Here is a 57,671-nt window from a genome sequence, read left to right as displayed (position 1 = left end):
CCTGCTAATGATGTTCTAGTGACTACACTTCAGGCATCTGACTTCCAACCAAATCCAGATTCCCGGTTCTTGAGAACTTCCTTTGAAGTATCCGCTTCTGCTGCAATTTCAGCGGTTGGTTTGACACCGGCAGATATCGAAGGGGGTGACGTTTTCGAATTCCGGTTGGTTTTGAATGACAAATTCGGAAGACGATTCAGCTCGGACAATGTGACCACCAACGTAGCGGGTGCACCATTCTATGCATCACCGTTCCAGTATCCTGTTTCCGTCATCTGTCCTTCTGATTTGGAAGGTACTTACGAGTTTGACCAAGTAGACACTTTCTGCGGTAGAACAGTTTCAGGTTCTATTACCTGGACTGCTGTGGCAAGTACACCGGGGGCATACACGCTATCTGATGGTACCTTTGGTGCTTGGAGTGTGTGCTACACAGGTACTCCTTGGGGCAACGGAAACGTGAGAATAAACGATGCTTGTAACGTATTATCTATGTCTGGTACTGACAGATTTGGAGATTCCTATTCTATGACAGTAATCAGCTCTACTCCGGAGTTGTTGACTATTGAGTGGGAGAATACTTACGGTGAATTCGGTACTGTGGAGATTAAGTCTAATGCAGGAAAGCCTTGGCCTAGCTTCAGGTAATTCTTCCTAATGGAAAGTTAAAGCAGCGCTGAAAAGCGCTGCTTTTCTTTTTATTTTTAATATTTGCTAAAACAAATAAGCGATTTTTTAATCTAACAATTTGATCCTAGTTTTGTTAGCCTTTCAAAAACACACCATGGATAGATTTTCATACATCGCCAATGCGCATGTTTCCTACATTGATGAGTTGTACTCCTCATTCAAAACCGACCCTTCCTCAATAGACCCAAGCTGGAAAGAATTTTTTGAAGGATTTGACTTTGCTCTGGCCAATTATGGACAAGACGAAAACGGTTCTTCGACTCCAGATTCTTCCTCTTCAACTCCAAAAAATGGTTCATTGGCTACCCCAGGAACAATTATGGACATGGAGCAGCTTCCCAAGGAGATAAAGGTTCGTGCTTTGATTCACGCCCACAGATCGCGAGCCCATTTGAGATCCAAAACCAATCCAGTCCGTGAGCGCAGGGATAGAAAAGCCTTGATCGATCCTCAGGATTTTGGATTGGGGGATAGTGATATGAGCACGGTTTTCCAGGCAGGAAAGGAAATCGGAATCGGAAGTGCCAAGCTTTCTGAGATCATTTCTGCACTCAAAACAATCTATGAAGGCCCTATGGGCTTTGAATACCTGTACATCCGCGATCCGGAGATGCTGGATTGGTTCAAAACCAAAGTAGAGAAAGAGGCTTTGGCTTTCAATCCTTCTGTGGACGAGAAAAAAAGAATCCTCTTTAAACTGAATCAAGCTGTAGTTTTTGAAAACTTCCTTCATACCAAATATCTAGGGCAGAAGCGATTTTCCTTAGAGGGGGGTGAAAGCACTATTCCATTTTTGGATGCGGTCATCAATACCTCTGCCAAGCACGGAGTAGAGGAGGTTATGATAGGGATGGCTCACCGAGGTAGACTGAATGTCTTGGCCAATATCATGGGTAAAACCTATGAGCAGATTTTTTCCGAGTTTGAAGGTACGGCCAAGCCAGACTTAACGATGGGTGACGGTGACGTCAAATACCACATGGGCTACTCTTCAGATATTGTCACTCCCGAAGAAAACAAAGTTCACCTCAAACTTGCTCCCAATCCTTCCCACCTTGAAGCTGTAAATCCCGTAGTTGAGGGCTTTATTCGAGCCAAAATTGATTCCGAACATCAGGGCAATGCCAAGAAGGCACTTCCAATTCTGATCCATGGGGATGCAGCTGTTGCCGGTCAGGGAATTGTCTACGAAGTGACTCAAATGGCAGGCTTGAAGGGATATAATACCGGAGGTACCATCCATTTTGTCATCAATAACCAAGTAGGTTTTACTACGGACTTTGATGATGCCCGGTCTTCAATCTATTGTACAGATGTGGCTAAAATTATCGATGCACCTGTGATTCACGTGAATGGGGATAATGCAGAGGCGGTAGTTTTTGCTGCCAAGATAGCCGCTGAGTTCCGTCAAAAATTCAGTAAGGACATCTTTGTGGATATGGTTTGCTACAGACGGCATGGACACAACGAATCTGACGAACCTAAATTCACACAGCCTGAGCTTTATAATATCATTTCCAAGCATCCCAATCCCAGAGAGATCTATATCAAAAGGTTGACAGAAAGAGGGGATTTCGATGCCAAGATAGCCGCCCAAATGGATGAAGAATTCAGGCAACTACTCCAGGATAGGCTGAATATGGTGAAAGAAAAGCCTTTGCCTTACCAAGCCACTAAGTTTGAGAGAGAATGGGGCAGTCTTCGCCGTTCCAAGCCGGAGGATTTTGAACAATCTCCGGAGACGGGTATTCAGGAAGCTCATATTACAAAAGTTGCAGAGGCTTTGACTGCAATTCCTAAAGGATTCAAGCCAATCAAGCAGATTGAGGTTCAAATGAAGCAAAGAAAAGACATGTTCTTTGAATCCAAAGAGTTGAACTGGGCGGCGGCGGAACTTTTGGCTTATGGGAGCTTGCTATTGGATGGAAAAACCGTACGAATCACCGGGCAAGACGTTCAGAGAGGGACCTTCTCCCACCGACATGCGGTCCTCCATGATGCCAACACAAATCAGCCTTACAACTCCCTAAAGGAAATGAAGGATAGAAAGGGGCAGTTTCATATTTATAATTCTCTTCTTTCAGAATATGCTGTGTTGGGTTTTGAATATGGATACGCAATGGCCAATCCCAACTCTTTGACCATTTGGGAAGGGCAGTTTGGTGATTTTGCCAATGGGGCACAGACCATGATTGACCAGTTCATTTCCTCAGGCGAATCCAAATGGCAAAAGCAAAATGGAATTGTGATGCTTTTGCCTCACGGCTACGAAGGTCAAGGTCCAGAACATTCCAATGCTCGTCCTGAGCGTTTTCTTCAGCTTTCGGCAGAGTACAACATGGTGGTTGCCAATGTGACCGAACCATCCAACTTCTTCCATTTGCTGAGAAGACAATTGACTTGGGAGTTTAGGAAACCCTGTATAGTCATGTCACCTAAATCCCTGCTTCGTCACCCCAAGGTGATTTCCCCACTTTCGGAGTTTACTTCTGGAAGATTCAGAGAAGTACTTCCAGATACAACTGTGACTCCAAGAGATGTGAAAAAAGTAATTCTCTGTACAGGTAAAGTCTACTATGACCTGGAAGAAGCGAGGGAAAAAGAAAAAGTCAAAAATGTGGCGATTATCCGCATAGAGCAGCTTCACCCTCTTCCAAAGAAACAGATCCTGGACATTCTCAGTCAGTATAAGGATGCTGAGGTGGTTTGGGTACAGGAAGAACCCGAAAACATGGGATATTGGAATTACCTTTTGAGATTACTCTACAAGGATCTACCGATGCAAGTCATCGCACGAAAGCCAAGTGCATCTCCGGCTACCGGTTACAACAAAGTCCATGTAGAAGAGCAAAAGAATATTGTATCTCAAGCGCTAAAAGTTTAATCTTATTCCTTTACCGGAGGCAAGTAGACTCCAATCCGAAAAATCATTTGTAAAATCCTCCTTTCTGAAAGTAGAAGGGATAAAAAAAATAACCATGAGCAAAGAAATGAGAGTGCCTACCGTAGGTGAATCCATATCCGAAGTCACCGTAGGTCAATGGTTTAAAAAAGACGGAGATCAAGTTCAGATGGATGAGGTCCTATGTGAACTTGAGTCTGATAAGGCAACCTTTGAATTTCCTGCAGAAGCAGCAGGCATAGTGAAAATCAAAGCACAAGAAGGAGATACTGTGGAGATTGGAGGATTAATTTGTGTGATTGAAGAATCCGGTTCGGACTCGGATTCGGGTGCCGATTCCAAAGCATCGGAAGATGAAAAGCCTGCCAAGAAATCCTCCCAATCCAGTGGAAGTGGTGAAGTAAAAGAAATGATTGTCCCGACAGTAGGAGAGTCCATTACTGAAGTGACTTTGGCCAATTGGATCAAGAAAGACGGAGACTTTGTCAGCTTGGATGAAATCATCGCCGAGGTAGATTCTGATAAAGCCACTTTTGAATTGCCGGCAGAAGCCACCGGGATCCTTCGTCATGTAGCCAAAGAAGGCGATGTACTGGAAATCGGCGGACTAATCTGCAAGATTGAGGTCACAGAAGAAGCTCCGGAAAAAGAAGACACTGCTCCTGATAAGGAGAAAGAAGAAAAGTCAGCATCTTCCAAATCCGATTCCTATGCTTCTGGGCATGCATCCCCCGCTGCAGCCAAAATTCTTTCAGAAAAGGGAATCAAGCCTGATGAGGTAAAAGGAACAGGGAAAGACGGAAGAATTACGAAGGAAGATGCTCAAAATGCGGAAAAATCAGCACCAAAGGCCGAATCCAAACCAGAAAGCAAATCGGATGCTCCAGCAGCACAAGCTCCACCTCAGTCGGGTTCAAGAGATGAGCGTCGTGAGAAAATGTCTTCTTTGAGAAAGACCGTGTCCAGAAGATTGGTCTCCGTCAAAAATGAGACCGCCATGCTGACCACTTTCAATGAGGTAAACATGAAGCCTATCATGGACCTAAGGTCTAAATTCAAAGATCAGTTTAAAGAAAAACATGGTGTGGGTCTTGGATTTATGTCTTTCTTCACCAAGGCTGTATGTGTGGCTCTTCAAGAATGGCCTGCTGTCAATGCTAAGATCGACGGGAATGAAATCATTTACCACAACTACTGTGATATTTCCATTGCAGTATCGGCTCCAAAAGGCTTAGTGGTACCAGTGATCCGAAATGCCGAAGGGATGAGTTTTGATCAGATCGAAAAAGAGGTGGTACGATTGGCTACCAAAGCGAGAGACAACAAGCTTTCTATCGAAGAAATGACGGGAGGTACATTCACCATCACCAATGGTGGAGTCTTTGGGTCCATGATGTCCACACCGATCATCAATGCACCTCAATCAGCCATCTTGGGTATGCACAATATTGTAGAGAGACCAATGGCTGTCAACGGAGAAGTAAAAATCCTACCAATGATGTATGTGGCGCTTTCTTACGATCACAGAATCATCGACGGGCGTGAATCGGTCAGCTTCCTGGTAAGAGTGAAGCAGCTCTTGGAGGATCCAACTAGGCTGTTGTTTGGAGTTTAACGGTATTTGGTAGGTAGAATCGGGTATGGGAAGACCCTGATATGAGGATTTGGAAGTTTACAAAAAAGCTGTAGACTTTGCTGTGGAAATTAGTCTGAGAACTAGGAAGTATCCGGTTTTTGAGAAATACGCACAGGTAACCCATACCAATTGAGCGGCTTATTCGATATCCAATACTATTACAGAGGGTGCAGGTAGAGGAGGAAATCCCGAGTTTCGGAATTTTCTCCATTATTCTCTTGGTTCTCTAATCGAAGTAGAAAATGAATTGCTCCTTGCCCATCGGCTTGGGTATAGTCAGGAGTCGGAGTATTCCGATTATCGGAATAAGTCCGAGATTATCAAGAAGATGTTGATTAACCTGATAAAAGCGCTCTAAATACCAAATACCACATACTCGAATAGTAGTTACTGAATTAAACATAACCTATAAAAACAGGTAAAATGAATTACGATCTAATAGTAATCGGTTCTGGTCCAGGTGGTTATGTGGCAGCTATCCGTGCTGCTCAACTTGGAATGAAAACCGCGATAATTGAAAAATATTCCACTTTGGGTGGTACATGCCTCAATGTAGGCTGTATCCCTTCCAAAGCACTTTTGGATTCATCTGAGCATTACCACAATGCTGCCCATACCTTTAAAACCCACGGAATCAATCTGTCCAATCTCAAAGTGGATTTGAAGCAGATGATCGCCCGAAAAGACGATGTGGTGAAGCAGAATGTGGATGGGATTCAATTTCTCATGAAGAAAAACAAAATCGATGTCCATCACGGAATGGGCTCTTTTGTTGACAAAAACACAATCAAGATTACCAAGGAAGACGGAAAATCGGAAGAGATCCAAGGTAAAAACATCATCATTGCTACTGGATCAAAACCTGCCTCCTTGCCCTTCATCAAATTGGACAAAGACAGAATAATCACTTCCACCGAGGCTTTGAAAATGAAAGAAATTCCCAAGCACTTAATCGTGATTGGCGGGGGTGTGATCGGCATGGAACTGGGTTCGGTCTATGGAAGAATGGGGGCTAAGGTTTCTGTTGTTGAATTCATGGATTCTTTGATCCCATCTATGGACAAAACCATGGGCAAGGAGCTGCAAAAGTCCCTCAAAAAGCTGGGTTTTGAATTTTACCTCAAGCACAAGGTTACTTCGGTGGAGAATAAAGGCAAAGAAGTAATCGTCAAAGCTGAGAACGGAAAAGGTGAAACCATTGAGATCAAAGGGGATTTTGTGTTAGTTTCCATCGGCAGAAAGCCCTACACGGATGGCTTGAATGCAGAAGCTGCTGGAGTGAAACTGAATGAAAGAGGTCAGGTCGAAGTTAATGAACATCTGCAGACCTCTGTGCCTAATATTTATGCTATCGGCGACGTCATCAAAGGAGCGATGCTCGCTCACAAAGCAGAGGAAGAAGGGGTATTTGTAGCTGAGACCATCGCTGGTCAAAAGCCTCACATCAATTACTTGCTTATCCCCGGGGTGGTCTATACTTGGCCTGAAGTAGCTTCCGTAGGATATACTGAGGAGCAATTGAAAGAAAATGGTAGAAAATACAAAGCAGGAAAGTTTCCTTTTATGGCCTCCGGCAGAGCCAGAGCCTCTATGGATACGGATGGATTGGTTAAGGTCCTAGCCGATGCGGAAACAGACGAAATCCTTGGAGTTCATATGATCGGTCCACGAACAGCGGACATGATCGCTGAGGCAGTAGTAGCCATGGAATATCGGGCTTCGGCTGAGGATATTGCCAGGATGTCCCACGCTCACCCTACTTATACGGAAGCCTTCAAAGAGGCCTGCCTTTCGGCTACCGACAACAGAGCCCTGCATATTTAGATTTAGTCAACCTGACTTTAAAACCATTCCGGAACAATCGGAATGGTTTTTTTATTTAATATTTGAAACACGGCTGAGTCTCAATTTTTTATTTTAGACTAATTTTATATTTTTATTAAAACCAAATTTTCTAAAATGAAAGTTTTATTATTTTTCTCGTTAGTGCTGGGGACCAGTTTTGGCTTATGGGCGCAGACCGGAGTGGTCAAAGGAGTGGTCAGCACTCTGGAGTCTGATCAGGCTATTTTCCAAAGTCAAGTTTTTATTCCGGGCACAAGTTACCAGTCATTTACGGATAGTACGGGAAGTTTCACTCTAGCTGGAGTTCCTTTTGGCTCGTGGAAGTTAATGGTAGGAAAAGAAGGCTTTTTACTTAAGGAAATAGATGTCGTGGTGGGCTATCCCGAACAATCCATTTTTCCGATTCAAATTTTGTTGGAAACTGATTTACAAACTGTCCCAAGTCAAAAAATAAAATTTGCTACACATAAAAGGAATTTAGAAGCCTTCCGTCGAATGCTGGTCAGGGGAGCCTCAAGTGAAGAAGAAATCATTTTGGTAAACCCAGAAGTTCTGGAGTTTATTGAAAAGGATAAACAAACCTGGGTATATGCTAGGGAAATGATCTTGATCCAAAACCTGGAAAGCTCCTATTTGATTTCTATGTGGCTAAGAAATCCTATTCTTTTAAAAAGTGAATGGAATTCAGCTGATATTGCAATTGCCTACCTTGAAATTAGTCCCAATTCAGCTGAGGAAAGTAAGTTACAGCAAGAAAAGCGAGTAGCCCTGTATGAAAAGTCTCCGGTCTATAAAATCAGGAGACTCATATCTGAAGAGCCAGACCAAGTTACGCTAAGTTCGACCAACACGAAAGGAGAATTTTTTTTCAAAATCAAGAATCCAGGAAAGATAAATACTGGGTTTGATGTAGGAGATACAGAAATCCTGATTCGAGCAAATGGTGTACCCGTGAATCGTGATTTGGTAAACGCCAAAAATGAAAGTTTCCAAAATCCCTTACTGTTCCTTCCTGATGATTTTAATTATGAGCAAACACAGACCTTGGCTCAATTGGATCCTACTGTCGAAAACTTAAAAGAGAGTGTTTTTTTACATACTGACAGAGATATTTACCTAATCGGGGATAATTTATATTTCAAAGCCTTCATGATCTTCGGGAATCCGTTGATGGTGGCTGAATCAAGCAAAATTCTCCATGTAGAAATTCTGGATACCTTAGGAAATTCGAAAATTCACAAGATTTTTTCCTTGAAAAATGGCATGGCCGAAGGCAAAATCAATTTGGGACCTGAGTTAGATACCAGAGATTTTGTAGTAAAAGCATATACCCTTTGGGGATCAAATTATGGATTGGGGTCTGAATATGTCAAACCTATTCAAGTATTGACTGCCAATTGGCAAAAAGATACAGATCTATCAGGTACTTATGGAAAAGGAATCTCAGCATTTACAGATAAGGAAATTTACCAAGCCCAAGATTCAGTGAAGCTAAACTTCATGTTAAATGGAGTGAATGGCCAAGTCATTGGTGGCAATCTTTCTGTCTCAATCCTTAAAGATGATGCTCTGATTTTGCAGAATTCTGAATTGAATTCCTTTGTGGAATTTTTAAAAATTGAGAGGAAATCCCCCGCTTTTGATTTGGAAAGGTTCAAATTGGACAAGGAGTATGGATTTATTCTAAAAGGAAAAGTGAGTGACTCGACTGCGTTTGTGGATAGATCCAAGTTGGAAGTATTAGTGAATGGTTTTTTGGATAGAAGGGAATTAAGTACAGATTTATTTGGGAATTTTTATCTGGAGAAATTGCAATTTGAAGGAAAGTTTTCTCTCGCTGTAAAGGGCCGCAACTTCAATGGTGATCAACTGAAAAATATCGATATCACCTACGTGTCTTCACCTAATCAAGTGGATTTTTCAAAAATCCATTTTCCCAAAACGAAAATGATTTCTAATTCTCTACCCTATATAGATTCGCTGAGAAGGGAGTATATGAAGATGAGAGCGGGCGAAATTCTCTTGGAAGAAGTAGTCGTCGATGATGTGAAAGAAAACCCTCTTTATCGGATGCCCTATGGCAAACCGCATAAAGTCCTTGAAATGGATGGGATTTATTTATCTGGTGATACCAGGCAGTTTATGTATGCCTTTGTCAATCGAGTGGCGGGCTTTAGGGTTGCAGGAAATCCGCCAATTATACTCAACAGGAGAGGTTCTTCTTTAGGGCCTCCCCAGATATTAGTAAATGGTTCGCCAATTACTTCTACCTCTGGATCTACTTTGGTTGGATATGATTCAGAGAATCAGTATAAGGCTTTGTCTATGATCAATGTGTTCAATATCGATCGGATAGAAGTGATTCCGACAGTCGTCGTGGCATTAGGCGAGGCGGGTGAATTTGGTGCAATAAATATTATTCTGAAAGATGGGATTCAGCTTGCCAAAGAGAATTCCCATCCTTTTAAGGAATATGATCTATGGGGACTAGACAACGAGAAGGTTGATTTTGAGATTTTGGCCTCAGATATTAGCTCCACTATATTTTGGAACCCAAGTGTCAAAATTTCACCTAATCAGACCTCCACTTCGGTTCAGTTCAAGCTACCAGAAGATGTCGAAGCATTTTGGGTTGTTGTCAATGGAGTCAATGCATTGGGCGAGCCAGTTTCAGGGAGATTTCATTTTAACCAAAAAAACGTGGCATTGGATCAATGATTGCCCGATGTGAATTGATGGGTTTTTCTAGTTTTTTTGCTTTTTGCTGAATTTTGATTTCATTCAAAGATGAAGTTCAAAATAGCCCTGATAGGAGCAGGAAATGTAGCTTGGCAACTCGCTCCTGCCTTGGAAGATGCCGGGCATGAAATTACTGAGGTATATTCCCGTGAGTTGGCAAAAGCCACGGAAATTACTGAGCGGGTTTATGCTGCAGAGCCCAAGGACGATTTGGATTTTTCGGAAAGTAAGGCACAAATCTTCATTTTGGCAGTCAAAGATACCGCCATTCCTGAAGTAGCCGATGCGGTTATTTTGCCTGAAGGAAGCATTCTTGTCCATACTTCCGGTACAATGCCCTTGGATATTTTGGGATACAGTTCGGCCAGTTTCACGGGGATTTTTTACCCTCTTCAGTCATTTACCAAAGGGAAAAAAATCGATATGGATGAGGTCCCGTTTCTTTTGGAAGCAGAGGATGAAGAGGTGCTCCAAAAGCTGAAAAAATTGGCAAAAAGTCTTTCTCCTCTGACATTTAACGTCCGTTCTAAAGATCGGAAGGCAGTGCATATAGCGGCTGTATTTGCCAGCAATTTTTCCAATCATATGATCAGAATAGCGGAGGAAATCATGAGACGGCAGGGTTTGGATTTTGAGATGCTCAAACCTCTAATTATTGAAACCATTTCTAAAAGTCTGCAAATTGGAGCAAAAAAGGCACAGACGGGTCCGGCAGTAAGAGAGGATTATGAGACCTTGGAGGAGCACGTCAAGTTTTTGAATTATAATGAGCAAGTCGCAGAAATCTACCGGCTCATTTCTCAGGATATTATCGACGCCTCCTAATCAGCCAAGGTAAATGGGAGCATATTTTCTCTTCCATTTTTCCGATGTCTGCTTTAGGAAAGTAAGATTTTAGGAGGGTTGCAAGGTTTTGCTTTTTTCTTTTTTTTGGCATATAAAATTTGGTAAAAATTGGGGATTGTCTAGGTGAAATTCTATCAAATCAGCATCAAGAAGTTTTTCTTAATTCGGTTTTGCTTGACTTTACAATTTTAAATTCCTTACTTTCAATCGTTTAGTATTCGATTTTGTCCAATTGGACCTCTGATTTTTGAATTCCTTTTTTTCCACCATAAATAATTTTATTATGAGTTATGTAAATCGAACCCTTCGCTCCCTGCCTTTTGGCAGAATCATAGGGGGCCCCATGGTAGCGGCCATTCAATCCCAAGGCCTCGCCGCGAAATCCACTGTGAACTTCATCAAAGAGGTAGGTTTTAAGTCAGCTCCAGAAGAGCAAAACGGCGACCAAGACGAAACCCTTGGTGACGTACGTAATGTTACTTTCCGCTATTCCAGAAAGACTGCAGGAGGAAGCGCAGGCGGGAATGACGCAGGAGAAGAAACGGTAACTTTGACTGTACCAATTCTTACCATTGTACCGATTCCTTTTATCCGGATTCAGGAGATGACTATCCAGTTTACAGCCAACATCACTGAGCAGCAAGAGTATAAAAGTGGAAGTGCCAGCAGTGCTAGTGTCGCAACAGATACGACAATGAGCTTCAAGGCAGGCGGATTCTTCTCTCCGGTAAAGTTTAATCTCAATGCCAAAGTGTCTACACGAAACAATTGGAGCAGTCATCAGAGCAACAAAGTCAATACTTCCACTCAATATACCATGGATATTCAGGTGAAGGCTGTTCAGGACGAAATGCCTGCCGGTCTCGCCAAAGTATTGGATATCATGGAACAGGCTATTTTGGAAAAACCAGCTAGTGGTGGGGGAGGAGGGGGTTAATCCATCCTCCTTCTATTTTTAATTTCAAACCTCTACTTGACTATGAGCCAGTTAAATGGAATAATTGCGTCTATACTCAGCGATATCAATGAGGCCAAATCCAAGGCCGATGAGGCATCCAGAGAAATAGCCAAAGCCTATGCTTCAGATCAGATTCTTAGGTATTTTCCTGTCCCTAGGATAGGAATTCAACATCTGGAAGTGGAAATCAAATACGCCGTCACCGGTGTAGAAGAAAAGCCCGCCAATCCAGCTCTTTCCAAGCAAAGACTTGCTGATTTGGCAGCAGTTTTTTCAAAAGAAACCGCGGCTGAAATCAAATCTCAGCTTAAGAATCTGACCCAAACCAATGAGTTATACAAGGGGCTGGGTAGTTCCTATCCCTCAGAGGAATGGGAAAAATCCCTTTCTGAACAAATCGAGGATACCCTTTTGGAGGGAATCAAAACCAATGATCCAATAAAAATGACTGCTTTGGTTAAGGATTCCTTCACAAAAAATCTGCAACCCTTATTTCCTGTCGTTCAGAAAAACTCCTCTCTGGCTGTAATTCCTCTAGAAACGGGTGAATTTCAGGTAATTGGCTTGGATAAAAAAGGACAAGCAGAGTTTGTAATCAATGAGAGGTTTGAGGATAGCGGAAAAGCACTCGCTGAAGCCAAGCTATTCTCAGAATCTTTGAAAAAAGGAAAGGTGGAAGTGGGAGTGACCAAAAAAGACACCGAAAGTAAATCTGAAATTGCGAAAGTGAAGGTTGGGAATAAGGAAGTAGAGATCAGCGCATCTTCCCAAAAAATAGGGACTGGAGCTTCAAAGGCCTTTTTTGATAAATCGGTTTCAGAAAAGGCAGCCGCACTAAATAAGGCTACAGGAATAAAGCCAATCTGGATGAGCGGTGCCTCTGCATCCAAACGTCCGGGAAATACCCCCGCCCCTAATCCAAAAGATGATTTTGAAGAAGATCTGACCATGGCCCGATTAGCAGAGCGAGTCTTGGCCAAGAAAATGCCATTATTTGAAAGTAGTGCAAGCAAGATCCTTTCCGATAATGTGGTGACCAAGATGCAGGTCTCAGTGGATAGCGAAGCAATCAGCAAGGCCAAGCCCGAAAGTATCGCTACCATCAGGTTTACGCTTGGATCACAGGATTTTACTCTCCTTGATGACGAAAACAAAACTTCCATTCTTTAATCCAAAAAACGATGATCACTCCCAGATACATTTCTGACCTTTTAGGAGCACCTTTGGCTGCGGTAGTTCAGGCAGAGGCGATTGCAGCCAAAGCGACTGCTGAATTCATTCAGGAAGTGGGTTTTTCCAAGACTTCCACATCCAGTGAGGAGGACTTTGGGGAGGTAAGAAATATCATTTTCTCTTATCAAAAAGTGGAGGCTGACGGTTCATCCAAAACTGCCAAAATAGCCGTTCCCTTATTGACTATCATTCCCATCCCCTCCTTAAAAGTAGCTGAGGCAGAGATCGAGTTTGACTTAGCCCTTTCCCAGCCGGACCAATCTGCAAGCGTTCCCAAAAGCGGAGGTTCCATTGGGAATAAATTTATCGGCGATACCAGTGCCTTAAGGTTGAAGGGGATATTCGGGAAAAAGCCCACCCCAAATCAGCCCAATACCACCCAAGCTGCCACAGCAAATATGAATGTCAAAATCAGACTGGCCCAGGCCGAACCTGCCATCGGAATGGTTCAACTGCTGAATATTTTGGATAACGCAAACAAAGAGACCTAATGGCCAATTGGATTGTCACCTTCAAAGACCGGATTCTAAGCTGGTTTGGGATAGGGAAAAAGGAGTCCCAACCTGCTGAGCCGGAAAAAACTCCAATCGTAGAAGTAGCGCGTCAGCCGGGGCTTTCCTGCCCGGAATGCGGTACCAAACTAGTCATCAGCATTGCATCTTTGATCAATTATGAGCCTGTGCTTTGCCACGGATGTGGATTGGAGCTGACCATTGATCAAGAAAAATCCAGACAATCCATTGAATCTCTGAGGAGATTGCAGGATGGTCTGGATCAGGCTGAGAAAATCAGGTCAGATAATCAACTGAATTGATCAAGCAAACCCTCCAGCTTGGTAATCTTGATAAGCTTCGTAAATCTGCTGTTGGGTATTCATCACAAAAGGCCCCTGAGCTACTACAGGCTCGTTGAAAGGCAAGGCATGACCCAAAATCAAGATTGACTCCTCCAAAGCTTCCACCTCTATTTTTTCCCCAGAATTGGCAAATTCAATTAAATGCCTCATGTGTAGGCCCTCGCCATTTACTTTAAGCTCTCCCCTGACGATATAGAAAAACACATTTTCTGAGGCGGGAATGGACTTTTCGAATTTTCCACCCTTGTCTAAATAGATCGTGCTCATTTGGATCGGGAAATTTCCTTCAAAAGCTCCCTTTACTCCGTTCCACTCTCCAAACAACTGCTGAACTCGAACCTTTCCTTTGTCCAGTTCGAATGCGGGGATATCCTCTTTTTGAAGACCGATGTAATTCGGGGCAATCATTTTTTTGGAGGCAGGAAGATTCAGCCAAAGCTGAAGAATTTCCAAATCTCCGCCTTTACGCTTAAACTCCGGACTCGAGACTTCTGCATGAATCAGCCCTTTGCCTGCGGTCATGTACTGTACACCCCCAGGTCCAATGACTGAGTTTTTACCTGTGGAATCTGAGTGCATGATATCGCCTTCTAAAATGAAAGTCACGGTTTCCATGCCCCTGTGTGGATGGGGACCAAAGGGCAATCCTTGATTTGGTGAAGGATACGTTTGGAATCCGTGGTGATTCAGAAATAAAAACGGGTCAATCATAGAGAGTGAACGGGTGGGCATTGGGCTGTAAGTGACCAAATCGTCAATGGGCCTGTATTCCGCTTTGTGAGTTTTCTTTATGATTTTCATCTCTTGGTGAATTTGAGTGTTTACTTTTTTCTGAGTTCAAAGAGGTCTTTTCTCCTGTCTTTAAGATTTCTAACACTTCCAAATTCGTTAAGTTCACGAAGGAGAGAAAGGTCTACATCCGCGATCAAGGTCATTTCGGTATTGGGGGTAGCCTCTGCTTTGATTCCATTGCTCGGAAAGGGGAAGTCGCAGGGTGTAATCACCATGGACTGAGCATATTGCATGTCCATGTTGTGGACTTTGGGAAGGTTGCCCACACTTCCCGCCATCGCTACATAGCATTCATTTTCTATTGCTCTCGCCATAGCACAGTGCCTCACCCGGGAATATCCGTTTTGTGTATCGGTCAGGAAAGGGATAAATAAAATGTCCATTCCCTGCTCAGCCAGGATTCTGGACAGCTCGGGGAATTCCGCATCATAGCAAATCAGAATGCCGATTTTTCCGCAATCGGTATCAAATGCCATGAGTTGACTCCCTCCCTGCATGCCCCAAACTCTGGATTCCAAAGGGGTGACGTGCAGCTTTTCGTAGTGCTCTACGGTTCCGTCCCGTTTGCAGAGATAACCTACATTGAAAAGCTTGTTTTCAATCATTTTTGGCATAGAACCGGTGACGATATTGATATTATAGGCTACGGACAATTTGGAAAATCTATCCCGAATCTCGTCAGTAAACTTGGCAAGCCCTCTTACGGCATCGGCTTCCGAAAGGTGATTGAACTCAGCCATGAGGGGGGCATTGAAAAGCTCGGGAAATAAGGCAAAATCAGACCGATAGCCAGATACTGCATCGATAAAATATTCTGCCTGCTGCATGAGCTCATCAAGGTTTTCATAGAGTCTCATTTGCCATTGTATCAACCCAAGCCGGACAATGGTTTTGTTGGGAAGAGGCTTTTTGGAAGGTTTTTCGTAATACACATTATTCCATTCCAGCATCACCGCAAATTCTTTCGAAGCTTTATCTCCTTCCAAGTAGTTGGTGAGAATTCTGCTCGGGTGAAAATCATTGGCCAATTGAAAGTTTAAAACCGGGTCGTAGATTTCTTTCATTCGCACCTTTTCCAGGTATTCTTTGGGGCTCATTTGATCTGAATATCGGTGATAATTGGGAATCCTCCCTCCAAATACAATTCCTTTCAGATTCAATTTTTCACAGAGTTCCTTGCGGTAGTCATACAATCTCCTGCCAAGTCTAAGCCCTCTGAATTCCGGTTTGATGAATACATCAATCCCGTACAAAAGATCTCCATCGTCTGCATGGGAGTCAAAGGTGAAATTCTCCGTCACATCCACATAGGTATGTTCCCCTTCCAAGAGATCTTCATGGACGATAATGGAAAGCGCACATCCTGCCAAGAAACCGTTGATTTTGATCACTACCTGACCTTCCGGAAATTTTGAAATCAGGGTCTCAATCTGGGCTTCTTTCCAATAGGCGTCCGGCATGGACCGATAGGAAGAAACCATAGCTTTTTTCAGTTCCTGATAGTCTGAGAGTTTCAATAACTCGAGCGCGATCGAATCGATTTTGTGTGGATTCATGGGGATGGTTTTGTCAAAAAAACTACTTTAACAAGCGGTCTAAGCTCAAGATTGTTCCCAATAGAACATTTGCCCCATTGGCGATGTCCTCTTTGGAAGAAAACTCCTCAGGGGAATGACTGATACCATCCTTGCTTGGAATAAAGATCATGCCCATTGGGGCTATTCGGGCCATTTCCTGTGCATCATGGCCTGCTCCGCTTGGAAGACTTTTGGCGCTGAGGCCAAGTATGTCCGCCTGATTTTTGATTACCTCACGGATCATGGGGTCTGCCAAAGCCGGTTTGCTGGCTACCTCGATATGCTCGATGTCCAATTGAGTTCCACTTTTTTCAGCTAATTCCTTTGCCTTAGATTCGATTTCTTTGTAGATCGTCCAGATTTTTTCAGAAGAAAGGTCTCTGATTTCAAGATTGAGTTTTACTTCTCCCGGGATTACATTTCCAGCCCCAGGGAAAGCTTGAATTTTCCCCACAGTCCCCACCTGCCTCCCTTCGAAAGAATTAACAATCCGATTGACTTCCAAGATCAACTCCGCCGCCGGAAGCATGGGGTCTTTTCGCATATTCATGGGCGTAGTGCCGGCATGATTGGCCTTGCCCTTGAACGAAATCTCCCACCATTCGATAGCGACTATGCCTTCGACCACACCGATATTCAGTTTTTCATTATAAAGATTTCCTCCTTGCTCGATGTGCAATTCCAAAAATGCGGCTATGTCACCCGGATTTCGCTTTATTTCTGGGATTCTTTCCGGATTGCCTCCAAGAAGCTTTATTCCTTCAGCTTGAGTCACTCCGGCATTGCTGACTACCTGTAGCGCTTCTTGGCTCAATTCACCCACAAGAGCACGACTTCCGATCACCCCTCCCTCTTCATTGGCGAAAACAATCACTTCCAAAGGATGATCGGTATAAAGTCTGTTTTCAGCTAAAACCTGGACCACTTCAATGGCACTCAGAGTACCCACAGGACCGTCGTAGTCTCCTCCGTTGGGGACTTCATCAATATGAGAACCAAAAGCGATGGGAGCCTTGTCCCGATCTCTTCCGGGCCTTTTTCCAATTATGTTTCCCGCAAAATCCACACGAACCTCCATACCAGCCTTAATCATTAGGTCTTTGATAAAACTTCGGGCCTCTATATCGTGTGAGGAATAAGCTACCCGGTCGCTGCCTCCTTTTTCATTTTTTCCATAGGTAGATAAGGTCATCAGGCTGGAATGCAGCCTATCCATGTTGACTTTGAGGTCTTGGGCGGTACTTTTTGGCTGAAAAACAAAAAGAACAAAAAGAAGGAGGAAAACAGGATACTTCATTTTCTTGAGTGGTAATGGAATTAGTATTTACAAAAAAGTCCCTCTTTTCAGAAGGACTTGAAGGTTTATTTCAACCAGGCGAGTTTGACTTCATCTGGGGCTTTTATCCGGTCTGCCAATCTCATGTACCTGTCTGCTAAGTTGGATAGGTAATCCTGTGCTTTTGCTGCCAGGTCATTGAGCCCTGTCACAGCCTCTACCTTCCAGTGGTCGACCAGGTGCTGAATGATTCGGGCATAATCCCAACCTGTGTAAATGCCCACTTTTTGGGTGATTTCTGAAAAATCCCTATACAAAGACTGTCTGCTACCGCCTTCACCCATGAGTACAGCAGGCATCACGATTTGCTTTCGCATCATTTTCTCAAAAGCAACCATGGCCCCACTGGGATCAATTTCAAAAATCTTAGACATAAAGGTCTTGTAGGCTTTTTCATGTCTGGCTTCATCTCCGGCTATGGTTTTGCAAATTCTCGCCAAAACATGGTCTCCGGCCTTGTCCGCCAGTTTTCCGGTGTTCACGTGAGAGATTTTGGTAGCTCTTTCCTGAAAGGAAGTGTAAATCATTGCCTGATAGGGATCAGATTCCGACTTAGGGTCAAACCCATTGGAAATCAGGCGATGGATAGTTTGCTCTACGGCTTTCATATCTACTCTTCCTGTCAGATAGAGGTACTTGTTTAGCAAGTCTCCGTGTCTATTTTCCTCTGCGGTCCATGCTTTGGACCACCTTACCCATCCTGAAGGAGAAAGTAGACTTCTCTCCTCGTTGATTCCTTCCAGAAGATTGAAATAGGTCTGATAGGAAGGCAACGCCTCCTCAGTGATCATATTCCCTACCAAAGAGGTCAATACTGTATCCGGAATTCCCTCTGCCCTCATTTGCAGAAGCTTGATATCTTCTAAAGCCTCTGGATTGGACATGTCTGGCAAGAAATCAGACGGCTGCCAGCATTCATCGGGATCCACCAGCACATTATCTACAGCATCGCCCACGATGGCATCCAGCTGGGAAATGACTTCCATATTTTTTTCCAGCTCGTAATTGATAGGTTTTGAACTCATAATATTCGGGTTATCTGACTCTTATCTTGAATTCTGGTTTGAATCCTTATAAAGGTAAGGACAATAATGCAGAATAGATATGTAAAAACTCTAATCCTCATTTGAGTTTCCATGAGTGGATTTAAACCTACTTGGAAATAAAAAAGGGAACTTATTCCAGCTCCCTTTCTTGAATATTGAATTTTGGCTTAGTAATCGAGCTTGTAGGCCGCTACTTTATTTTTGAAGAAGGTAGGCACGTATACCACCTTTTCGGCTGGGTTATATCCGATATCTGCGGTATTGGACTCTGCGGCTTTGGTGTCAAGCATATTGGTCTCTCCGTCTGCTGAGGCAAACCAAATTTCTCCCTGCCATCTAGAAGCTACAAAATTGCCGTCTCCCAAAATAATCAAGCCATCTCCGCCGGTTACCGTAGAGTTCACAATCGTAGTGGTGCCATCAGCATTCCATTTTTTCAGTCCAGAGGCATCCAATCCATAAATGGTCCCGTCATTGGCTACTGCTATCCCGTTTATTGAGGAATTTCCTTCGGAAATAGTGGAGATACTACCTTCTGCATAGGTATGGACCTTACCCGTATTCATGTCCGTAAAGTAAACGGTTCCGTTGTGGGCAGCCACGTCGTTAAGAAACTGCGCTCCCTCAACTTTCCATTTGTTTGAAATTGTAGCGGAAGCAATATCGATTTCTACAAATTCATCGATGTCGGTTACGTAAAGTTTTCCCTCAGAAATAGCCATGCCTTTTGGGGCATTCAATCCCGTCACCCAAGCAGGGTTGAGGATTTCTCCAGCCGTAGAAACGATCGCTATCGAACCTTTGCCGTCTTTTTCCAAGGGATCCATTCCTCCGATAGTGGACACATACAGGTTGCCGCTTGATGGGTCAAAAAGGACCGATTCATTGGTGATCAGTTCTGCGGGAGTTTCCCAAAGGAGAGTAAGGCTTGGTGTTTTCATAGCTGTGCTTTCCTCGGTAGCCATTTCTTCGGAGCTTTCTGTTTTGGGAGAAGAGCATTGAGCAAACAATAAGATGGCGCTTGCTAAAAGAATTCCTGATTTAAATTTGGTTTTCATTGTTTAGTTTTTGGTTAGTGTCCAGTTGTTTTGATTAAAAGAAGGTGGGGCTGTTTGCTGAAGTCGTTCGGCAATTTTATCCAAATACATGGTATTGTACCGAAGTCTGGTGATGTAGTTGGGTAGATTGGGATCTCCGTTCCAGCAATGCTCAGCCCGATCACCATAAGCAACCTCTCCAGCGTAAAAAGGGTTCTCGGTTTTTTCTAAAAATTCTTCGGTAAGGTACACTGCATTGTTGAGATAGTAATTGTCCATATCCCCGCAATAAATCCTGATTTTTCCTTCCAGTTTGGGTCCAAGCGTAGCCCAATCTCTCTCCATGATGTACCTCAGATCGAAGTTTTCTCTCCAATATGCTGCTACCTCTGAGTCGATCTCTCCGGTGTATTTATCCCAGATTGGCTTGGGATACCCATCTTCTCCTACAGGGGAGTAGACCGCCTGCCAAATGTCAAACTGATCTCCGGACCGGCTTTTTTCTCCTCCCAATGCCAGCTCTCGGTGGTTCATATCTATGACCATGGCATTGACATGCCCCAGGTAATTCCGGTGTCCTGGACGTGGGGTCTTTCTGAAATTTCCCTCTTTGAAATAGGCATTTTTGTCCTCATAGAGGTTGATGGATGTGTAGGCTCTGAAATCAATCGGGTCTGGACATGCGGCAAAGCACCCATTATATTCATCCGGATAAAAAACCTGCACAGCCAATGCCTCCCAGCCGCCCGTAGATCCTCCATAAAGAAACCGGGCCCATCCTTCTCCGATTCCCCGAAACTCCTTCTCGATATAAGGAATGAGCTCGTAGGTGATTGCATCGCCATAGGGACCCAAATTGGCCGAATTCACGGCATAGCTGTCATCGTAGTATGGGTTGGCATGCTGGATTTCGATCACTAGGAATCGCTTGAAGTCGGGAGAAATCCATTGCTGGTAGAAATCATAAGCCTCTTGCTGTTGCATTTTCTCATACCCATAAATGCCGAATCTCGCGCTGTAGTCATCCTCTCCCAAGTTGGGATCTGGTGGGCTTGTACGGAATCCTCCAAAGTCAGATGGGAAGTGCCCGTGATAAATCATCAGGGGATAATACTGATTTGGATTTTCTTCAAATCCTTCAGGAAGCAAGACATGGGCACCCAAATACATATCCCTCCCCCAAAATTCAGACAATTTCTCTGATTTGATTTTGATATGCTTGATGTATGGGGTGTCTTCCGGTTCGGTGACTGAAGGGATGATCTGGTCCAAGGTCAGGGAAAGCTCAGCTCCTTTTTCCCAAGTGATTTTTTTGGGAGTGGAGTAGATATTTTTTGGAGCTCGGGCCCATTGCCTGCCTTCCCCTTGATCCATGGGTAGCTTGACCACATGGCCGTCTGATCGGGTAAAGGTCTCGTATTTCTGGATGAAAGCCTGAACGGTGTATTCTCCCTCTGGAATATCTGCCAAGCTTTCGATTGGGTATCCAAAGCTCTCAGGGTCAAAAACCAAGGATTCCCCCGCCTGATAGTTTTCAAAGTCCATCCCAAAAACCTGATTTGTCCCCACATTGTCACTGATTCCGAATCTCGGTTCAGCTTCATGGTTGGTAGAAAAAATTAGAAGTAACCGACCGTCTTTCAGGTCCTCCTGGAGAGATTCTTCTATAAAAACAGAGACTGGGGAGTCGGTTGAGGGCTGACAAGCTCCCAAAAGTAAGTGTAGCAGAAAAAGGCCAAGTAAATTTTTCATGATCGGTGGGTTGGTGGAAAGGAAATTTACACAAAATCTATCGTTTGTTCTGATCCCTTGCTCTAGCATCAATAGGTACTCAAAGAAAATTCTGTTTTATTAGCCATTTATGGATATTTTGACGACCGACTTCAGAATACTTCTAGTTTTAGCTTTGAAAAAACCACCATATGAAAAAATACCTTAGCCTAATTGCTCTAGCGGGAATGATCTTTTCCTGCGAAACCAAAAGTCCTCAAATCGATTACACCCAACTCTCCGATGCAGAGCGTTTGGAAATTGCCAAAGAAATCGCCCAATCCACCATCATGGTGGATGGACATGTGGATTTGCCCTATCGGATGAAAGTGGGGGGATTTACACTTCAGAGGGAGATTTTGGACGTGTCAGTCCGTACTCCAGATGGAAATTTTGACTATCCCCGCTCCAAAGAGGGGGGATTGGATGCCCCTTTTATGTCTATCTATATTCCAGCTGGAAATCAGGCTATTTCCGGAGCATCCAAGGCATTAGCCGATTCCCTGATTTTGATGACCGAACGATTGGCGGCTACTTTCCCGGATAAGTTTGCCATGGCATATAGCCCGGCAGATATTGAAGCCAATTTTGCCAAAGGGCTGATTTCTCTACCCATGGGAATGGAGAACGGTGCTGGCATCGAGGATGACTTGGCCAATGTGGAATACTTTCACAAAAGAGGAATTCGCTACATCACTTTGACTCATGGGAAGGATAATCTGATCGGTGATGCTAGCTATGATTCTACGGGTACTCACGGAGGACTGAGTGAATTTGGGGAAAAAGTAGTGGCTGAAATGAATCGTGTAGGAATTATGGTGGACTTGAGCCATGTTTCGGATAATACCTTTCGGGACGCCTTGGCCATCACCCAAGTTCCGGTGATCGCATCCCACTCCTCTGTCAGGAAGTTCACTCCGGGTTTTGAGCGAAACATGAGCGACGAACTGATTCAGGCCATGGCCAAAAACGGTGGAGTGATGATGATCAATTTTGGAGGAAGCTTTATCGATTCTGCCTATGCTGCCGGATCAGCCAAGGTTCGGGAGCATTTGGTGAATTATATGGCCGAAAACAACCTTAGCCGGTCCGATTCTTCTTTCAGAGCCTATGCTGAAGCTTATGCAGCAGCCAATAATCCCTTCCCAACGGTACAGCGGGTAGCCGACCATATCGACCATGTGGTTGATTTGGTAGGAATTGATTACGTCGGCTTGGGTTCTGATTTCGATGGGGTGGGGGATTCCTTGCCGACCGGATTAAAGGATGTATCCATGTTCCCCAACCTAATTGCAGAATTGCTGAAAAGAGGCTATTCCAAGGAGGACATAGAGAAGATCTGCTATAAAAATATTTTCAGGGTTTGGAAAGCGGTAGAGGATTTCGCTGCCAGCCAAGGCTGATTGTAAAATTAGATGCTCAGATAGCTCCTGATTCCTTCGAGTCGGGAGCTTTTTTGTTCAAAAGAAGTCCAAAAAAATATTTCGTTTTCATTTGATTTTCTGTCAAAATTTCCTCATCAAGGCATTTTACCTCTCTTTTGCAGACATTTTGGCTGAAAAAATAGATTGGAGGTGGTTTTGTTATTGGGAGTGGTATAGAAAAGATCAAGCAACTAAACCACTAGCAATACATGGATTTTAAGCAATTCACGATTAAGTCTCAAGAGGCAATCCAAAAAGCTGCGGAGTTGGCGATGGCATCGGGGCAACCCAACATCGAACCAGCGCATTTGCTTAAAGGGGTGTTTTCTGAGGATGAAAATGTCACCGATTTTGTGTTCAAAAAACTTGGTGTCAATAAGCAACTACTCACGCAAAAGCTCGAGGAGCAATTGAGTAAACTTCCCAAAGTCAGTGGAGCCAATCAGCAGCCCTATCTATCCGGGCCGGCTAATCAGGCTTTGACCAAAGCCAAAGATTACCTCAAGACTTTCGGGGACGAATTTGTCGCCATAGAGCACTTGCTCTTGGGGATTTTGGCAGGAAACGAAGCTACTTCCCAGCTTTTGAAAGATCAGGGATTGGCTGAAAAGTCCCTCATCGAAGCTATCAAAGAACTTAGAAAAGGCAATAAAGTGACCGATCCCAATGCAGAAAGCAAATACAGGGCTTTAGAGAAGTACTCCAAAAACCTGAACGAATTGGCCAAAAAGGGTAAAATCGACCCGGTCATCGGCCGAGATGAAGAAATCAGACGGGTGCTGCAGATCCTGGCAAGACGCACCAAAAACAACCCTATTCTCCTCGGAGAACCCGGTGTGGGTAAGACAGCGATCGTCGAGGGACTGGCACAGCGAATCGTCTCCGGTGACGTGCCGGAAAATCTGAAAAGTAAATCCCTGATCTCTCTGGACATGGGCTTGCTGGTCGCAGGCGCTAAATATAAGGGAGAATTTGAGGAGCGACTTAAGGCGGTGATCAAGGAAGTGACGGATTCGGATGGAGAGATCATTCTCTTTATCGATGAGATCCATACTTTGATCGGTGCAGGAGGTGGAGGAGAAGGGGCCATGGATGCAGCCAACTTGCTCAAGCCAGCTTTGGCACGTGGTGAACTCCATGCCATCGGTGCGACTACGCTAAAGGAGTACCAAAAATACATCGAGAAGGACAAAGCATTGGAGCGAAGATTCCAAGCCGTGATCGTGGATGAACCGGATGCAGCAGACGCCATTTCCATCCTTCGAGGCATCAAGGATAAGTATGAACTTCACCATGGGGTTCGAATCAAAGACGATGCGGTCATTGCGGCTGTTGAGCTTTCGCAGCGATACATTTCAGATCGATTCTTGCCCGATAAAGCCATCGACTTGATGGATGAGGCAGCTGCTAAACTGAGAATGGAGATCGATTCTTTGCCTCAAGAGCTGGACGAACTCAACCGGAGAATTATGCAACTGGAAATCGAGCGAGAAGCAATTCGACGGGAAAATAATAAGGATAAGGAGGTGGTTTTGAGTAAAGAAATCGCAGAATTGTCCGAAAAGAGACAGTCCGTAAAAGCCAAATGGGAAAGCGAGAAAGCCGTGATCATGGGCATTCAGCGTGAAAAAGAGGCCATCGAAAAACTGAAATTGGAAGCGGAACAAGCCGAGCGTGCAGGGGATTTTGGAAAAGTAGCTGAGATCCGTTACGGCAAAATCGTCGAGGCTGAGAAAAAGCTCGAATCCTTCAAAAGCCAATTGGCAGAAATGCAGGCTGGTTCCCCCCTTCTCAAAGAAGAAGTGGATCAGGAAGACATCGCCTCTGTCGTATCCAAATGGACCGGAATTCCGGTTTCGAAAATGATCCAATCCGAGCGGGAAAAGCTACTTCATTTGGAAGATGAGCTTGGAAAAAGAGTTGCCGGTCAGCGGGAAGCCATTGCAGCCTTGTCCGATGCGGTTCGCAGAAGTCGTGCAGGTTTGCAGGATCCAAAGCGTCCGATTGGGAGTTTTATCTTTATGGGTACTACCGGGGTCGGAAAGACCGAATTGGCGAAAGCCTTGGCGGAATACCTTTTCAATGACGAAAATGCAATGGTGCGTATCGATATGTCGGAGTACCAAGAACGACATGCAGTCAGCCGATTGGTGGGAGCACCTCCGGGATACGTTGGTTATGATGAAGGAGGCCAATTAACAGAAGCCGTAAGGAGAAAGCCTTACTCCGTCATCTTGCTGGATGAGATCGAAAAAGCCCATCCGGATGTCTTTAACGTTCTCCTACAAGTACTGGATGATGGCCGTTTGACCGACAATAAGGGTCGTATCGCCAATTTCAAGAATACGATTATCATTCTGACCACGAATATCGGTTCGCATCTGATTCAGGAGCGATTTGCTGAGATGGAGGAGTGGAACAAAGAGGAAATTCTTGAAAAAACCAAAACAGAAGTCTTCGATTTGCTTAAGAAGACAGTACGACCGGAATTCCTCAACCGAATCGATGAAACGATTATGTTTGAGCCGCTCAACAAGCAGATCATTCGTAAAATCGTCGACATCCAATGGAGAGAAATCCAAAAGCGGCTTTCTGAATCCAACATTGAGATAGAGGCAACCAAAGAAGTTTTGGATTATCTTGGGGAAGTAGGATTTGATTCACAGTTTGGTGCGAGACCTTTGAAAAGGACCATGCAGCGTTTGATTTTAAATGAGCTTTCCAAGCAGATTTTGGCAGGCTACATCAAGAATGACTCAGCGGTCTTGGTGGATTTGGATGCTGATAAGCAAGTGTACTTCAAAAATGTAGACGCTGCTGTTGAGGTGGAGTAAATCCATTTTACTGATCATTTTAAACCCCCGATCTCGTATTGAGGTCGGGGGTTGTTTTTATCCCCCAATCCAAGCCATTTCATTTCCCGAATGAATCAATTCAAACCTTGCTTCATGATAGAATTTTGGCCAAGAAGCGGGAGATTTTTGAGGTTCTAGCATTTAACTGACTGAATTCACGTTAATTCCGTCAGTAAGGTGACGGAATTCATGTAAACTCCGTCAATTGTCTATTTCTTTTCTCTTGACTTTACTTTTTATCCCAACTTTTCCCAGCCTTTTGTAAATTACTGCTTACCACCAAACCCAAACAATCATGCGATTTAAATTCATCCCCATTTTGCTGGGATTGCTTTTGCTTTTTTCACCCGAAAGTGTCTTTTCACAGAAATCCAAAAAGAAAAACGAGACTGCTCCGGCAGCAACTTTTGACACCGCTCTTTACAATGCCATGGAGTTTCGTCTCGTGGGGCCATTCAGAGGAGGTAGAGCCACCGCAGTAGCAGGTGTAGTTCAGGAACCCTTGACTTTTTATCAAGGTTCGGTCGGGGGGGTCTGGAAGACCACCGATGCCGGTGAAAGCTGGTTTAATGTCTCCGATGGTTTTTTCGGAACCGCTTCTGTCGGTGCGATTACCGTAGCAGAGTCAGATCCGAATGTAGTCTATGTAGGGATGGGAGAAGCTCCCGTTCGGGGAGTGATGACATCTCATGGAGATGGAGTCTACAAATCAGTGGATGGAGGAAAAACCTGGAAGCACATGGGGCTTTCCGAAATCCGACAAATCTCCAAAATTGTGGTTCATCCAAGCAATCCGGATCTGGTTATCGTCGGCGGACAGGGAAGTCCCTACGGTGCAACCGATGCCCGGGGAATCTACCGCTCTGAGGATGGAGGGGAAACTTGGAAGAAGGTCCATTATGTGGACGAAAACTCGGGAGTTTCCGACCTCAGCATGGACATGACCAATCCACGAATGATCTATGCCGCTTACTGGGATCATCGCCGCTTCCCTTGGAAAGTCCAAAGTGGAGGTCCGGGTTCGGGAATCTACAAGTCTTCGGATATGGGGAAAACTTGGACCAAGCTGAGCGAAGGTCTTCCTAAAGGAGTGATGGGGAAAATCGGGATTTCAGTTTCCCGTGCCAATAACAATATCGTCTGGGCAATTATCGAAGCAGAAGACGGAGGCCTATATCGATCCGATGATGCAGGAAAAACCTGGAAATTGGTCAATGAAGACCGATTGCTTCGCGCACGCTCTTGGTATTACATGCATATTTTGGCTCATCCTACCGAGCCTGAGACAGTCTACATCATGAATGCGCCTTTGGTGGAGTCCAAGGATGGGGGTAAGACTTTTGTAAATCTGCAAACCCAACACGGAGATAATCATGCGCTTTGGATCAACCCTATGCATCCCCAATACATGGTCAATGCCAATGATGGAGGAGGAAATGTCACCATCGATGGTGGAAAAAATTGGTCTCGTCAGGACAATCAGCCCACCGCTCAATTCTACCGCGTGAATGTGGATAAGCAATTCCCTTATCGCATTTATGGAGGTCAGCAGGACAATTCTTCCGTATCCATTGCTTCCCGCGCCAATGGTTCAGGAATTGGTTGGGAGGAGTTTTATCCTGTGGGTGGTTGTGAATCGGCTTACTCTGCTTTCGATCCGGAAAACCCTATTTTTATCTATTCGGGTTGCTATCAAGGGATTATTACTGAGTGGAATGCAAAGACCAAGCAGGAAAAGGACGTGATGGCCTATCCTTACCAGGGCTTGGCTTCCAAGCCAGCCGAAGTCAAGTATCGCTTCAACTGGAATGCACCCATCATCGCTTCCAAGCATGATCCTTCGGTGATTTACCATGCTGGAAATGTGATCTTGAAGACGACCAACCGTGGCTTAAGCTGGGAGGAAGTTTATCCGGATCTGACTAAAAATGATCCAGCCCATTTGGAATATGGCGGAGGACCGATTACCAATGAGGGAGCCGGTGGAGAGGTTTTCCACACGATTATGTATTTGGCAGAATCTCCTCATACTCCAGAGGTCTTGTATGCTGGTGCGGATGATGGTTTGCTTCATGTCACCCAAGATGGAGGCCAAAGCTGGTCCAATATCACCATCCCCAATACTCCGGAAGGCATGGTCAATCAGATCGAGGTATCTCCTCATGATCCAGCGACCGTTTATGTGGCCTTTACCAGTTACAAATACAATGACTTCACCCCTCATATTTTCAAATCGACCGATTACGGCGCCACATGGACCCGCTTGGTGAATGGTATTGCGGAGGAAGCTTTTGTTCGAGTGGTGCGGGAAGATCCTAACCAAAAGGACTTGCTTTATGCTGGAACAGAAACTGGTCTCTATGTCTCTTTCAATGGAGGCCAACAATGGGAAAAATTCCAGCAGAATCTGCCGGTAGTGCCCATCAATGACCTGATGATTCAGGATAATGATATGATTATCGCCACTTCCGGAAGGGCATTTTGGGTGATGGATGATTTGAATCCGCTGTATGAACTGAAAGCTGCCGCAGACGCTGACTTCTACGTTTACGAACCTGAGGCTGCGATTCGTGATTTTGCTTTCCGTGGAAATGATCCCCAAGTAGGGCAAAATCCTTATCCCGGATTTTCAGTGATGTATTACCTAAAAGAAAATGTGGATTCGGTGCTTTTGGAAGCCGAATTTCAGAATATGAGAGGAAAAGTGCTACGCAAATTCACGACCGATTCGGAAGCCAAAACCGGGAAAATCAAGAAGAGAACTGGTATGAATCGCCTGAACTGGGATTTGAGTTTGGATTCCTTTGAGTCAGTTAAAGGAGTATTTTCTGGAATTGGTTCTTCTGCTCAGCGTGTAATTCCCGGTAAATACAAATTGGTGATGCGCTACGGGGACCAAGAAATCAGCAAGGAAATCGAAGTAAAACCTGATCCAAGATGGACGGTTATGGCGGCTCAATACCAAGAGCAGGATGCTCAGTTGACGAGCCTTCGAGAGGCGATCATGGATACCCGTTCGATGGCTGAAGATTTACGCAGTATTCGAGCACAAATCACTGATTTGAAGATCCGAGTCGATTCAGAAAAGTATGAGGCTTGGCATAATCAGGCCAAAGAAGTGCTGACAGCTATCGATGAAGCTGAGTCAGAATTGATTCAGACTAAGCAGAAGACCTTCCAGGATGTAATCAACTTCCCGAATAAACTGGATGCCGACCTCTTGCATATCTATGGAGCAATCAATGAAGGTGAACCTCCGATCACCGAGGGCCAAAAGCAACGAGTCAAAGATCTTATGGATGTTTATGAAAAAGTCAAAGGGCAAGTCGAAGGGGTAATGGCTTCTACCCAAGCCTTAGAAAAGTCCATGATCGACCAAAAAATTCCGATTTTAGGGCCGAAGAAGGACTAAGATTAAGGCCTGGATCACAATTCCAGGCCTTAACTTTTTCCATCCTCACAGGTTTTTACATCATGCACGAACACTACTTCCAATGTCCCCATTGCTTTCAGGAGATTTCTATGTTGCTTGATCCCTCGGTTTCCAGGCAGGAGTACATTGAGGATTGCGAAGTTTGCTGCAATCCCATAGAGCTTCAGGTGGAGTTTGAAGAGGGAGAATTGGTTTATTTTGAAGCTAACTCGATCGAGCAATAATGCTTTTTCAGGAAACAGATACTTTGGAAGAAATCTGGCAAGCGGTCAAGCACGAATTACATCGCGGGGCTTTGGATGTCAAGCACCCCTTTCATTGGGTGAATTTGGGGACGGTTTCCGGTGATTTTCCCTCAGTTCGAACGGTGGTGCTAAGAAAGGTAAGTGAGGAACTTCACTTTTTTGTCTACACCGATTACCGATCCGAGAAATGTTCGGATTTGAAGTCCAACCCGAATGCGACGCTTCATTTCTACCATCCCAAAAAGCAGGTTCAAATCCGGGTAAAGACTCAAGCTAAGCTTCATTTTCAGGATGACTTGGCTAAAGAAATATGGAAAATAATTCCCGTCCACCGAAGGTCAGAATATACCGGTGCCCAAGCTCCGGGAACACTCATTTCCCTTCCTGAAGATGGCTGGACAGTAAGTAATCCGGAGAATCACTTTTGCTGCGTCTTGGAATTTTCTCCGATGGAAATCGAGGTTTTACAGCTTCGAAGAGAAGGGCACTTTCGGGTGATGTTTTCCAAGGATAAGGATTGGAAAGGGGCTTGGTTGGTTCCTTGATTTTTGGCGTGGTTTTACTTTCCAGAAAGTATTCTCATCAACTCCTGAATTGAAATTGCCGGAATAGAAGAGGATTTAAAATCTTTAAGATTTCGGGTTATGATATAATCCACGTCTCCAATTTGCTCTGCGGTGCTGATTTGTATCGCGTCTTCAAAATCCCTGTGATGAGACTTTAGAGCGGTCAAAAAGCCCTTTACAGTTACATCCGCGATCTGAATCATTTCGGCTAATTCGAGTAAAGTCCCTCTCCACTTTTTGTCCTCTACAAACTTTTTCAAAACATAATGGGTATTGGCCAAAACGTGGGTGGAGGTGAAAAGCTCAATTTTTCCGTCTTCAGCAAGTTGAAAAAGGGATACTGCTTCTTGGGTAAATGGCGTCCGATTAGTCAAAAAATCAATGATAATATTGGTGTCCAAAAAAAGCTTCATCTCAGGTGCTTTTCTTCTAGGCCTTTTCTCAACTCTTCCTCCCAATCAAAGTCAGTAGGAACTTCAATTTTTCCTGAAATACGTTTGATTTTCGCTGAAATTTGCGTGGATGAGGATTTCTCGGTCAGGTTTTCAAAAAATTCTTCCACCAGACTCGAAAGACTTTTTCCGGTTTGGGCGGCATAGATTTTTGCTTTTTCAATGATGTCTTCATCTAAAGAAAGAGTAAGCTTTTTATTCATACGTATAAAATTAATTCTTGTACGTGAATTTTTCAAGCTTAGTCCATTTTTTGATCAGACATTCCACCAATAGGTGAATTTCAGCACGATTGAGCGGTTTTTGGTATAAAATGGTGCGGGTAGATAATTATCCGTGTACACGATAAAAAGATCGGAAGCAGGCTGGAATCTCCACTGGAAGCGGGTATTCAAGTTGATGTTTTTGATCTGCTCATTGTATTGGACAAAGGCTGTGAAGAAGAGCGTGTTGGTCATCGTCACATCTACCCTGGGGCCGACCAACCAAAAATTGGTCGTATTCCAAGGCTCTGGGAGCACGATCCGGTTGTAATTGGTGCTCATGGCGATGCTGACATAGGGCTGGAATCGATAGCCCAGCTCTGTGCTGATATTGTACCGATCCCCATCGGCGTAGTAGCCACCCATCCGAGTGGAAAAGCTGTAAGTGAATAGACTTTGAGGCTTGGAAGCATACTCGGTGCCCCAAGCTCTCCAAGTGTGAATGGTTCCTGCGGGCAGTGTTTCTCCCGAGAAATTGGTTGGGTCAAAAGGCCGTTGCAGCTTTACAAAATCATAACCGGCCCAAAGCATGAATGTACTTTGGCTTCTCCATTTGACATTGTAGGCTGCATAGGTGGTATTATCCGTTTGCTCGCCGGTAGTATTGAAAAAGAAAGTGGTTCCTAAATCAGGTCCATGAGAAAGGATCTTTTCACTTTTGGGAAACCAGCGATAGCCGACCGTCGGGCTGATTTTATAAAAGCCGTTTCTGGGTACAAAGCCCACCTCAGCAGTGTAGTTTTCAGATACATACTCATGCTGCCAGTTCCAGGTTAGGTTTCCTGAAGCATAGCGGAGATTGGCGGCATGGACAAAGCCTTCCTGTGTCCCATCCGGCCCAAAGCTTTTCAGCAGCATAGCTTTTCCAGTCCAGAGATTATTGGAGGAAGCCAAGTTGTATTCCAGTCCTGCATTGCGGTTGAATTGGCTGTAGACTGGATGCTCAGATTCAAGGTCCGGGTTGTAATTCAGGGATTGTTTGTTGATCAGGATGCCGGTGATATTGGAGCGGGCACCGACCTGTCTTTGCAAAGCCAGCACGGTGAAGTTTTGGGAAGGAAGGCCTTCTGAGTCGACGGCTCCCGTTTGCATATTCATGGCACCTATGCGCCAGTCCTTGTTGATCTTTCCACTGAGTCGGGCTCCAAACTGGATGGGCGCATTGAGACCGATTCTTCTGGAGAAAAATGGCCGGATAGTGCTGTAGCCGAAGTTGGCGAAGAGGTCTCCGTTTTCCAGAAAAAACTGCCTTCGTTCGGGGAAAAAGAGCTCAAAACGATCCAGATTGGTCACTTGGCGATCGACTTCTACCTGAGAAAAGTCCGGGTTCACCGTCAAGTCCAGATTCAATGAAGAAGTCAGGGCAATCTTGGCATCCATTCCAAACTCTCTCCGATACTGGGTTTCTCCCTCCGATTCGAAATCTTTGGACACTCCTCCCAACAGGTAAGGGATCACCGAAACATTGGCTCCTGCTTCCGGAGGGGCCTCATCCCAAACCAAAACGCCCGTGTAAGCCAAAGAAGCAGAAGGAAACTGGCGGGGTACAGGTGCCCATCCTGACTTTTCGGTCGCTTTCAGATCCAGTCGGGAAAAGTTGATTCCCCATTCTTTGATACCCTTTTTATACCGGATGGACTTGAAAGGAATTGCCGCTTCAAAAATCCATTTGTCTTCGTAATTGCTGACTTTGGAGGTCCATTTGTTATCCCAGCTCAAATCCACCGATCCTCCGTTGAACATGATTCCATCCCATTGGGCTCCGGCAGCATTTGCCCCGAAGGTGAAGCCGTTGGTCTGATCATCAAATGGGTCCATGAATAGCAGGAAGTTGTCGTTTTTACCAAAAGAGAAATCTCTTCGAAGCGACTCGACCATGTAAGGTCCCTCCAACAGATGATGATTGACCACGATGAGATATAGATTTTGATCATCGTAAGTCATCCGGACGTCCGTCTGCACCTGTGCAAAGCTGGTATCCATCGGTGTGATCATAAAAAAATCAGAGGCCACTTCAGCCTCTTCCCAAGCTTGCTCATCCATCACTCCGTCGATCAAAATTGGAGATGTAGCCCGCTTCATTTGAAGGCGGTAGGCATCATTGATTTTTTGAGCCTGAACGTGACTATTGCAAACTAGAGAAAGGAAGAGAAGTAAAGCGGTAAATCGGAGCATAGCATTTAGCCTTCCAAAATTGGGAAAGGATGGCTTGGATTTTAGTGACAGGAGTCGCAAAAGGGAGGGGTTTATGGATTGATTTGGTAAGAAAAAGTCAGATTGATCTGTCGTCGGATAAACTGTGAGTCTCCTTCGGTGAAGAAGTTTTCTCCCTCGATGATGTAGCGGTTTCTTCGGGAATTGAAGATGTCATTGGCAGTCAGGATCAGTCTACCCCGCTCCTGCATAATCTGCCTGCTTGCGGATAGATCAATGAAGAAAATGCCTTTTCGGACTCCTTGGGCTGTTTTTTGACGGGCATCGTAGTTTGCGCGAAGCTGCAAATCCCATCCTCCATCCAAGGTGAATCTTGATGTCTGCCGGGCAAGGAATGAGGTAGTCCTTGCCTCAAAGTCTGCCTGAATATTACTTCCGTCAATATTGGCATGGAAGAAATTCAGGTTCAGATCCAGCTTCCACCAGTCTTTGGGCCGGTAATCGGCACTGAATTCCAGGCCAAAGGATTTTTCCCCATTCAGATTGTAAGGCAAAGTGGTCGCAAAACCTTCCTCATTCACCGTTCGGATCCGCTCGATTTTATCTACCGTGTTTCGGAAGTAGGCCGTGGAAAACAGGGTTCCTTTCTCGAAATACTTGATGTGTCCCAACTCAAAGGCATCGGTAAATTCCGGATCGAGATCAGGGTTGCCACTGAAGAAATTTCGCTGATCGGAAAAAGTCACATAGGGGCTGAGGTCATTGTAAACCGGTCTTCTCACTCTTCGGGAGTAGCTGAGTTGGAAGGCGTTTTCCTCGGAGACATTGTAAGTCAAATGAGCACTTGGGAAAAGATTGGTGTAGTTTCTGGGGTTGCGCTCGTTGGTTTCTGCGAGGATGGTTTCCACATCGGTATGCTCTACGCGAAGCCCTGCCTGATAGGTCCAGTCTCCGGTTTTGTTACCGAGGATTCCATAGGCTGCGAGGATATTTTCATTGTAGAGGAAAATATTGTCCAGTCCGGGCAAGGGAACCAATTCCCCGCTTTCGTTTTCTTCGGAAACAATGAAGTCATTTTCCATTTCCCGAAAGCTGGTCCGCAGCCCGGTTTCGAATTTGCCCTCCGAGCCTATGGGTTTGACATAATCGAGCTGAAAGAGGTACTGATTTTCAAATTCATCATTCAAAGAAGTCTGAAGCAGATCTTCCTCGGGTACCGGCTGTCCATTTGCATCAAAGCGGAATTCGGTGAATAGCTGATCGGAATTTTCCCAGTAGTTCAGATAGGTGAAATTAGCCGTCAGTTCATGTCCTTTTTGCCCAAAAATCCGCTTGTAGTTTAATGCTATTTCTGAATTGGGTTCTTTTTCTTTTTCATCCTGTCTTCGCAATGAATAGCCTTGAAAATTATCTAAAGAATTCAGGTAATCATCGTAGCGAATGTCGGTGATTCTACGGCCGTCAGTTCTTCTCCAGAGGTAGGAAGCGGTGAAAATGCTCTGCTCCGAAAAGAAATAGTCCAATCCTCCCCGAATGCTGTTGTTCCAGCCTCGGAGTTCACCGGCATTGGCCTGACTGAGAATAAGTGTTTCCGCGTTTTCATACACTTCCTGATACTGCTCACTGACGTAGGGCTGATAGCGTCGGGCAAAGCTGTAATTGATAAACCAGTTGATGCGGTTTTTACGGTAATTCAGATTGGTGGAAAAGCCCAAATTAAGCGGGGTACCTGCAATCACCTCAAAGGAACCGTTAAAACCCTGATTGCTGTCTTTTTTCAGAATGATGTTGATGACTCCGGCCATCCCTTCGGCCTCATAGCGGGCGGAGGGATTGGTGATCACTTCGACTCGCTCCACCATGTTGGCCTGAAGCTGACGAAGTCCTGCCGATCCCCTGAAACTGACTAATCCGGAGGGCTTACCGTCAATCAGAATGCGTACGTTGGAGGAGCCCCGCAAACTCACATTACCTTCCGTGTCCACAGCCACGGAGGGTAAATTCATTAAAATATCCGTGGCCGTGCCTCCTGCGTTGGCCAGGTCTTTTCCCACGTTGAATACCCGCTTGTCCAAAGAAAGCTCCATCAAGGTCTTCTCCCCTTGGACGACTACTTCATCCAGTTTCTGATCAGATGCTTGAAGGGTGACAGTTCCTAAATTGACATTTGCATCGGCTCTGGAGAGCGCGAACACTGAGCTTTTGAAGGAGTCAAAACCCATAAACTCCACCAAAGCATAAAACCTTCCCAGAGGAAGGTCAATGGAAAAGCTTCCGTTGTCTTCTGTAATTCCACCGCCTATCAAACTGTCCCCTTCAGAAAATACAGCAATTGAGGCAAAAGGTAAGGCTTTTTTGGACGATTGATCTTGGACGACCCCTCGGAGTTTTCCTTGAGAAAAAACGGACCCACTTCCCAAGAGCAGGAGTACGAAGACGGCAAAGAATTGCCGAAAGTGGTTTTTTGGGCGGAGCATAGGTGTATAGGCTGGGCAGACAAGTGTTGGCTTGCCAAATTTGGTGTTGAAAAATACCGTGTTTTTTGTGGATATGTTTTCCCTTTGTGATCAATGGCGGCAGAAAATTTTGAATTGACAAAAGTGGGGATTTGACTGTTTTCGGTAAAAACTATTCAGCGACACTTACTGTCAAAAGTTAGTTCGATAATTCTTTTGCCCGTAGATTTATTCCTGTAATCAATTCAATATCAAGGATGTGGATAGCAAGCAAAAATGGCTTTATTTCAATCGTTCAGCACAGGGATAAGCCAGATCAGGTACTTTTTCGAGCTCGGGTAAAAAAGGATTTGGAATCACTTTTTCCGAAGGAAAGAATCATCGAAACTCCCGAAGCGGACTATGGCTACCGGGTCCATGTCAGTAAACAGGAAGCGGTATCGGTCATTTCTCAGCAGGTGTGGGAAATAGACTATCCAAATTTCAAAAATGCCATCGCTCAGAACCCGGAGCAGCGAGACAAACTGTCTGCCTATCATGACATTTGGGGAGTGATGTGGGATTATGCCAAGAACCACTGATTGTCATGAAAGTAATATTTGTCATCGGACCAAGTGGGGTAGGAAAGAGTAGTTTTATTGAGCGGGAGTATGCCGAAAAGAGAGAGGTCTGCATTTTCAATATAGCGTGGAAAGCAAAAGAGCTTTTTGGAAGCTTTCAAGCGATGGAAGATGAAGATCAAGAGCTGCATGCCATCAATGCTTCCTGCAGCGAAGCATTGATGGCCCTGATGGAGGGGAAGGAAGTAGTGGTCGAGTACTACACGGATGGCTATGATGATGGTCTCTTTGCGATGATCAAGAAAGCTAAATTTCTGGGGATAAGAACCGAGGTGATTGCGCTGACTTGTGAAGCGGATGTGGCTTGGAACCGGGTTCAAAAAGCTGGATTGGACTATTTTCCTTCAAAAAGGATAAAGGAAGATACCGAACTCATCTTCATGGGAGTGCTGGAAGATGTGGAGTTCAATTTGGACTTTGATCGAATTTGTGAAATCGGCGGGGAAGGAGGCACGATCAGTTTTTTCCGATTCAACAAGGGAAATCGGGATCGGTTTTTCTTCACTTCGGATGAGAGTGGATATTTTGACTTTGAACCTGACTATGAGTTTGAGAAAAAAGACGGGGTCAACTACATCGAGGAGTTCGATGAATTTAATGAAGCGTTTGCGGCCCTTTTGAGGAAGTATCCGATTTTCGGGTTGGTGCCCATTGAAGTCCATTCACGGTACAAATCCGAATTTCGCGCGGCCTATCTGCTGTTTTTGGCAGAGAAGTCGACACTCCAAACCAATGAAAAATGGAATTTCTATCTAAACTAAGCATATGATGAACTATCAGGAAAAAGTAAGAGAGGCTTTTGAAATACTGGAAGACGCCAAAATCAAGGTCTTCACAGCACTGATCCAGGTGGCCATGTCCTCAGAGTATCAGGATATTGACGAGTTGCTTTCGGATGAAAAGAATTTCTCTTTTCGCATTTCCGATTTTGGCCATGCTACAGACCCAAATATCAATACCCTGCACCATGTGGTCAGGATTATGGAAATAGCTGAAGAAGAAATGATCGCCTGGAATGGGCAAAACAACCTCAATCTGCAGGGGAATGGGTGATAATTAGCTTTCCAAACCGACTAAATACCCGGTGTAAAGTAAGTAAGAGCTCAACAGGACTAAGGCTTCCCATCGGTCCAGTTTGTGACGCTTTCCGGTAAACATGGCAAAGAAAAGAAAAACAGTACCTGCTCCCAATATGTAGAGATCTGTATTGAAGGAGACATTAAACTCCAAAGGACGAATCAGGGCGCTAACACCGAGAATAAGGAAAATGTTGAAGATATTTGATCCCACAATGTTGCCGATCGCGATATCGGCATTTTTTCGCATGGCCGCCACTACCGAAGTGGCGAGTTCGGGAAGAGAAGTTCCGGCTGCCACAATGGTGAGTCCGATTATTTTTTCACTTACGCCTAAGGATTGGGCCATGGAGACTGCGTTGTCTACGACCAGTTTACCTCCCCCTACAAGACCTGCCAGTCCTACCGCGATCAAGGCCCATATTTTCATGTTGGAGTAATCTTTCGCTTCTACCTGCTCGGTCTGAGGGTCGGATTTGAGCTGGGTGGCTACGTAATACAAAAAGCCGGCAAAACATACCAGCAAGATCAGACCATCCAAGCGGGAAAGTAATGGGGATTCAGAAAGGAAGAAGTTATTCACCAAGAAAAACAATCCTATCGCTGCCAACAATGAAAAAGGGATTTCTTTCCAGACAGTACTGGATTGAACAGAAAGAGGAATGATCAAACCTGAGATTCCCAAAATGACAAAGAGATTGAAATTATTGGAACCGATCACATTCCCAAAGACGATGTCCGGATAATTGCCCGAAGCAGCGACTACATTGACTACCAGCTCCGGAGCTGAGGTGCCAAAAGCCACAATCGTCAGGCCTATGGCCAGGTCCGAGACCTTCTTCTTTTTGGCCAGAACGGAGGCTCCATCCACGAGCCAGTCGGCACCTTTGACCAATAGCACCAAGCCCACAATCAGAAGAATAATCTGGAGTATCATCGAACAGAATTTTAAGGAAATTGAAAATTTTGCCTTACATAAATTCATCAAAGCTAAGTGGATTTTTCTGACACTTCATCTTGGATTATTGAAATTATTTTTGATTCGGATTAGAGATTATTAAACACTGGTAATCAGTAGTTTGAAATTATTTTTAGATAGAAGCTAAACCTGAAAATCAACAGAAATCTATATTTCCTTTGGCAAAAGATATTCTCTTTTTGGTCCATTTCCAGCTTTGATTTGAAGGGGATCGCTATCCCGATTGCAGGTGGGCTTGGTGTTGCCTTTTTCGGAAAATGAAAGGCTGATCGGAATTGAAAACAGGAAGATTGGCTTAATTCGAGCTTCTTACGGATGTTGTTTTCGAAAGAATGCCTTCTGGCCTTGGATTCAGGTGAATGCGGTGATTGGGCTCCTGGTCCATTTTTTATGGGGATTACTTTGAAAAAAGCCTTTGGATTCCAGTCCCGATCATATCCAGACGCGTTCTTGGACCTGCAAAACCGGAATGGAAGAAGTCGTGGGATTGAATAGAAATGGCATCAAGGGGATTTGGATAAATCAAAATAAAACTGTGGTTTTTCAGCCAGGTATCCACCAATTCGGGGACCAGATCCATATTGGGATGATAGGAGAGTTCACCTTTTCGACTCAGGACCAAGATGAGGTTGTCATCCGGTTTTAGTAGGATGTTGAGATTGGACGGATCTTCCCAGCTAGGAAAAGGCCGAAAATCTACCCGGATAGGATTGACCTCCAAGATTTTTTGCAGCGTTTCTTTAGTCTCTTCATTGCAGTAGAAAATCATTCTGCAGCCTGAGTTTTTGGCAATATTCCAGATTTTTACCAGCCAAAGCGGGAAGCCCAACTCCTGTTCTGCATGCGGAGGTATGATCACCAAATGTCTTCGGTGGGAAGAAAAAGGCTGATGGGGTTTATAGATATAGGTTGTGGTATTGACTTTTTCCAGGATTTTTTGTGTCACTTCTCCCAAAAAAGAGTCTTTTCCTTCTTGCTGCACATGGAGTCCGAGAATCAAATCGGTGATTTTGTTTTCAAAGACCACACTACTTATTCCATGAGCCACATCAGCATCGTAGCGGAGGAGCTCAATAAGAAAATCGTCAGTCGCAGAGGCAATTTTACTGGCTTTGTTCAGGTTTTTTTGGGCGTTGATTTCTGCAAGTGAATCATGGATTTCCGGCTTGAGAATGCTCAGTCCATAGAGGGAATTTTTCTTTCCGGCAGACTTCAAGGAAACGCAGAGGTTGATCAGGTTTTCGGAGGTTTCCTCACTGCGAATTGGAATGAGAAAACGCTCACTGAGATCGATTTGATCCTTTTCTGTCAGGGAGGAATTGGATCGGATGATGTTTTGGGCACCCCGTTGTGCTTCTAGGGTAGCAATGGTGCAGGTCACCAAAATCATCACAATTGTCCCGTTCAAAACCGCTTCGGAAAGCAATCGAATGGGTTGGCCAAATTCATCAGTACCAATGACTGTATTGTAGGCGATCAAAATGGCAGCAAGGGTTGCTGCCGCTTGGGCATTGCTCAAACCAAACATGACCCTTCTTTCATTTTTTGTGTAGCCCAGCGTCTTTTGAGCTGAAAGGGCTGCCAGATATTTGGCCAAGGTGGCCACGACAGTCATAACAATAGCAATAAAAATGGTCTCCCGGTCGCTGAAGAAAACTCGAAAATCAACCAGCATTCCCACGCTGATCAGAAAAAACGGGATAAAGATGGCATTTCCGACAAATTCTACCCGGTTCATCAGGGGAGAGGTTCTTTGGATTAATGGATTTAGTGCCAAACCCACCAAAAAAGCCCCAATTATTCCTTCAACTCCCGCCAGTTCTGCAAGCAAAGCTCCTAGAAATACCAGGGTTAGAACAAAAATGTATTGGGTGACGTTGTCTTCATTTTTCTTCAAAAACCAAAACCCAAACTTGGGAAGAAGGTACATGACCAATCCTCCGAATAGGATAAGGGATCCGGTCAATTTCACCCAAAACCAAAGCCCAACTTCGCCTTTGGACATGCCAATGATAACCGCCAATATCAGCAAGGCCAAAGTGTCGGTGATTAAGGTGCCCCCTACTGTGACATTGACTACTCGATTTTGGGCTATGCCCAATTTGGAGATAATGGGATAAGCGATCAGCGTATGGGAGGCAAACATGCTTGCCAATAGAACCGAAGAGGTCATGGTAAACCCAAAAAGATAAAGCCCTGTGAATGTTCCTAAAACCATGGGGATCAAAAAAGTATACATTCCGAAAATCAAACTTTTTCGGCTGTTTTTCCGGAAATCATCCAGGTCAATTTCCAAGCCTGCCAAAAACATAATGTATAGAAGTCCGGCAGATCCGGAGAGTAGGATGCCACTGTCTCTCTCCATAAGGCCAAAACCTTTGGGACCAATCAATGCGCCAGCCAAAATCAGTCCCAAAAGAGGTGGAATTCTAAGCCGATTGAGAATCAAGGGAGCAAGGAGAATAATCAAAAGGATCAAGAAAAACTTGACCCCCTGATGGGACAGGGGTAGGTCAAACTCTATCATTCCAAGGACATTGATCATAGAAAATCGGCAGTTGCTCAGGTTGTTTTCCTTTTTCCCCAAGTATGAATTCAAAGGATTATCCATCTAACCTCAACTTGGGCTTGGGCAGAATCGGATCAAAGATAAGCAGGCCTTTGATGCAAAAATCAGTGCAATAAAAAATCCCCCTATGAAAATCGGAGGATTCCTCAGAGAGTCGAGGATAGCTATCCAGAGCTTCAAATCCCAGGTGCCACTCGGATAAACCGCTATTTACAAAAAGGCGATTTTGAGAAAGGCACTTGAAGGGATTAATTCGGATCTGATTTGGGGGCTTGCTTATTTTCGGTCGGTTTCTCTGGATCTTCTCCTTTCAGGTAAGTCGGAAGATTCAAACCAGCCATATTAAACAGGTCATTAAGAGGAGGGACTGTTTTCATCATCCCGGAGACAAAGTTGGCGGTGGAGTTATTTCCAGTCTCATTTTGCCCGGAGTCCCACACGGTGATTTTGTCGATCTTGATGTTCTTCACCGCTTCCACCTGAGTTTTCACCAATTCAGGGAGCTTTTCGATGAGAAGAAGCTGGAAAGCCTTGGTAGGATCTCCGCCGGCGGCACTGACCACATCCCGGTAACCTTCTGCCTGCTTGGTCAGAATTTCAAAAAGACCTTTTGCCTCAGCTTCCATTTTGGCATAGATAGCATCCGCTTCTCCTTTGGCCTGGACGCGGATTCGCTCGGCTTCGGCTTGTGCTTCGATGATGGCACGCTGCTTGGCGATTTCTGCCGGGATAACGATGTTGGCATTTTGAGTCGAACGTTCACGCTCCGCACGGGCGGTTTCAGCTTTTTGTTCGGCGAGGTAGGCTTCTTCGAGAGCTTTGGCTTGCTGTACTTTTTCAGAGGCAAGGGCAATCCGCAAGGCCTCGGCTTCTTTTTCTCTTCGGAGAGCATCCGATTGAGCAATGGAGATCTTGGCTTCGTTTTCTCCTTTGATCGCGATGGCATTGGCTTCCGAGGTTTTCACCCGGGTATCCCGCTGGGCTTCTGCCTTTCCGATACTTTCTTCCTTTTGAGCTTCGGCAATGCTCACTTCCCGGTCTTTGAGGGTCACGGCGATTTTCACATCCCGATCTCGCTGCGTATCTGCGATCTGTACGTCTTTTTCACGATCAGCAAGAGCCTTTCCGGTTTCCCCGATTTTCTCCTGCTCTGCTACAGAGATTTTGGCTTCGTTGATGGCTTTTGCGGCAGCTTCTTTACCCAAAGCTTCGATGTAGCCCGATTCGTCCTTGATGTCGGTGACGTTGACGTTGATGAGTTTCAGCCCGATTTTTTTGAGCTCGGTGTCCACGTTTTTGGAGATGTTTTCCAAAAACTTATCTCGATCGGAGTTGATTTCCTCGATCGTCATCGTCGCAATCACGAGACGAAGCTGTCCAAAAAGGATATCCTTGGCCAACTCCTGAATCTGCTCATGAGCCAATCCCAATAGACGCTCAGCGGCAGTATTCATGCTGTCTGTGTCTGTGGAAATGGCAATGGTGAATCGGCAGGGCACATCTACCCGGATATTTTGGCGGGAGAGTGCATTGGTTAGGTTAGCCTCAATAGAAATGGGCTTTAAGTCAAGGTAGGCGTAATCTTGAATGACAGGCCAAATAAAGGCGCCGCCACCATGGATACACTTAGCGGAACTTCCACCTGTTTTGCCATACACGACAAGAATCTTGTCCGAAGGACAGCGTTTGTAGCGCGATACCAGAGCAATGATGGTCACAAAAATGACAAAAGCACCGGCTAGGATTAGAATTAAAGGATCCATAAAAGAATTAGGGTTTAGATTTTTTCTACAATGAGGAGGTTACCGCCTTCCACTCCGACTACCTTGATGGCAGCGCCGGTTTCGATCCGGTCACCGGGAGTGATGGCGCTGAGTTCTTTTTGGGAACCCTTGACGCTGATGGAGATTTTGCCCGTTCCGGATTTGTGAGCGGGAATGGAAAGATAAACCGAGCCGGTTTTGTGAATGGCCTGCTCAAGTTTGAAGGTATTGTCCTCAGCGAGCTTGGTGATCTGCTTGATGATGATAAAAAAGAGCCAAACAAAGCCCATACCCACCAAGGTGGAGAGCAGAATCAACACCGTGTAGTTGGGAATCGCACCAAAAAAGGTGATTCCCGTCCAGCTAAAACCTAGGAGAAAATTAATCAGGTTGCGAAGCGTAAAAAGTTGAAAGGGGGCTTCCGCACCTTCCAGATTTCCGTCAAAGTCCGCATTGACTCCATCTCCTGAGTCCGAACCCATAAAAGTCAGGATGGTCTGCAGCAAAAAAATCATGGATGTAGGCAAAGCGATGTACCAGAGTGCTCTAAGCGAGGGCTCCATTTCTGCTAAAAATTCCATACTGACTAGGATTTGGCGGTTGGTTTATTCTAGTTTTAATACTATCCTTAATTTTTAAGAATTGCAATATGAAAATCAGGCTTACCGTAAAAAAGATGCCTTCGATAGAGAATGTCTTTCCAAAACCAAAAATCCCCCGATGCGAATCGGAGGATTTTTTGACTTGTGATTTCTGAATGAAGTTTTTTTAAAAAGCTCTGTCTTCCAAATGTTCGCCCAGTTGAAGTCTCGGAACCCCTTTGCTCATCCAGTCCGGAGCCTCAGCTCCTTTGAGATGATGGTCAAAAAACTCCATCATTCGGACCGCATAGTCCTTCCGGTTTTCTGTTTTGCCCAGCCCATGATTTTCGCCAAGGTATTGAACCATGATCACCGGCTTTTTCAATCGACGAAGGGCATTGTAATATTCCACACCCTGGGTGAAGTCCACTGCTCCATCTTTGTCATTATGCAAGAGCAAAAGGGGGGTTTGCACGTTTTTCACATGGTAAATCGGGCTGTTTCGCTCGTAAGCTTCCCAGTTTTCCCAAGGTCCTCCTCTGAATCTTCCCTGAGAGGCTTCGAAGATCGACATATTTCCCCCGCCCGAATTCCAGTAAATCAGATCATACATGGAGATCATATTGGTCAAAGGTGCGCCAGCAGCTGCGGCTTTGAAGCGAGTCGTCTGAGTGATCAGGAAGGAAGTCTGATACCCACCCCAGCTGTGTCCGTGGAGACCCATATTGTTTTCGTCGATTACACCGCTTTTGATGGCCGCATCTACAGCAGGAAGCACTGCCCAGACGGCAGACATCCCCGGGTCGTCCAGTTTGTACACGATATCCGGAATCAATACCGCATAGCCATTGGACGTGTAAAGGGAAGGATTCCAACCGGTGCCGCTGTAGCTTGGATTAGCCCAGTTGTGGAGGGTCTGCGAAAGCTTCTCGTAGTAGTAGACCACGGTTGGGTACTTTTGGCCTTTCACATAGCCAGCAGGAAGGAAAAGTGCTGCCTGTAGAGAATCTCCTCTGGCAGTCACATAATCGACTAGTTTTACTCCGGCTGACCAAGCGAATTTGCCTGCATCAGGTGCATTTTCGGTGACTTGCTTCGGGGTAGACAAGGAAGCATCAGTCAGGTAAACCTGCGTGGGTTGATTTGCTTTTTCTTTGGTAAAGGTGAAAACCGACGCTTTTTCAGCTTTGGCCAAGCTCTGAATTGAGGCATCTTCCCAGATCAAAACATTCACACCCGGAGCAAGTCCTCCTTTTTTGGCTGGATTGAGCTGGGCTATTCCACTCTTTTTGGTGTTTTCCCCATACATCCGGATGTAGGCAGTCTTTCTCAGATCAATGCCTTTTTCCTCCTCATCCAGGCCAAAGCGATACTGATAGCGGATCTTTTGAGCTCTTCCGTTCTGGGTCAAGTTGACCGCAGTCTCTTTTCCACCCATGGGAATCTGCCAGATATCCCATCCATCCCTCAGAAGGACATACTGACTGTCGGAACTCCAGCCCAAAGGATTCTGCATGGGTTTTTCCACATTGTGGTCATCTTCCACATTGATAAAGGTCACCGGGAGATTTTCCGTGATATTGGTGTGGGTTTTTGCCAGAATATCGAACACGTAAAAGTGCCCGTCTTTTCCATAAAGGAGCTTTTTTCCATCGGTAGAAGGGCGAGGCATGGAAGCAAAAGAAGGCTGGTAAAACTTCTCAAAGAGTGTGGATTTGACTCCAGTCTTCAAGTCCACCAAATAGTAATCCCGATAAGCCTGCCCGTCCAGATTGCCCTGAAGCTCATAGGCCTGAATATCCGAACCCAAGGCAAAATGCTCCTGAGGCAAAAGATTCAGTTCCCTCATGCTGCTGTCCTGAAGGGTGATGTGTTTTTTGGAAGCGACATCGTACATGGCCCAAAAGCTGTAGTTTTTGTCCATGTTTTCCATCACTTGCTGACGGCTTTGGAGTCTGGAATCATTCCAGTGCCAAATGGTCATTTCCGGCTTTTTGGTGTCGTTGGATTTTTTGTCATCCGACTTGCCGGAGTTGAGTTTTCCGATCGCCTTTTGCAAATCCGAAATGGATTTGATGGTCGTGTCAGCCATGATTTTAGCCAGGTTTTCAGCTTCTTCGGCTTTCACGGAATCGGCATCGACCTCTTTTTTTGGTTTCTCTTTTTCTGCCAAAACCAAAGGATGAATTCCGTAAAACAATCGGGTCAAATCCTCAGACCACATCGGTCGGCGATTGGGGCTGATGGTATATTTCCGGTCAAAGCCAGTGCTGTCCTTGGCAGGCTCGTAAAGGACCACTTCAGGATTGGAAAGGTTTTTTACCCCCAACAAGATCCCCTGATCCTGCTTGTACTTTTTGTCTTTTTTCATCTTCAGCGCGGCAAAGGCGTCTCCTTTTTCGGTCCAGTTGAGACTCTGATAGCCTGCCTCATCTGAATCCAGTACTTGAATGGAATTGGTCGCCAAAGTCAATAGATAAAGTCCATTGCCCTGAGAATTGGCCGCGTCGACGGTATAGGCGAGATGAGTTCCGGCCTTGTTCACTGCATGCTCGCGGACATTGCCCAGATTTTGGGATTTGCCAGAGGCTAGATGATAGATTAGCAGATCAGAGCCTTTGGCCTCACCATTGCCTTCTTTGGGAAGGTTAAGAATCAGGTGGGTAGCGGCCTCACCGTTGAAACTGTAGCTGCTGACCCCTTCAAAGGTCTTTTTGTCCTCGGTACCGAGCTTGAGCAGGTGCACTTTGTCTTTAAGCGGTTTTCCTTTGGCTTTTTCGTTGGCTTGCTTTTCGGCAAACTTGGGAAATTCCCGGAAAGCGAGCCATTGGCTGTTTTCGCTAAATTCAAAATTACCTGAGTTGGTATTTCCGATAGGGAATGTCTTCTGTCCGGTGGTATCAGAGCTATTTCTCAGGATTAATTCACCGTCTGCCTCCAAGCCGGTAAGAACGTAAGCGGCCCATTTTCCGTCCGGGGAGAGTTTGAAGCCGTTGCCCGGCATGGATTTCCAGGTGGCGACGTCTTTCCAAGACATGGCTTTGGGAGCGTCTTGTGCAAATGCTAGTTGTATAGTTAAGGCAAAAAGCCAAAGAATGAGTAGGGGTTTTCTCATGGGGAAATGGATTAGGCTGGGAAAATAGGGGATTTTTTGGAGAGCTGGGTAGAATTGGGACACGAGAAGATATTTTTTTGCAATTCTGTAGCATTTAAGGGATTGGATTTCGTTCTTTGACTAAACTCACTGGCTATTTATGAAACCGATCAAAATCAAGTTATTTTTTCTTTTACCATTTGTTTTTCTGGGATGTCGGGAAAAATTCAACCTCAAAGTCGGGACTTTTCCCGATGAGCAGCCTACCAATTTATTGGACCTGAATACCTCCTATGATGAAATGAATTCGGACTTTGTTCCGGATTTCTTTGGAGCTGGAGAAACTTTGATTTTTTCGACCAATGCCCCCACCAAAGGAGCAAATTTTGATTTGGATGCCCGGGCAATTGGCTTCTCCCAAAGCAAGGATACCGGAGTATTTTCCTTTAGCATTAATACGGTAATTGGGCAAAATGACGTCATCAGAAACCAGCTTTTTGAGATGAATTCCAACTGCGAAGAGCGGGGGCCTTATTCCACAGATTCATTCAATGGTATAGTTTACCGCCTCTTTTCCCGAACCTGTGGGACCGAAACCAAGATTTTCTTTAACGAATTTGAGAAAACGGGTCCTTTTGATTATCGATCACAAAATCATCCCATATCCATCTTGGGAGAGGGGTCTAATGAGATGTATCCCAGCTTTTACGGGCTGAATTATCTGAAAGGAGCTGATCCTGTCCAGAATGGAAAGCCTGAAGCGTTGGTCTTCACCTCTGATCGTGACGGACAGTTTGATATCTATGAAGCAGAAATCCCCTTGGGACAAGATCCGCTTCAGTTTTTGCAGTCGGACACACCAAAAATTACCCGAAAACTCTCGATTAATTCGCCTTCCAACGATCACATGCCCTTTGTGTATGGAGATTTGCTAGTTTTTGCTTCGGACCGACCGGGAGGGTATGGTGGCTATGACCTGTACTATTCCCAAAAAACAGCCAACGGATGGACCGATCCGGTGAATTTTGGATCCAATATCAATTCAGCCTCGGACGAGTACAGGCCCATCGTATCCGATCATTTGGATTTTTCCAATCGGTTGATGATTTTTTCCTCCAATCGTTCAGGGGGAATGGGAGGATTTGATTTGTATTTTATAGGGATTGAGAAGTTTTGAGATGAGGCCGATGTTTTTTCAAACGGATATTTTTGCTTCGATGAAGCATCAGAGACTTTATCCCTTTGGAAGGCCAGTTTTCATCCAAAGTGGTTATTGATAATTATATTGAAACAGTGCAGTTCGGGTAAGATTTCTGGTCTTTCGTTCATAGAATCCAGAAAACAGATTAAGCCCAATCCCGGTCATAGTCAATGGGATGAGTGTCGTATTCAAGGTGGAGGATTGAGGTTCGGGTCCTAATGCCAAAAATAAGATACCAAACTGAACAGCGGTATTGGCTACTTGAGCGGCGGTGCTTACTTTTTGTCTTTTGATGATCTTATTGTAAAGTTCTCGTACCTCGGGCATGTTCTGCATTCGCGATAAAACCTGACTTTTGTCTAGCTTCATAGGACCTTCGTAGATGTCGATTTTTGATCCAAAAAATCCGGCACTTTCATCCATACTCAAAAATACTTCAGTGCCTCCTGAATAATAATAGGCATTGAAGTCATTGATGGTTCGTTGAATTCTTCGCTCTGAATCAGCGACAAGAATATTTCCTGTGCTTTGTAAAACCCCTCCCCCAAAAGAAGCCCAAAACCATGGGCGGACATTGGCCGGGGTAATATCATTCGTAAACAGATAAGCGATGGAGCCAATAGTCACGGCTATACCCGAGACCCGGATACCCATACCCAAATTCTTTTTTCGTTGATAACTCAGGAATTTAAAGTCTTCATTTTTTACTGAATTGAGCAAGGCAGCTACCTCTTTCGGACTTGATTTTTCCCCGTCAAGGAAATAGGTGGTTTTGTTGAAAAAGCCTTCTTTGAAAGTGATAATGGGTTGCTGTGAATACCTTTCCGGAAAATAGGAGAGTGATTTTGGCGTGGTTTGGGAAAAAGCCATATTCATGGATGCCAGAAAAAAAAGCAGGAGTGTTAATCTATAAATTTTGATTTCCATCTGGGAGGAAAATAAGTGAAAACTATTCAATCCGTAAACGAATCGATTAAGTTTAGGTTTTCGTTTTATTGAGATTAACGGTTTTTTGAATTCTTTTTTCTAATTGCTCATAAAAAAAGACCTTCCAAGTTTTGATACCTGGAAGGTCTGTGAGTTTTTCAGATTTCTGACTTAAGAATTCTGAATTCCCAAACTGCCTATTGCCTACTGAACACTACTTTTCCCCCCATCACTGTCATCGCAACCTGAGTTTTCAGTATTTCATCCTCAGCCACCTCCATGATGTTCTGGTCAAAAACGGTGAAATCAGCTGCTTTGCCTACTTCAATCGATCCTTTGAAATCTTCTTCAAACTCGGCATAGGCACCGTCTAAAGTGTAGGACTTCAAAGCTTGTTCACGGGTCATTTTTTGATCTCCTTCATAGCCTCCTTCCGGAAGTCCTTCCAAAGTCTTGCGGGTTACGGAGGCATAAAAGGAAGGAATCGGGTCTACCGGCTCCACAGGTGCATCGGTTCCATTACAGATTCTTGCACCCGTTTGGAATAGCTTCTGCCATACATAAGCTCCATCGATAATCCGCTTTTCTCCCAAACGGTCTATGGCCCAAGGACGGTCCGAACTCAGATGTATCGCCTGCATTGCTGCAATCACACCCAATTCCCCGAATCTCGGAATGTCATCCGGATGCAAATGCTGGGCATGCTCGATGCGAAAGCGGTGATCTTTGACCTCGGGATTTTTGGCAAAAGCTGCCTCATATCGATCTAAAATCTCCTGATTGGCTCTGTCGCCAATCGCATGAGAACAAACCTGAAATCCTAGCGGCAAGGCCTTTTCTGATACTTCTGTTACGACAGACATAGGAAGTGTCTCATGTCCTCGATGACCTGGTCTATCCGCATAATCTTCCAGTAGCCAAGCACCTCTTGGCCCTAGTGCGCCGTCACAGTTTAATTTGATCGATCTTACGGTAAGCATGTGGTCTGAGTCGATCATTGGGCCATTTTTGTACCACTCTTCCAAAAGCTCCGGCTGACGTCCAGTGAGCATGATGTATTGGCGAACGGTGAGCTTGCCTTCGTTTTTGAATTTCTGAACCAAGTCGATCACATCCTGACCTGAACCTGCATCATGGAAAGAAGTGATTCCCTTTTCCACCAATTCCTGTAAGGCTAATGTCAAAGCTTCTTCCGCTCGTTCAGGAGTTTCTTCCGGAACCAATCGAGCTACAAGATTGGAGGCTCTTTCGGTCAGGACTCCTGTGGGATTGCCTAATTCGTCGGTGATGATTTCTCCTCCTTCGACCTCTCCGGGTCTTTCCCCTTTCAGGTTGGCTATTCCAGCCAGTTCCAAGGCTTTTGCATTGGCAAAGGAAGCATGGCCTGAAGCGTGGCGAAGAAATACCGGATTGTCTGGAGATACTTCATTCAAAGGCTCATTGGTTTGAAAACCCTTGACCATTTTCTCGGGCTTTTCGATCCACTTGTCCTGATGCCAGCCCCTCCCGGTAATCCAGTCGCCCGGTTTGGCTTTGGCAACCGCCTCGGCTACTTTTTCGACCAGTTCGTCATAGGTTTTGACATACATGAGATCGAGTTCCAGCTTATTGTAGCCGATTCCCATCAAGTGAGCGTGGGATTCGATAAATCCCGGAGTCATGGTTTTGCCCTGCAAATCGATCACCTCGGTGGACTCGCCTACGTAGGCTTGTATTTCCTTGGAAGTACCCAGAGCTAGAATCAAACCGTCCTTGACCGCCACGGCTTCCACTTTGGGATTGGATTCATCCACGGTGTAGATGGTTCCGTTGGTAAAAACTTTGTCGGCGGGATTTTCGGGGCCCGATTTACATGCCCAGGCGAAAAGTGCCAGGAATAGGAGGAGGTAAATGTTCTTCATTGGATTTATAATTCTTATCCTAAGCTAGAGTTTTTGAGGGAGGTGGGCAAATGGGATAGTTGGAAAGGTGGAAAGCCCAAATCACAAATCTGAAAAAATGGCTTTATTACCAATTTTTGGTAACTTCACCAGAAAGGAAAAATTATGGGACGCAACACATCAGTTTCTTTGGGGGATTATTTTGAAAATTTCGTGGACTCTAAGGTCTCAGAAGGAAGGTTTTCAAGCGCCAGTGAGGTGATTCGTGCGGGCTTACGCCTTCTTGAAGAGGAGGAAAACAAGATTTTAGCCCTTAAAAATGCGATTCAAGAAGGAATAGAAAGTGGATTTGTGGAGGATTTCGATCCCCAAAAACATCTGGAATCGCTGAAAGCAAAGAAAAGGAATGGGTAGCTATATGTTGTCCCAAAAAGCAATTGGTGACCTATCTGCCATTTGGGAATATACTTTTGAAACTTGGTCAGAACATCAAGCTGATTCCTACTATTTTGCTTTGGTTAAGGATTGCCAAAAGCTTGCAGATCATTCCTATTTAGGTAGAAATTACCATGAAATCAGCACTGATATTTTTGGCTATAAATCGGGTGAGCATCTCATTTTTTACAGAAAATTGGATCAATCCACCATCGAAGTAATTCGGATTCTGCACGCTCGGATGGACTTGAAAAGAAGAATTCAGGAATGATCTTTTCGTCTTTAATTTATTCTAGTTGGGCGAGACAAATCCTTCAAAACCTGTGTTAATCTGTGCTTTTAACCAGTAAAAATCTTTGAGAAACAAAAGTCACCTCACCAACACCTTCTTCACTACCACTTTCCTATCTTCTGTTTCCAGTTGCAAAAAGTAAAGTCCAGGCTGTAGTGTTTGAGCTTGGATTTCTACTTCTCGGTTGGCGGGAATTAGGATTTCCTTTATCAGGATTTGTCCCAAAGAATTTATCAAACGCCCTTTTGCTTCGGTATTGGAAATCACTTTAAAAGGTCCCTCGGTCGGATTGGGATAGACCTTAACCAAGAGTTCTCCGTCAGTTGGAGAGTCGGATTTTACGGATTTCAGATAGGTTATTCCCCCTCCACGACTTCCCAAAATCAGATCCACATTTTCATCGAAACCCGGATTGACTACTGAGATCCATGTGTTTCTTCCCAATCGGAAAGGGAAATTTTGATCTCCGATTTTGAGTAAGACTTCTTCTCGAACTTCCGAGCTCATCATGTCCTTGATCAGAAAAATCCGGCCAGTTTGGTCCACGGTGTACAAGTCCGGACTTTCCTGAATTCGTACCGCTACACTCAAATTTCGATTGGCAGGATTGTCCTGAAAGCCCAGGAAATTGGCAGTTTCCAAGGTTGCCGTTTGGCTTGCTAAATCCACTTCGTAAAGGGTCAGACTTCCATTTTGCGCAGCGACTAGTAGATGATCTTTTCCTTGGTAAGGAAAAAGGGTTAGCTGATCGCCCACCCGAAGCGTCAGCCCGGAAAGCTGAAAATCTGTCCAATTTTGGCCCTGTCCAAGTAGTAGGACTTGACTGGGGACCCCATTGGTAGTACGCACTCCGGAGGCAAGTAGGTAAGATTGGTTTTGGACACTGCCGTATTCAATGAGCTGGACTTCCAGCAGATTTAAAGCCGAAAGGCCGATATAATCTTCATTCAGCAGCTCAAACTGATCTCCGGAGTAGCTCAGGCGATAGGCTTGGCCGATTACATTTTCACCTTTTTTGCCATTGGCAGTGAGCCAAAGCTCTCCGGCAAAGACATTTCCCTTGAAATAGGGGCGGACATTTTCGCCCAAGTCAAACATTTGATCCTGAAGAACAGGGTGGATTGATCCCGTGTTTTTTTCCAGTTTCACCACCGAGTTGGCGAAGTCAATCCCAAAAGGGGCGGAGGTCTCATTGGTGTTCAAACTGACCAGTAAATCCTCTTCCATCGCCTGCCCGACATGGAATCTGGGGAAAACAGGCAAAGTTCCATAGCCTGGAAGTTGTGTAGAAAAAGATGTAAATCTGGGACGGGCAGAAGTGCCGGAATTGGGCAAGAAATAGAGCGTATTGCACTCGTCCCTCCCGAGAAGTAAATCTTCAACTCCGTCTCCTGTAAAGTCCCGATATAGAATGCTGTGTCCACCTGCGTGCTGGATTCGTGTATTTTCATCCTTTCGATCGTCAATCTCCAAAGGTCTGCCATCACAGGTCTGTCCGAAGCTGATTTCCGAGCAGGCACAAAACTCAAAATTGCCCCAGTGTCGTATGGGAAACGCAAATCCGTCGATATCCGGGGTTCCTTTTCGCTCCACGGAGGTGTTAAGATAAAATTCCAAAAAGTCGCCCACCGCAAAATTGAAAATCACCAAGTCCAGGTCCCCGTCTCCGTCCACATCCTGAAGCAGAGGCGTGTCGAGGTTATTGGCAGGGATATTATTGGCCCCCTCCAGTCTAAGGAAGTTTTGGGCCACTGCCCAAGAAATCCGGTTTCCGGTGGAAGTATTGCGATAAGCTTTGATACCAAGCGGAGTGGAAGTGAAGAGATCCTTTTTCCCGTCTCGGTCAAAGTCAGCCAAAACCAAAAATCCGCTGATGTCCTCGGGAAAGAAATAGGTGAGCTCGGGGCGTAGGGTGAAGATTTCCCCGTTTTTTTCAAAGACTTGGAGTTGTCGGGAATTGATATCCCAAATCACCCATTCATCCTTTCCATCTCCGGTGAGATCAAGGGTTTGGATTTGGGCGGAGTTGATGCCTTGGGAAAAAGGAATAGGGATTTCCTGACCGGATACTTGGATTTTTTTTTCCTGATCCAATTGAAAAACCTGCTGTGCCAAACCATCCCAAGACAGAAAAATGGAAAGTAAGATGAGGATTTTTCGCATGGGAACCCGAGGTTAGCTGACTGCAAAATAAAACGTGTGAGCTTCCACAAAGATGTATCCTTTGCGTTATTTTGTGGCAAATTTCCCGGAAAAATGAACCTCGACATCCTTTACCAACTCTTTTTGAAAAGTACAGGCGTAAGTACCGATACCCGCAAAATTGATCCGGGTAATCTCTTTTTTGCACTTAAGGGACCGAATTTCAATGCCAATGAGTTTGCTGCCAAAGCCCTGGAAATGGGAGCTTCTGCTGTGATGATCGATGAGGTGAACTATTTTGTGGAGGACGATGAGCGCTATTTTATCTGTGAGGATGTATTGACCACGTTGCAAAATCTGGCTACGCATCATCGCCGAAAATTTGCCATTCCGGTGATCGGATTGACCGGCTCCAACGGGAAAACCACTTCTAAGGAACTTTTGCATGCGGTTTTGAAGCAAAAATTCAATACGCTGGCTACTATTGGCAATCTCAATAATCACATCGGAGTGCCTTTGACGTTACTCCGATTAAAGTCCGAGCATGAAATCGCCATCATCGAAATGGGGGCTAATAAACAGGGCGACATCAAGGAGCTCTGCGACATAGCAGAACCGACCCATGGCTTTATTACCAATATTGGTAAGGCACACTTGGAAGGAATGGGCGGTCCCGAAGGTGTGCTCAAAACCAAAACAGAACTTTATCAACACTTGAGAGAACATAAGGGAACGGTATTTATCAACACCCAAGATCCGATCCTTTCCAATATGATCAAGCGGTTTGAAAATCCAGTGCTCTATCCTTCGAAAGGAGATTTCTGTGAAGTTCAGTTTCTCGGTGCTAATCCTTTTGTAAAGTTTTCGGTAGAAGGAGTCGATGGAGAGCATTTGACCTCGCTGATCGGAGCTTATAATTTTGGGAATATCGCCAATGCGTTGACCATCGGGAAGTATTTTGGAGTGCCTATGGATAAAGCTGTGGAGGGAATTGTCAATTACAAACCCGAAAACATGCGCTCCCAGCTTATCGAAAAGCGCAGCAATCTTATCATCCTTGACGCTTATAATGCTAATCCATCCAGCATGGAAGTAGCCATTCGGACTTTTGGTCAAATGACTGGGAAAAAGCATAAAATGATCATTCTGGGAGACATGTTTGAGCTTGGGGAACATGCCGAGGCAGAGCACCGAAAGCTGGGTGAAATTGTAAGCGAGTATCCTATTGACAAGGTTTGTTTTACCGGAAAGTTGATTGTCTCCGCACTGGAAAAAGCGCCCAAGGCTTTGTATTTCCCAGATCCGTTTTCGTTCAGAAATTGGCTTGAAGACAGCAAGCTGGAAGATTACCTCATTTTGATCAAAGGTAGCCGTGGGATGAAGTTAGAGACCTTGGTGGATTTTATTTAAACCTAACTAAGCTCCTCGAAATTTGCAATTTCGAGGTCTTATCCTCAGATTTTTAATCTATATGAGTTCAGAAATATGGGATTACAAATTCTATGATAAGTTCTCGAGGTTTCAAACCTCGAGAAGCAAGATACCTTGGTGGATTTTATTTAAGCTCCTCGAAATTTGTAATTTCGAGGTCCTATCTTCAGATTTTCAATCTATTGAGTTCGGGAATGTAGGATTGCAAATCCTGAGATAAGTTCTCGAGGTTTCAAACCTCGAGAAGCAGTTGATTCTTAAATTTTGTAATTTCAAAGTATTGCCTTCAGATTTTTGATACTCACTAATTTTTATGGGGAAAGAATATGTAATTCGCGACCAAGGAGCTGTACACTTTGTGACATTTACTGTTCATCAATGGGTAGATGTTTTTACTAGAAAAGTTTACTCTGAAATTTTGCTAGACAGCTTAAGATACTGCCAAGAAAACAAAGGATTGGAAATTTTCGCTTGGATAATCATGAGTAATCATGCGCATTTGATAGTAAGAGCGAAAAATGATAATCTTTCTGATGTAATTCGAGATTTGAGAAAGTTTACTGCTAAGAAAATTCATAAGGCCATTGATGAAAATCCCCAAGAGAGCAGGAAAAAATTGCTAAAAATGACATTGACTTTTGAAAATCAAATTTGGTTTTGGGAAAAGGGCTACCATGGAGAAGAAATTTATTCCCTGTCATTTTTTGAATCAAAAGCCAAATACATTCATGAAAATCCGGTTCGGGCAGGAATTGTTGAAAACCCTGAAGACTATCTTCTAAGCAGTGCAGGAGATGCGTTCGGCGTTAGAAAAGGTCCTCTGGAATTGGAAGTTTTTGGATGAAAATGAATTTAGGATTACAAATCCTGTGATAAGTTCTCGAGGTTGCAAACCTCGAGAAGCAAAGACTTTGGTGGATTTTATTTGAAAGTCGAAAGAAAGACTTCAGGCGTAAAGACAGGAAGCTGTGCTTTTCGGTAATCCGCTAAATTTCGGGTTATAATTCCTTCAATAGCTGGATTTTGGATCGCTGTAAAATGCTGGATAGCATCTTCAAAATCAGAGAAACCACTTTTCATCGCCGCAAATATTTCTCTTTCCGAGACGGGCAGAATTTTACAGAAGCTCAACAATTCTGAAATTTTATCAAGTGCGATATCATTTCCGTACTGTTTTCGAAGGAGGTAATGGATGTTGGCTACTGTCAGAGATGAAAAATAAATCTGGATTTCCTTATTAACTGCCATTTCAAAAATTTCATCAGCTGAAAAATTAAAAGGATCTCTATTCAGCAGAAAATCAAGAATGACATCCGAATCTAAAAAGTAACTAGAGTCCATATTTTTCCTCCAAAGCCTTGGTCAGTTCTTCCTTGTAGTTGAACTCTCCTTCATGCTTTAGGCAGCCTTTTAACTTTAAGAAGCTTTCTGGAAGTGGCTTTCTTTCTTTTTTCTTGGGCTCTTCTTTATGCTCAAAGGTGAGTAGCTTGAAATAATTTTCCACTAAGGAAGAAAGACTCTGTCCCTGTTGGGCTGCAAATTCTTTAGCTTTTTCGATTACCTCTTTTTCGAGTGTCAAGGTTAATTTCGTATTCATTACACGTGTGGATTTTTGAAATTTAACACGTGTAATTTACCGAAAAGTTCATCTATTCCAAATCTCGAAAACCTCCATCACCCCAGCTGAGTTAATTCTACAATCTCAGATTTTCTACCTTTAGCTTTCAAAATTCTTACTTCCTATGCGTCCCTATCTCGAATTTCTATCTGCCCTTGCCCAAAACAATCATAAAGACTGGATGGATGCCAATAAAAAATGGTACACGGATACTAGGAATCGATTCCTAGAAGACGTAGAAGTCATGTTGAAGGAAATGACAGAAATTGAGCCGGCACTTTCAGCTTTCAAGCCTAAAGATTGCGTTTTTAGGCAAAATAGGGACATCCGCTTTTCGGCCAACAAGGATCCTTACAAAACCAATTTCGGAGCTTATTTTTCCCCGGGCGGGAAAAAATCCCCCGGACCAGGCTACTATCTTCAAATCCAACCCGGAAACTCCTTTTTGGCAGGGGGCATCTGGATGCCGGAAGCAGATACCCTCAAAAAGATCCGCAAAGAGATCGACTACAGCGGTGCAGAATTGCAGCAGATTGAAAATGATCCGGAATTTAAAAAGCACTTCAAAGGGATCGAAGGTGAAAAACTTAAAACCAGTCCCCGAGAGTATGAAGCAGACCATCCTTACATTGAGTATCTGAGATTGAAAAGCTTTACGGTATCTCATCCCATTTCAGACAAGGCGGTAGAAACTGGTGCTTTTTTGACTTTTGCTTTGGATGGCTTTCGTAGGATGAAGCCCTTCAATGATTTTTTGGCTAAAGCTATTGAAGAAGTAGAAGACGGATCAGGAATCCTCTAAACCAAAATCTTTGACCTGAAACGCATATTCCTCCATGGCTACATTTTGTGGATTTTGGGGATCAGTCTGAAAAAATTGCACTGTGATCTGCTCATACTCTTTTGCATTTTCGAAGTCATTGAGGTAAAGTTCAGCACATTTACGGGCTAGTGACTCTCTTCCTTGGCCAAGCTTAACAGGATCTCCATTTTCCAGTTTGAGAAATATAGTGGCTGGTTCACCGTAGGACTTGCTGAGGTTTACGCTCATTCCCTGGAAATCTCCCAATGCTCTGATTTCTTCCGAGGGCATAAAACCTTCACCCATCATCGTTTCCATTCCGGAGAGGGCAAGTCGGGCTAGATCTTCCGGCTCACAGGAACAGGAGGTGAAGATCGGAATCAATAAAACCAATAGGAGCTTTTTCATGAAAGGGGAAACTGAAAACAGAACCTAAGATCCTTAAATATTCAAAAACAAAAAAGATTTTGGGCGATCAATAGGGCTTTGGTACGTACAGAAACCATTTCTAGAATAATTTCGATGACCTTACCGCTAGCTGGCGTGAAGGTTTAGCCAACTGAGGTAATCAGCCACTCGATTTAGCGCTTGCTTTTTTTTCTTCTTGATCTCCAATTCTCGCTTCAATGCCGAGGTTCGATCAGGTAAAGTTTCAACGTATCTGATCTCCCATTATGGTGCGCCTGACTTGGTAGAAGGGGTTGCACCGGAATTATGATGCTTAAATCTTGATTCAGGGGAATCTGTTGACCCGATATAAAATTTATTGGTTTTTGGGCTAAAAATGATGTAAACGAAGTACATGACTGAAAATAAAAAAGGCTTGCATATTGATCAAGCCTTAGTGGAGGATAACGGATTCGAACCGATGACCTTCCCGCTAGCAAGCGGGACGTTCTAGTGAACTGAGCTGATCAAATACTCCAGATATTTTCTACTTTTCTTTCTCTTTATTTCCAGTTCTCTTTTTAAAGCAGCTGATCTATCAAGTAGGCATTCCAAATATTTTATTTCCCAAAATGGTGCGCCTGACTTGGTAGAAGGGGTTGCACCGGAATTATGATGCTTAAGTCTTGATTCAGGGGAATCTGTTGACCCGATATAAAATTTATTGGTTTTTGGGCTAAAAATGATGTAAACGAAGTACATG

48 protein-coding genes (1 of these 48 running past the window's edge) are annotated in these 57,671 nt (G+C 44.5%); 25 read left to right on the top strand and 23 right to left on the bottom strand.

The features are described from left to right. From AAA943_RS06695 to AAA943_RS06650, 11 genes are all read left to right on the top strand, one after another. On the top strand, positions 1-648 hold the 3' portion of the coding sequence (locus AAA943_RS06695; protein WP_338223459.1) for a hypothetical protein. 282 nt of this gene lie to the left of the window's left edge; the window shows 648 of its 930 coding nt (coding positions 283-930); its start codon lies beyond the left edge, outside the window; it ends in the stop codon at positions 646-648. Between the two features lie 136 nt (positions 649-784). Beyond that, on the top strand, positions 785-3,574 hold the full coding sequence (locus AAA943_RS06690) for a 2-oxoglutarate dehydrogenase E1 component (RefSeq protein WP_338223458.1): 2,790 nt from the start codon (positions 785-787) through the stop codon (positions 3,572-3,574). A gap of 94 nt (positions 3,575-3,668) precedes the next feature. Further along, positions 3,669-5,207, top strand: coding sequence for a 2-oxoglutarate dehydrogenase complex dihydrolipoyllysine-residue succinyltransferase (odhB, locus tag AAA943_RS06685; RefSeq protein WP_338223457.1), 1,539 nt, complete (start codon positions 3,669-3,671; stop codon positions 5,205-5,207). Positions 5,208-5,373: 166 nt separating this feature from the next. Continuing rightward, entirely contained in the window at positions 5,374-5,586 is a 213-nt protein-coding gene (locus AAA943_RS21870; protein ID WP_420915596.1) for a four helix bundle protein, read from the top strand. Positions 5,587-5,651: 65 nt separating this feature from the next. Then, positions 5,652-7,052 (top strand): dihydrolipoyl dehydrogenase, encoded by a 1,401-nt coding sequence (lpdA, locus tag AAA943_RS06680; RefSeq protein ID WP_338223456.1) that lies wholly within the window; start codon positions 5,652-5,654, stop codon positions 7,050-7,052. A gap of 135 nt (positions 7,053-7,187) precedes the next feature. Further along, entirely contained in the window at positions 7,188-9,791 is a 2,604-nt protein-coding gene (locus tag AAA943_RS06675) for a hypothetical protein (protein WP_338223455.1), read from the top strand. A 69-nt stretch (positions 9,792-9,860) separates the two neighbouring features. Next, positions 9,861-10,637, top strand: coding sequence for a Rossmann-like and DUF2520 domain-containing protein (locus tag AAA943_RS06670; RefSeq protein WP_338223454.1), 777 nt, complete (start codon positions 9,861-9,863; stop codon positions 10,635-10,637). A gap of 304 nt (positions 10,638-10,941) precedes the next feature. Next, positions 10,942-11,595: a DUF2589 domain-containing protein gene (locus AAA943_RS06665; RefSeq protein ID WP_338223453.1), complete on the top strand. Its 654-nt coding sequence runs from the start codon at positions 10,942-10,944 to the stop codon at positions 11,593-11,595. Positions 11,596-11,637: 42 nt separating this feature from the next. Then, the gene (locus tag AAA943_RS06660) at positions 11,638-12,786 is read left to right on the top strand and encodes a hypothetical protein (protein WP_338223452.1); all 1,149 of its coding nucleotides are present in this window, start codon (positions 11,638-11,640) and stop codon (positions 12,784-12,786) included. Between the two features lie 11 nt (positions 12,787-12,797). Beyond that, positions 12,798-13,340: a DUF2589 domain-containing protein gene (locus AAA943_RS06655; RefSeq protein WP_338223451.1), complete on the top strand. Its 543-nt coding sequence runs from the start codon at positions 12,798-12,800 to the stop codon at positions 13,338-13,340. Continuing rightward, positions 13,340-13,663 (top strand): hypothetical protein, encoded by a 324-nt coding sequence (locus AAA943_RS06650; protein WP_338223450.1) that lies wholly within the window; start codon positions 13,340-13,342, stop codon positions 13,661-13,663. The genes AAA943_RS06655 and AAA943_RS06650 overlap by 1 nt, the downstream gene beginning before the upstream one ends. Here the strand turns inward: AAA943_RS06650 and AAA943_RS06645 are convergent, their stop codons facing one another. From AAA943_RS06645 to AAA943_RS06620, 6 genes are all read right to left on the bottom strand, one after another. Continuing rightward, positions 13,664-14,506: a pirin family protein gene (locus AAA943_RS06645; RefSeq protein ID WP_338223449.1), complete on the bottom strand. Its 843-nt coding sequence runs from the start codon at positions 14,504-14,506 to the stop codon at positions 13,664-13,666. It abuts the gene before it with no gap. A gap of 20 nt (positions 14,507-14,526) precedes the next feature. Next, positions 14,527-16,053: a carbon-nitrogen hydrolase family protein gene (locus tag AAA943_RS06640; protein WP_338223448.1), complete on the bottom strand. Its 1,527-nt coding sequence runs from the start codon at positions 16,051-16,053 to the stop codon at positions 14,527-14,529. A 22-nt stretch (positions 16,054-16,075) separates the two neighbouring features. Next, positions 16,076-17,371, bottom strand: a complete 1,296-nt coding sequence (locus AAA943_RS06635; protein ID WP_338223447.1) for a Zn-dependent hydrolase — start codon at positions 17,369-17,371, stop codon at positions 16,076-16,078. Positions 17,372-17,436: 65 nt separating this feature from the next. Next, entirely contained in the window at positions 17,437-18,435 is a 999-nt protein-coding gene (locus AAA943_RS06630) for an acyl-ACP desaturase (protein WP_420915594.1), read from the bottom strand. 188 nt (positions 18,436-18,623) lie between these two features. Then, positions 18,624-19,514, bottom strand: coding sequence for an ATP-binding protein (locus AAA943_RS06625; RefSeq protein WP_338223446.1), 891 nt, complete (start codon positions 19,512-19,514; stop codon positions 18,624-18,626). Between the two features lie 3 nt (positions 19,515-19,517). Then, a complete protein-coding gene (locus tag AAA943_RS06620) occupies positions 19,518-21,245 on the bottom strand; it encodes an alpha/beta hydrolase-fold protein (RefSeq protein WP_338223445.1) in 1,728 nt (575 codons plus the stop codon). Between the two features lie 170 nt (positions 21,246-21,415). Between AAA943_RS06620 and AAA943_RS06615 the strand changes: the two genes are divergently transcribed. The 5 genes from AAA943_RS06615 to AAA943_RS06595 all read left to right on the top strand — a co-directional run bounded on the left by AAA943_RS06615 (position 21,416) and on the right by AAA943_RS06595 (position 29,765). Next, entirely contained in the window at positions 21,416-22,666 is a 1,251-nt protein-coding gene (locus AAA943_RS06615; RefSeq protein WP_338223444.1) for a dipeptidase, read from the top strand. Between the two features lie 230 nt (positions 22,667-22,896). Beyond that, positions 22,897-25,521, top strand: coding sequence for an ATP-dependent chaperone ClpB (gene clpB, locus AAA943_RS06610; RefSeq protein WP_338223443.1), 2,625 nt, complete (start codon positions 22,897-22,899; stop codon positions 25,519-25,521). 316 nt (positions 25,522-25,837) lie between these two features. Next, entirely contained in the window at positions 25,838-28,954 is a 3,117-nt protein-coding gene (locus AAA943_RS06605; protein WP_338223442.1) for a WD40/YVTN/BNR-like repeat-containing protein, read from the top strand. 62 nt (positions 28,955-29,016) lie between these two features. After that, positions 29,017-29,199 (top strand): CPXCG motif-containing cysteine-rich protein, encoded by a 183-nt coding sequence (locus AAA943_RS06600; RefSeq protein WP_274669345.1) that lies wholly within the window; start codon positions 29,017-29,019, stop codon positions 29,197-29,199. Further along, complete coding sequence (locus AAA943_RS06595; RefSeq protein ID WP_338223441.1) at positions 29,199-29,765, top strand: pyridoxamine 5'-phosphate oxidase family protein; 567 nt, start codon at positions 29,199-29,201, stop codon at positions 29,763-29,765. Before AAA943_RS06600 ends, AAA943_RS06595 begins: the two co-directional genes overlap by 1 nt. 14 nt (positions 29,766-29,779) lie before the next feature. Here AAA943_RS06595 and AAA943_RS06590 read toward each other — a convergent pair whose 3' ends face one another. The 4 genes from AAA943_RS06590 to AAA943_RS06575 all read right to left on the bottom strand — a co-directional run bounded on the left by AAA943_RS06590 (position 29,780) and on the right by AAA943_RS06575 (position 35,132). Further along, complete coding sequence (locus tag AAA943_RS06590) at positions 29,780-30,199, bottom strand: type II toxin-antitoxin system VapC family toxin (RefSeq protein ID WP_338223440.1); 420 nt, start codon at positions 30,197-30,199, stop codon at positions 29,780-29,782. Next, a complete protein-coding gene (locus AAA943_RS06585) occupies positions 30,196-30,441 on the bottom strand; it encodes a DUF6364 family protein (protein ID WP_338223439.1) in 246 nt (81 codons plus the stop codon). The genes AAA943_RS06590 and AAA943_RS06585 overlap by 4 nt, the downstream gene beginning before the upstream one ends. A 54-nt stretch (positions 30,442-30,495) precedes the next feature. Further along, the gene (locus AAA943_RS06580) at positions 30,496-32,676 is read right to left on the bottom strand and encodes a DUF5916 domain-containing protein (protein WP_338223756.1); all 2,181 of its coding nucleotides are present in this window, start codon (positions 32,674-32,676) and stop codon (positions 30,496-30,498) included. A 71-nt stretch (positions 32,677-32,747) separates the two neighbouring features. Then, positions 32,748-35,132 carry a TonB-dependent receptor domain-containing protein gene (locus tag AAA943_RS06575; RefSeq protein WP_338223438.1) on the bottom strand — a complete coding sequence of 795 codons (2,385 nt, stop codon included), beginning with the start codon at positions 35,130-35,132 and terminating at the stop codon, positions 32,748-32,750. Between the two features lie 236 nt (positions 35,133-35,368). On the opposite strand from AAA943_RS06575, the gene AAA943_RS06570 reads away from it, so the two are divergent. Genes AAA943_RS06570 through AAA943_RS06560 form a run of 3 tightly spaced genes read left to right on the top strand, consistent with a single transcriptional unit; the run spans position 35,369 to position 36,784 of the window. After that, complete coding sequence (locus AAA943_RS06570) at positions 35,369-35,692, top strand: hypothetical protein (protein WP_338223437.1); 324 nt, start codon at positions 35,369-35,371, stop codon at positions 35,690-35,692. Between the two features lie 5 nt (positions 35,693-35,697). Continuing rightward, positions 35,698-36,492 carry a P-loop nucleotide/nucleoside kinase family protein gene (locus AAA943_RS06565; RefSeq protein ID WP_338223436.1) on the top strand — a complete coding sequence of 265 codons (795 nt, stop codon included), beginning with the start codon at positions 35,698-35,700 and terminating at the stop codon, positions 36,490-36,492. A 4-nt stretch (positions 36,493-36,496) separates the two neighbouring features. Beyond that, positions 36,497-36,784 carry a hypothetical protein gene (locus AAA943_RS06560; protein ID WP_338223435.1) on the top strand — a complete coding sequence of 96 codons (288 nt, stop codon included), beginning with the start codon at positions 36,497-36,499 and terminating at the stop codon, positions 36,782-36,784. Positions 36,785-36,787: 3 nt separating this feature from the next. Here the strand turns inward: AAA943_RS06560 and AAA943_RS06555 are convergent, their stop codons facing one another. From AAA943_RS06555 to AAA943_RS06535, 5 genes are all read right to left on the bottom strand, one after another. After that, complete coding sequence (locus tag AAA943_RS06555; RefSeq protein WP_338223434.1) at positions 36,788-37,744, bottom strand: calcium/sodium antiporter; 957 nt, start codon at positions 37,742-37,744, stop codon at positions 36,788-36,790. 439 nt (positions 37,745-38,183) lie between these two features. Continuing rightward, positions 38,184-40,397 carry a cation:proton antiporter gene (locus AAA943_RS06550; protein ID WP_338223433.1) on the bottom strand — a complete coding sequence of 738 codons (2,214 nt, stop codon included), beginning with the start codon at positions 40,395-40,397 and terminating at the stop codon, positions 38,184-38,186. 206 nt (positions 40,398-40,603) lie between these two features. After that, the gene (locus AAA943_RS06545; protein ID WP_338223432.1) at positions 40,604-42,118 is read right to left on the bottom strand and encodes a flotillin family protein; all 1,515 of its coding nucleotides are present in this window, start codon (positions 42,116-42,118) and stop codon (positions 40,604-40,606) included. Between the two features lie 14 nt (positions 42,119-42,132). Further along, positions 42,133-42,699, bottom strand: a complete 567-nt coding sequence (locus AAA943_RS06540; RefSeq protein WP_338223431.1) for an NfeD family protein — start codon at positions 42,697-42,699, stop codon at positions 42,133-42,135. A 187-nt stretch (positions 42,700-42,886) separates the two neighbouring features. Next, positions 42,887-45,814: a prolyl oligopeptidase family serine peptidase gene (locus AAA943_RS06535; protein WP_338223430.1), complete on the bottom strand. Its 2,928-nt coding sequence runs from the start codon at positions 45,812-45,814 to the stop codon at positions 42,887-42,889. A gap of 139 nt (positions 45,815-45,953) precedes the next feature. Here AAA943_RS06535 and AAA943_RS06530 point away from each other — a divergent pair, with 139 nt between their 5' ends. After that, a complete protein-coding gene (locus AAA943_RS06530; RefSeq protein ID WP_338223429.1) occupies positions 45,954-46,970 on the top strand; it encodes a TolB-like translocation protein in 1,017 nt (338 codons plus the stop codon). A gap of 93 nt (positions 46,971-47,063) precedes the next feature. On the opposite strand, the gene AAA943_RS06525 is transcribed toward AAA943_RS06530, so the two are convergent. Beyond that, positions 47,064-47,921: a hypothetical protein gene (locus tag AAA943_RS06525; protein WP_338223428.1), complete on the bottom strand. Its 858-nt coding sequence runs from the start codon at positions 47,919-47,921 to the stop codon at positions 47,064-47,066. A 197-nt stretch (positions 47,922-48,118) separates the two neighbouring features. Next, a complete protein-coding gene (locus AAA943_RS06520) occupies positions 48,119-49,822 on the bottom strand; it encodes an amidohydrolase (protein WP_338223427.1) in 1,704 nt (567 codons plus the stop codon). A gap of 144 nt (positions 49,823-49,966) precedes the next feature. On the opposite strand from AAA943_RS06520, the gene AAA943_RS06515 reads away from it, so the two are divergent. Together AAA943_RS06515 and AAA943_RS06510 are read left to right on the top strand one after the other, a co-directional pair. Then, entirely contained in the window at positions 49,967-50,215 is a 249-nt protein-coding gene (locus AAA943_RS06515; protein ID WP_338220884.1) for a type II toxin-antitoxin system ParD family antitoxin, read from the top strand. Beyond that, positions 50,208-50,507 (top strand): type II toxin-antitoxin system RelE/ParE family toxin, encoded by a 300-nt coding sequence (locus AAA943_RS06510; RefSeq protein ID WP_338223426.1) that lies wholly within the window; start codon positions 50,208-50,210, stop codon positions 50,505-50,507. The genes AAA943_RS06515 and AAA943_RS06510 overlap by 8 nt, the downstream gene beginning before the upstream one ends. A gap of 99 nt (positions 50,508-50,606) precedes the next feature. Here the strand turns inward: AAA943_RS06510 and AAA943_RS06505 are convergent, their stop codons facing one another. After that, the gene (locus tag AAA943_RS06505; RefSeq protein ID WP_338223425.1) at positions 50,607-52,691 is read right to left on the bottom strand and encodes an FG-GAP-like repeat-containing protein; all 2,085 of its coding nucleotides are present in this window, start codon (positions 52,689-52,691) and stop codon (positions 50,607-50,609) included. A 93-nt stretch (positions 52,692-52,784) separates the two neighbouring features. On the opposite strand from AAA943_RS06505, the gene AAA943_RS06500 reads away from it, so the two are divergent. After that, a complete protein-coding gene (locus tag AAA943_RS06500; RefSeq protein WP_338223424.1) occupies positions 52,785-54,080 on the top strand; it encodes a UDP-N-acetylmuramoyl-tripeptide--D-alanyl-D-alanine ligase in 1,296 nt (431 codons plus the stop codon). A 334-nt stretch (positions 54,081-54,414) separates the two neighbouring features. Then, positions 54,415-54,945, top strand: a complete 531-nt coding sequence (locus AAA943_RS06495; protein ID WP_338223423.1) for an REP-associated tyrosine transposase — start codon at positions 54,415-54,417, stop codon at positions 54,943-54,945. Between the two features lie 77 nt (positions 54,946-55,022). Here AAA943_RS06495 and AAA943_RS06490 read toward each other — a convergent pair whose 3' ends face one another. Further along, positions 55,023-55,442: a type II toxin-antitoxin system VapC family toxin gene (locus AAA943_RS06490; RefSeq protein ID WP_338223422.1), complete on the bottom strand. Its 420-nt coding sequence runs from the start codon at positions 55,440-55,442 to the stop codon at positions 55,023-55,025. Beyond that, the gene (locus tag AAA943_RS06485; protein ID WP_338223421.1) at positions 55,432-55,698 is read right to left on the bottom strand and encodes a DUF6364 family protein; all 267 of its coding nucleotides are present in this window, start codon (positions 55,696-55,698) and stop codon (positions 55,432-55,434) included. The genes AAA943_RS06490 and AAA943_RS06485 overlap by 11 nt, the downstream gene beginning before the upstream one ends. 145 nt (positions 55,699-55,843) lie before the next feature. Between AAA943_RS06485 and AAA943_RS06480 the strand changes: the two genes are divergently transcribed. Further along, complete coding sequence (locus AAA943_RS06480) at positions 55,844-56,521, top strand: DUF2461 domain-containing protein (protein WP_338223420.1); 678 nt, start codon at positions 55,844-55,846, stop codon at positions 56,519-56,521. On the opposite strand, the gene AAA943_RS06475 is transcribed toward AAA943_RS06480, so the two are convergent. The 3 genes from AAA943_RS06475 to AAA943_RS06470 all read right to left on the bottom strand — a co-directional run bounded on the left by AAA943_RS06475 (position 56,507) and on the right by AAA943_RS06470 (position 57,670). Next, on the bottom strand, positions 56,507-56,929 hold the full coding sequence (locus AAA943_RS06475; RefSeq protein ID WP_338223419.1) for a hypothetical protein: 423 nt from the start codon (positions 56,927-56,929) through the stop codon (positions 56,507-56,509). The two genes, AAA943_RS06480 and AAA943_RS06475, sit on opposite strands and share 15 nt — an antisense overlap. A 264-nt stretch (positions 56,930-57,193) precedes the next feature. Beyond that, a complete protein-coding gene (locus AAA943_RS21865) occupies positions 57,194-57,325 on the bottom strand; it encodes a GIY-YIG nuclease family protein (RefSeq protein ID WP_420915593.1) in 132 nt (43 codons plus the stop codon). Between the two features lie 93 nt (positions 57,326-57,418). Next, positions 57,419-57,670 carry a GIY-YIG nuclease family protein gene (locus tag AAA943_RS06470; protein WP_338223418.1) on the bottom strand — a complete coding sequence of 84 codons (252 nt, stop codon included), beginning with the start codon at positions 57,668-57,670 and terminating at the stop codon, positions 57,419-57,421. Position 57,671: the final 1 nt, after the last annotated feature.

Origin of the sequence: Algoriphagus confluentis (genome assembly GCF_036245625.1) — a bacterium.
Lineage (GTDB): Bacteria > Bacteroidota > Bacteroidia > Cytophagales > Cyclobacteriaceae > Algoriphagus > Algoriphagus confluentis.
Note: the sequence above shows the minus strand (reverse complement) of the source record. Positions and strands in the feature narration are given on the sequence as shown.

What these genes read in the sequence shown, in the direction of transcription:
- AAA943_RS06505 (WP_338223425.1), bottom strand. Translation starts at nt 52,691, where the DNA reads ATGCGAAAAATCCTCATCTTACTTTCCATTTTTCTGTCTTGGGATGGT.
- AAA943_RS06690 (WP_338223458.1), top strand. Translation starts at nt 785, where the DNA reads ATGGATAGATTTTCATACATCGCCAATGCGCATGTTTCCTACATTGAT.
- AAA943_RS06540 (WP_338223431.1), bottom strand. Translation starts at nt 42,699, where the DNA reads ATGGAATTTTTAGCAGAAATGGAGCCCTCGCTTAGAGCACTCTGGTAC.
- AAA943_RS06655 (WP_338223451.1), top strand. Translation starts at nt 12,798, where the DNA reads ATGATCACTCCCAGATACATTTCTGACCTTTTAGGAGCACCTTTGGCT.
- AAA943_RS06475 (WP_338223419.1), bottom strand. Translation starts at nt 56,929, where the DNA reads ATGAAAAAGCTCCTATTGGTTTTATTGATTCCGATCTTCACCTCCTGT.
- AAA943_RS06550 (WP_338223433.1), bottom strand. Translation starts at nt 40,397, where the DNA reads ATGGATAATCCTTTGAATTCATACTTGGGGAAAAAGGAAAACAACCTG.
- AAA943_RS06480 (WP_338223420.1), top strand. Translation starts at nt 55,844, where the DNA reads ATGCGTCCCTATCTCGAATTTCTATCTGCCCTTGCCCAAAACAATCAT.
- AAA943_RS06595 (WP_338223441.1), top strand. Translation starts at nt 29,199, where the DNA reads ATGCTTTTTCAGGAAACAGATACTTTGGAAGAAATCTGGCAAGCGGTC.
- AAA943_RS06645 (WP_338223449.1), bottom strand. Translation starts at nt 14,506, where the DNA reads ATGAAAATCATAAAGAAAACTCACAAAGCGGAATACAGGCCCATTGAC.
- AAA943_RS06670 (WP_338223454.1), top strand. Translation starts at nt 9,861, where the DNA reads ATGAAGTTCAAAATAGCCCTGATAGGAGCAGGAAATGTAGCTTGGCAA.
- AAA943_RS06575 (WP_338223438.1), bottom strand. Translation starts at nt 35,132, where the DNA reads ATGCTCCGCCCAAAAAACCACTTTCGGCAATTCTTTGCCGTCTTCGTA.
- AAA943_RS06585 (WP_338223439.1), bottom strand. Translation starts at nt 30,441, where the DNA reads ATGAATAAAAAGCTTACTCTTTCTTTAGATGAAGACATCATTGAAAAA.
- AAA943_RS06635 (WP_338223447.1), bottom strand. Translation starts at nt 17,371, where the DNA reads ATGAAGTATCCTGTTTTCCTCCTTCTTTTTGTTCTTTTTGTTTTTCAG.
- AAA943_RS06520 (WP_338223427.1), bottom strand. Translation starts at nt 49,822, where the DNA reads ATGAAGAACATTTACCTCCTCCTATTCCTGGCACTTTTCGCCTGGGCA.
- AAA943_RS06650 (WP_338223450.1), top strand. Translation starts at nt 13,340, where the DNA reads ATGGCCAATTGGATTGTCACCTTCAAAGACCGGATTCTAAGCTGGTTT.
- AAA943_RS06660 (WP_338223452.1), top strand. Translation starts at nt 11,638, where the DNA reads ATGAGCCAGTTAAATGGAATAATTGCGTCTATACTCAGCGATATCAAT.
- clpB (WP_338223443.1), top strand. Translation starts at nt 22,897, where the DNA reads ATGGATTTTAAGCAATTCACGATTAAGTCTCAAGAGGCAATCCAAAAA.
- AAA943_RS06590 (WP_338223440.1), bottom strand. Translation starts at nt 30,199, where the DNA reads ATGAAGCTTTTTTTGGACACCAATATTATCATTGATTTTTTGACTAAT.
- AAA943_RS06565 (WP_338223436.1), top strand. Translation starts at nt 35,698, where the DNA reads ATGAAAGTAATATTTGTCATCGGACCAAGTGGGGTAGGAAAGAGTAGT.
- AAA943_RS06530 (WP_338223429.1), top strand. Translation starts at nt 45,954, where the DNA reads ATGAAACCGATCAAAATCAAGTTATTTTTTCTTTTACCATTTGTTTTT.
- AAA943_RS06510 (WP_338223426.1), top strand. Translation starts at nt 50,208, where the DNA reads ATGGGTAGCTATATGTTGTCCCAAAAAGCAATTGGTGACCTATCTGCC.
- AAA943_RS06580 (WP_338223756.1), bottom strand. Translation starts at nt 32,676, where the DNA reads ATGCTCCGATTTACCGCTTTACTTCTCTTCCTTTCTCTAGTTTGCAAT.
- AAA943_RS06620 (WP_338223445.1), bottom strand. Translation starts at nt 21,245, where the DNA reads ATGAAAAATTTACTTGGCCTTTTTCTGCTACACTTACTTTTGGGAGCT.
- AAA943_RS06665 (WP_338223453.1), top strand. Translation starts at nt 10,942, where the DNA reads ATGAGTTATGTAAATCGAACCCTTCGCTCCCTGCCTTTTGGCAGAATC.
- AAA943_RS06605 (WP_338223442.1), top strand. Translation starts at nt 25,838, where the DNA reads ATGCGATTTAAATTCATCCCCATTTTGCTGGGATTGCTTTTGCTTTTT.
- AAA943_RS06490 (WP_338223422.1), bottom strand. Translation starts at nt 55,442, where the DNA reads ATGGACTCTAGTTACTTTTTAGATTCGGATGTCATTCTTGATTTTCTG.
- AAA943_RS06525 (WP_338223428.1), bottom strand. Translation starts at nt 47,921, where the DNA reads ATGGAAATCAAAATTTATAGATTAACACTCCTGCTTTTTTTTCTGGCA.
- AAA943_RS06625 (WP_338223446.1), bottom strand. Translation starts at nt 19,514, where the DNA reads ATGAAAACCAAATTTAAATCAGGAATTCTTTTAGCAAGCGCCATCTTA.
- AAA943_RS06560 (WP_338223435.1), top strand. Translation starts at nt 36,497, where the DNA reads ATGATGAACTATCAGGAAAAAGTAAGAGAGGCTTTTGAAATACTGGAA.
- AAA943_RS06515 (WP_338220884.1), top strand. Translation starts at nt 49,967, where the DNA reads ATGGGACGCAACACATCAGTTTCTTTGGGGGATTATTTTGAAAATTTC.
- AAA943_RS06615 (WP_338223444.1), top strand. Translation starts at nt 21,416, where the DNA reads ATGAAAAAATACCTTAGCCTAATTGCTCTAGCGGGAATGATCTTTTCC.
- AAA943_RS06485 (WP_338223421.1), bottom strand. Translation starts at nt 55,698, where the DNA reads ATGAATACGAAATTAACCTTGACACTCGAAAAAGAGGTAATCGAAAAA.
- odhB (WP_338223457.1), top strand. Translation starts at nt 3,669, where the DNA reads ATGAGCAAAGAAATGAGAGTGCCTACCGTAGGTGAATCCATATCCGAA.
- AAA943_RS06470 (WP_338223418.1), bottom strand. Translation starts at nt 57,670, where the DNA reads ATGTACTTCGTTTACATCATTTTTAGCCCAAAAACCAATAAATTTTAT.
- AAA943_RS06675 (WP_338223455.1), top strand. Translation starts at nt 7,188, where the DNA reads ATGAAAGTTTTATTATTTTTCTCGTTAGTGCTGGGGACCAGTTTTGGC.
- lpdA (WP_338223456.1), top strand. Translation starts at nt 5,652, where the DNA reads ATGAATTACGATCTAATAGTAATCGGTTCTGGTCCAGGTGGTTATGTG.
- AAA943_RS21865 (WP_420915593.1), bottom strand. Translation starts at nt 57,325, where the DNA reads ATGTACTTCGTTTACATCATTTTTAGCCCAAAAACCAATAAATTTTAT.
- AAA943_RS06640 (WP_338223448.1), bottom strand. Translation starts at nt 16,053, where the DNA reads ATGAATCCACACAAAATCGATTCGATCGCGCTCGAGTTATTGAAACTC.
- AAA943_RS06535 (WP_338223430.1), bottom strand. Translation starts at nt 45,814, where the DNA reads ATGAGAAAACCCCTACTCATTCTTTGGCTTTTTGCCTTAACTATACAA.
- AAA943_RS06600 (WP_274669345.1), top strand. Translation starts at nt 29,017, where the DNA reads ATGCACGAACACTACTTCCAATGTCCCCATTGCTTTCAGGAGATTTCT.
- AAA943_RS06500 (WP_338223424.1), top strand. Translation starts at nt 52,785, where the DNA reads ATGAACCTCGACATCCTTTACCAACTCTTTTTGAAAAGTACAGGCGTA.
- AAA943_RS06545 (WP_338223432.1), bottom strand. Translation starts at nt 42,118, where the DNA reads ATGGATCCTTTAATTCTAATCCTAGCCGGTGCTTTTGTCATTTTTGTG.
- AAA943_RS06555 (WP_338223434.1), bottom strand. Translation starts at nt 37,744, where the DNA reads ATGATACTCCAGATTATTCTTCTGATTGTGGGCTTGGTGCTATTGGTC.
- AAA943_RS06570 (WP_338223437.1), top strand. Translation starts at nt 35,369, where the DNA reads ATGTGGATAGCAAGCAAAAATGGCTTTATTTCAATCGTTCAGCACAGG.
- AAA943_RS06630 (WP_420915594.1), bottom strand. Translation starts at nt 18,435, where the DNA reads ATGAGTTCAAAACCTATCAATTACGAGCTGGAAAAAAATATGGAAGTC.
- AAA943_RS06495 (WP_338223423.1), top strand. Translation starts at nt 54,415, where the DNA reads ATGGGGAAAGAATATGTAATTCGCGACCAAGGAGCTGTACACTTTGTG.